This is a genomic window from Microbacterium sp. P03 (assembly GCF_043556235.1).
GTDB lineage: Bacteria > Actinomycetota > Actinomycetes > Actinomycetales > Microbacteriaceae > Microbacterium.
In genome coordinates this window covers 282,906-338,842 of the sequence record NZ_JBIGIM010000004.1, presented here as the reverse complement: position 1 = coordinate 338,842, position 55,937 = coordinate 282,906, and the positions used below count along the sequence as shown (strand labels likewise).

The window sequence follows — 55,937 nt, the reverse complement described above, 5'->3', positions numbered from 1 at the left end:
GGGTGTCCGGGCCGGCCGAATATCCCTGGGACCCGTCCCGTCGGTACGCCTACCCGCCCGCCGCCCGCAACGCGTCGGCCGATCTTGTGGCGCGCGGCTGCGAGGCACTCGGCCTGCGTGCGACCGATGCGCCCGCGGCCGTCCTCACCCGCGGCGTCGACCAGCCGCATGCCGGTCACCGCAACGCCTGCATCAACTGCGGCGCGTGCCACCAAGGATGCCGATTCGCGGCGAAGACCAGCATGGACACGACCTACCTCCCGGCGGCGGTCGCGGCAGGTGCCGAGATCCGCCCCGACAGCATGGTGCACACCGTCGAACTCGACGGGCGCGGTGACGTGACCGCGGTCGTCTATCGGCGCGACGGCGTCGACCGGCGCCAGCGTTGCGCCGCCCTGTTCCTCTGCGCGGGCGGAGTGGAGACGCCACGCCTGCTGCTGAACAACGACCTCGCGAACAGCAGCGGGCAGGTGGGACGCAACTTCCTCGCCCATGGCGCGGTGCAGGTGTGGGGACGCTTCGACGATCCTGTGCGCAGCTACCGCGGCTACCCGTCGTCTCTCATCTCGGAGGACATGGTGCGCCCCGCCGACGCCGATTTCGTGGGCGGTTATCTTCTGCAGAGCCTTGGCGTCATGCCCCTGACGCTCGCCACGACATTCGTCCGCGGCGGCGGGCTCTGGGGGGAGGATCTCGTGCGGATGATCGAGGGATACCGCTACTACGCCGGTGTCGGCATCAACGCCGAGTGCCTGCCCTCCGAGCGGAACCGTCTGGAGTTGAGCGACGAGCTGGACGAGTTCGGCATCCCGCGCGCGCGGATCTCGTTCTCGGCCGGCGAGAACGAGGAGGCGATCGATCGGCACGCCACCGCCCTGATGACCCGCATCCTCGAGAGAGCCGGGGCGACGAACACGATGGTGCTCGCGCGCACGGCGCACACCCTCGGAACGTGCCGCATGAGCACGGATGCCGAGACCGGCGTCGTCGACGGATACGGCCGGAGTTTCGACATCCCGAATCTCTGGATCTGCGACAACTCGATCTTCCCGAGCGCCCTGAGCGCCAATCCCGCGCTGGCGACGATGGCGCTGTCCCTGCGGACCGCCGAGCGGTTCCTCGCCCCCGCGTGAGGATTCGGTCGACGCGGCGAGCGGCATCCGCGAGACTGGCGGCGTGCCCGGCGTCGACCACTCGCGGAACCGGACACCGCACCCGCGGTGTCCCGCTGCCGAAGGAAGCCTGAGATGACTCGTATCCGCATGGACCTGTTCGCTTCGCTCGACGGCTTCACCGCGGCGCCGGGCAACGTCGGGGAGAGCCCCATGGGCGAGGATTGGGGGGCCCTGACGGCGGCCTACGCAGCAACCCGCACCTTCCGGGCGAAGGTGTTCGCCGACACCAGCGGCGCTGGAACCACGGCTGTCGATGACGCCTACGCGACCGCATTCTTCACAGGCGTGGGCGCGGAGATCATGGGTGCCGGCATGTTCGGCCTGCACGCCCACCCCGACGATCCGGACTGGAAAGGCTGGTGGGGCGAAGATCCGCCCTTCGGCTTCCCTGTGTACGTCCTCACGCACTCGGCACCGCGACCCTCGATACGCTTCGGTGGCGGGACCGCATTCCACTTCCGGACCGGACCCATCGAGGGAGTGCTCGACGAGGCGATCGCCGCGGCGGGCGGCCTCGACGTGAGGATCGGGGGCGGAATCAGCACGGCACGCGAGTTCCTCAGCGCAGGGTTGGTCGACGACCTGCACGTCGGAATCGCGCCCATCGTGCTCGGCCGAGGCAACGGCGTCTGGGAGAACCTCCGCGGACTCGAGCTCTCGCACGCCGTGTCGACGGAAGTCGCCGAGAGCGGCACGATCCACGTCACCTTCACCCGCTAGTCTCCACACCGTCCCCATGTCGTCGCCTGTCGCCTCTGCCTACGCGGACCGGGCCGGTGAGTACGTCGCGAAGCTCGGTGCGATCTCGTCCGCCCATCCGTCCGACCTGCAGCTGATCACCTCGTGGGCGTCGCGCATCGACGGTCCGATCCTCGATGCGGGGTGCGGCCCGGGACACTGGACTGCACATCTCGTGCAGCAGGGCCACGACGTGCGCGGCGTGGATCAGGTGCCCGAGTTCATCGACCATGCTCGCCATACCTACCCCGGCGTGCCTTTCACCGTCGGCAGCTTCGACCGGCTCCCTGATGCCGACGGCAGTGTGGACGGCATCTTGGCCTGGTACTCCCTGATTCATCACGACCCGAGCGCGGTACGCGCCACACTCGAAGAGTTCGGACGGATGCTACGACCAGGCGGCGCGCTTCTGATCGGCTTCTTCATCGGTCCCCTCGTCGAGCCGTTCGATCATGCAGTGATCACCGCCTACCGGTGGCCGCCGGAGGCGCTCGCGAACGAGCTGAGCGCCGCGGGCTTCCACGTCATCGAAACCCATACGCGAACCGGACGGCATCCGAAGCCCCGCCCCCACGGAGCGATCGTCGCCGAGCTCGCAATGGCGGACTGAGCGCTGCGGGTCGGTGGCTAGCCTGGGCGCATGGAAGCGGAATGGATCGAATATCAAGGCCCGGAAGACAGATCATGGCGGTGACGGCGGATCGACTTCGGCCGACATCGGGACGACCGGATCCATGGCGGTGATCTCCGTTGACCTGAGCTACCCGTTCGAGGGTCGGTGGCGAGTGCAGAACAGTCCCGCTGACCGGGTGCCCAGTCACGGCACCACCGCGTTCGCGTCGTCGTATGCGATCGACTTCGTCCCCGTCGATCTCCGGGGGCGCACCGCGCCCATCCGGGTGGGCACTCTCGTGCGGCCCGAACCACCGGAACGGTTCCGCGGCTTCGGGCTGATCCTGCGTGCTCCGGTGGATGGGATCGTCGTTCTGACGCACGACTCGGAACCGGACCATCCTGCGTATCGTGGTCTCCCCTCCGTCGGATACGCCCTGACGCAGCGGCGGCGAGCGCAGGCAGGGTGGGTGGCTCTCGCCGGGAATCATGTGCTCATCGAGACCGACGGCATCGTGGTCGCGCTCTGTCATCTCCAGCAGGGCAGCATCGAGGTGCAACCGGGTGAGCGAGTGGATGTGGGCGACGCGCTCGGTCGATGTGGGAACTCGGGGAACAGCACCGAGCCGCACGTGCACGTCCAAGTAGTCGACAACATCGACATCGATCAGGCCCGCGCGGTGCGGATGACATTCGATGGGTCGATGCCCCGGAACGGCGACATCGTCATCGCAGCCGCCACCTGAGCGTCATCGCGGCCTAGTGTCGACGCATGACTTCTCCACTGCGGAAGGCGACAGCGTGAATCATCGCGGAGCGCCTCGTGCTGCTGCCGCGATTCTCACCGCGGCAGTTCTCATGGTGGCGGTGACCGGCTGCACTTCGGCCTCTTCCGGGAGTCGCGCGGCCTTGTACGAGAGCATCGATGATCTCGCACGGGACAGCACGGCGATCGTCGTGGGAACGGTGACGGCGCAACGGCAGAGCGACGACGCGATGGTCTCGACGTTCCAGGTGTCGAACGCGCCGACCAACCCGCAGCTCGGTGGTGATCTCGACAGCGCCGACGTTCCACCTGTTGCGGGTGACATCGTCGAAGTCCGCCAGATGGACAGTGCGGGATCCTCGCTCGCTGCGCCGCTCCTGGAACCGACCCGGGAGTACCTCCTCTTCCTCACGCCGAGCATGTTGGGTGGCGACGCCGTCACGCAGTACTACGTGACAGGTGGCGAGGCCGGCCTGTACATCCGCGAGGGAGACGAGTTCCGACGCATGGTGACGGACAGCGGCGACACCCTTCCGGAGACGATCACCATGACCGGGGACGAAGGAGGCCCGTGATCGCCACGCGCGGACGGCACGTGCGAGGTATGGTCACAGCTGACCCGATCGCTCGGCCGAAGAGACGGCGGCAGCCCGCGTCGGTGCGCCGAGCTTGGTCAGGATGTTTGCGACGTGCCGGTGCACGGTGTGCGGGCTGACCCCGAGATTCTCGGAGATCTGCGTGTTCGTCATCCCGTCGGCGACAAGGCGCAACACCTCCCTCTCGCGGGAGCTCAATTGGCCGGCGCGACCGTCGAGCGGGCGGAGTCGATCCGTGCGATGGGTTGTCGTTCTCCCTACGACGCCGAGATTCGCGAGCACTCGTTCCGCGATGTCGGACTGCGCCTGCGCCTCGGGGTGCGCAGGGGGAAGCGACGAAGCGAGCCCCAGCCGTGCTTCCGCCTCATCGAATGGGAGTCCCGCATCGTGGAACAAGCGGACGGCGCGACGCCATGACGCCGCGGCGAGGTCAGGACTCGCGACGATGGCCGCGGCCTCCGCGGCATGCGCTGCGAGCGACGGTGTCGCCACGATCACGGCGATCACGGCGAGCTCACGAGCTGCGGTGGCGGCGCGTTCCGTGTCACCGGACGCGTTCGCACATCGGGTTGCGGCCCGGAGGACGCGTGCTCTGACCAGCGTGTCGCTCTCGTCGATTCGAGACAGGAGAGCATCTACCTGCGCCCACGCCAAGGGGGCTTGTCCGCGGTCCATGAGGATCAGCGCGCGACCCAGGATCGCGCGGACATCGAACTCGGCACGCGCGAAGAGATTCTCGGCCTCGTCGAGTCGCCCCTGCCGCCGGCGCAGTTCACCGAGCGCGATGACGGCGTCCACACGGGATCCGCGACGAGAGGTCTGCATCCGATCCAAGACGGCCAGGAGCTGGTGCTCGGCATCTACCCACTCACCGCTGTCGAGCTGAACGGACGCGTACATGATGCGGCAGACATCGAAAAGCGGCATGAGCCCCCTCTCGCGGCAGACGCGCTCGACTCGGGCGCACCATTCCAGGGCCCGGGAGAGGTCCTGAGTCTCGTAGCACGCCGCGACGAGCCAACAGCAGATCTTCCCCATCCACATCGGATCCGAGACCTCGCCGGCAAGAGCTGCTGCCACCGACTCGTTCAAGATGCGGAGGCCGTCGGCTGGCTCGCCACGACGAACCACAGCCAACCCCGCGAGTGCGTGACCGACGAATTCGAGATCAACCACGCCGAGCCGCGCCCCGATCTCGGCCGCACGTGTCCCCGCTTCCACCGCGATATCCGGCTGATGCGTGACATTCAGTGCGAGCTCCGCCTCACGGGCGGCCAGCCACCCGTGCTCAGGCACGGTGTCAGTCTGCGAGCGGAGAAGCTCTCGGGCTCGGGAGAGCCACCCCTGCGCGACGGAAACGCCCTCACCGAACAACGCAGCGTCGTATCCCAGGGCGACCGCCGCCCGAGCGGCCCCGCGATCATCCCCGGCCGCCCGGTACTGCCGATAGGCCCGCTCTCGGGCGGAGAGGCAGCCGGCAGCATCATCGAGCCACCACTTGGCCTGGGCGATGTCCTCCGACGCGGCGGCGTCACCCACGGGATCACCGGCGTCACGCACGGGATCATCGGTCATCAGCCCGGCGCCCCGGCCGGATACCGGTGCGGCGGGTGTCGCCACGAAAGACGCCCCACTCGAGTGCTCCCGCAGACCCGGGTGGGCCGCTCGACGACCGCGCATCGGGGTGCCACGTAGTCAGGATGGCACCCCATGCGCGGATCGGCTAGGCGGCGACGCCCGCAGCCAGCGCCTTCACGTCCGCGGTCGTCAGTGCGTTGCCGGCGATCCCCCAGTCGCCACTCTGCACCTCCTCCACGATGCACCACGTCACGGGGCGCATGTTCTCGCCTTCGATGGCGACCATCGCATCCGTGAGATCGCGAACGATCTGCTGCTTCTGCTCGCGGCTGAAGACGTCTTCGATGATCTTGACCTGAATCAACGGCATGATTTCCTCCTTCGGATGCCCAGCCGCTGCCGGGCACCCTCAGGATCTCCCGGCGACGGGGGAGCCGGCATCACCGGTATGGGCCACCTTCGTCCCGCGCGACTGATGGCCCGGACGGGCCACCGGACGATGCCGGCCCCGACTCACCGTGACGCAGCAGCGATGAAGCCCGCGAGGATTGCGCAGACCGCGAGGGATGTCGTGATCACTCGGATCAGGAAGAACTTCTCCCACCGGCTCCGTGTCTGCTGCCAGTCTTGCGGCGGAGTCGACGGCTCCCAGCGAGCCATTGCTCGATTGATCGGCAGATCGCCGCGCACGGTCGCCATCAGCGTGATGACGAGGGCGCTCAGCGCGACAGCGGTCGCGACGACTGTCACTGCTCCTCCGCCGGCGAGGGCGACCACGACACTGACGGCGGTGGAGAGCAGACTGACGAGCATCAGCGGCTTTGCGAGTCTCGGGGCATCGCGATCGATGAGACGTTTCATCGTGAGATAGGGCTCGTATTCGAGCTCCCGCAGTGGCGGGTTCAGGATGAACTGTCCCGTGAGATGCACTCCGGCGAGGAGGCTGACCAGCGCGAGCGACACACCGAGCGACACAGCGAGCACATCTGACCCTTCTCGTCCGGCCGAGATGATCGGGCCGACGCCGGATCATCTCGAGGGAGGAGTTCTCATTCTGCTCCGCCGCTGCGCGCAGGTGAAGGTCGGCACGGATTTCGTCTCTGGTGGCCGGCGCCTCCGCGATCATGGACGGGGCGCCGCGGCGTCAGGACGAACGGGCGAGCACCCAAGCGGCGTCGGCGTCGGTGGCGTCGATGATGCTCAACTGCACCGGGCCGGCGTAGCCGCCGCTTTCGATGATGGTCGACAGTGCCCCGCTGCACAGCATGGTGCCCTCGTACAGCGGCCGTTGGTCCTCGCCAGTGGCAGCCGTGGTCAGGCGGAACCTGACCCGCTCGCCGTCGCACCGTCCTTCGAGGAGAACGTGCCCGCCACGCAGCACGTCCACCGAGGTCGAGGTGGATTCCGGGACTCCACCCGCGCCGACGGCGTCGAACGTCGCGCGTGCGATTTCATCGGCCGCCGTGGGCGGCGGTGTGAGCGGCAGCGGCGTCGTGGTCGTCGTGATTGTGGGGCTCGGTTCCCACGAGCTCTGCGAGGAGGGTGTGACCGGGGCCTGTCCGTCGCTCAAGCCGGGGGCCGCGCACGCGCTCAGCGATGCGATGAGCACGATCGAGGCGCCGCCCACGAATGAATTCTTCTTTCGAAGGCGTGCTGTCGTTCGGTCCGAGCGAGTGGATTCGATGTCATCCATCACTCCACGCTGGCACCATCGCACTCGGAAGGACGGCATTCCCACGGCATTGCCAGACACCCGGCTGCCGGTCGCTTAGGGCAGTCTGTGACGATGAGTCATTCGCCGGTCGTCCATATCGTGCTCGTCCGCTGGAAGCGGGAAGTCAGCTCAGCGGTGCTGGATGAGCTCACGGAAGGGGCGCACGCGCTCGCGGACGCGGTCCCCGGGGTAGTCGATGTCGCGTGCGGACCGAACACCAGCCCGGAAGGTCTTGCGGGCGGGTTCGATTGGGCGCTCGTCGTTGATTTCGTCAGCAGCGCTGCTCGCGACGACTACCTGCCTCACCCGGCGCACCGACCCGTCGCGGAGCTCATCACGCAGTGGGCGGAACAGGTCGTCGTCTTCGACGTCGCTGCATCATCAGGTGACCGCTGACCATCGACCGAGGACTCAGCGGGGATGGCCTTCGATCGAATAACGGCGTTCGATCCCCGTCGTCACTCGACCCCATTCGCTGCCGGTGACTCGCTTCCGATGCTCCTCGAAGGCGGATTCGTCGTCGAACCGTTCCTCGACCGTCCACGTCATGGGGTCGTCCGTCGCAGTGACGGTGAAAGACCGGCAGCCAGGCTCATCACGAGTGAGCGCGATGTGCTCCGGCAGGTGGAGACGGACGACGCGCGCCTGCTCCTCGGTCGTGCAGATCAGCTGTCCCCTGACGCGCACCTCGCTCATCCACCCACCGTAGGGGAGGGCGCCAGGGCGTCGCTGACGGTCGCGGAGGATCGCCCTTCTCTCAGAGCCGCTTCCTCAGGAGGAGCGAGTCGCCGTGCACTTCGTCATCCTCCTGCTCACCCGTGTCGACGAACCCCAGTTTGTCGAGGACTCGCAGCGACGCCGTGTTCCACGCACGTACGGTCGACACGAGGTGCGTGTAACCGAGCATCCGCGCCTCTTCGACGATTGCGCCCCCTGCCTCAGTCGCATACCCGAGATTCCAGAACGCCCGCAGGAACTCGAAGGCGAGCTCAGGTTCTCCAGGGCGGCCGACGGAACTGTCTATGAGCCCGCAGTACCCCAGGGGGGTCTCGGAACCTCTGCGCTGCACGACGAGCAGGCCGGGCGCCGGTACCTGCGTGTAGCCACGCAGCCGAGCTTCCAGCTCAGCAACGCGGGGATGTCCATCACGAGTGAGGCGACGATGAGCGGGGACGCGCGGGTCACGTTCCGCCCAAAGCTGTCGGTGAAATGCGGCGTCGTCGATCCGCCACGTCCGCAACACCAGGCGCTCGGTCTCGACAGTCCCCGTCGGTGCTGCCCTGTCGTCGCCCCGCATGACGTGATTATGGCAGCCCGACACTCGTGAGACGGGCGCCGCAGTTCCGTCTGCGCATCCGCCGTCCCGTGCGTCATTCGGCACGCGCGCTTCGCCGGCACGCGCGAGGCGTATCGGGCCCCGCGCCCGCGGAGTACTCGCGACGTACACCTTTCCGGCGGATGCGCAACCCCTGCGGCGAAGCGAGGGGAGCCGTGTCAGGGTGAAGTCCCTCAACTGACAGGACGGCATTATGTCGGCTCGAAACACCCTTGTTCGCGGAATGCACGACGTCGGCCTCGCGGCCTGGTTCGGCGGCACCCTCATGGGCGCCGTGGGCCTCAACGGCGGAACGGCGAAGGCCGCGAACCCCCAGGAACGGCTGCGGCTTTCGTCCATCGGCTGGGCGAAGTGGGCCCCCGTGCAGCTGGGCGCCATCATCATCCACGGCATCGGCGGGGTCGGACTCATCCTCGGCAACAAGGAACGCCTCAAGAACCAGTCCGAGGCGCGCACCAACACGGGTATCAAGCTCGTCGTCACGATCGCGGCCGGCGTCGCCAGCCTCTACGCCGGACTGCTCGGAGCGAAGATCGCCAAGCACGCCGATGAGGGTGGCGCGGGCGTCACCGAGCCCGATGCCTCCGCGTCGAAGGAGCTCGCGTCGGTGCAGCAGCAGCAGCGCGTCGTCCAGTGGGTCATCCCTGCGCTCACGGCGGTCCTGATCGTTCTCGGAGCGCAGCAAGGCGAGCAGCAGCGCCCCATCGCCGGATTCCTCGACCGCTTCACCCACTGATCAGGAGCGCACCATGCAGATGGACGAACACGACAAAGCAGGCACGTCGGATGCCGCGGCCGACGGTTCCACCGTCGCATCCTCGTCGGAGCCCGACGAGAACCTGCCCGACACCACGGACGAGAAGGACACGCCGGTCGAGAACCCGTCAGGCTGACCCTCATCCACCCGGCGTCCGCGCCCCGGCGACCCCCGTCGCCGGGGCGCGCCCTTATCCTCTCGCGTGGAGTGCCTGGCAGACTCGTCGTACGGACGCGGGCGGCGGTGCGCGGCGGATCAGGACGGATGCTTCGCGAGCAGTTTCGACACGGCGATCATGGCACCCCCGAGCACGGCGGGTATCCCGCCACCGGGATGAACGGACGCCCCCACACGCCAGAGCCACGGCGTCCCCGGGTCTCGATATGCCGGTCGGTGGAGCGGACCGCTCATCCACAGCGGCCGCGCGGCGCCGTACAGGGCGCCGTGCGGTTCGCCGAATGACCCGTAGTACTGCGGATCGAGCACCACCTTCGCGCCCAGGCCGGCGGTCAGCGGAGCATCGAGACCCATGATCGTCGAGATGCGCTCGACCTCACGGCGCACGAAGGGGTGCTCGAGCGTGTACTTCCCGCCGTCGGCCGGCCCGGTCAGCAGGATGCCCAGGGTGCTCCGGTCGTTCGGATAGATCTCACCGGCCCGGTAGTGGTTGACGAACACCATCGTGTCGGCGGGCTCGTCGCCCGCAGCGAGGCTGCGATGCAGCGCGGCAGGCCTGGTCGGAAGGATGACGCTGTGGGCGGCGATCTCGTCGGGCAGGGCGTGGTCCAGCACTCCGTAGATCGCGATCGCCGAGCAGGAGAGCGTACGGGGTCGGCGCGAGCCGGATCGGCCCCGCAGCGCGTCCAGGCGGTCGGCGTCGAGCGCGCTGACGACCAGATCGGCGGGATACGCCGTGCGGGTGGTCGTGACCCGACCGCGTTCGACACGTGTCACCGTTTCGCCCGTGCGCACCTCGACGCCTGCGGCATCCGCCAGTCTCTGCAGAGCGAGCACGATCTCGTAGACGCCTCCGCGCGGCACCCACACCCCGGTCTCACCCATGATCGCGGGCATGCTCGCATAGAGCGCCGGTGTGCGCGCCGGCGAAACACCGGCGTTGAGGGTATGGATGGCGATGATCTCGCGGAGGCCGTCCGGCAGCCACGTGAGGCCGTCCAGATAGGCGCGCGTCGTGAGTCGGGAGCCGTAGACACCGAGCAGTCGCCGCAGCGCAGGCAACGACGCGCGGTCGAGCGGATCGGCGAGCAGCAGCGCGGTCACGTCATCGGCCAGAGGTGCGTGCAGAGCGCTGAACCGCTGCCAGGCCGGGTACCAGGGGTGGCCCGGCGGCACGGGCAGCGAGACGACCTCCCCATCGTAGTAGTAGCGGCCGACCTCGGGCAGGCGCACCAGTTCGAGCGCGCCGACGTCCGCGATCGGCCGGCGTCCCGCATCCAGCCGGCGCAGCAGCTCGTCCCATACGCCGGGGAAGGTGACGAGGGACGGCCCCGTGTCCACCCGTTCTCCGTCGAGTTCGAACCGTCGGCTCTTGCCGCCCACGGTCGTCGAGGATTCCAGCAGGGTGACGCGGTGACCCGACCGGGCGAGCAGCGCGGATGCCGCGAGGCCGCCCAGCCCGCCTCCGACGACCACGATGCGACTCATGACGGCACGCCTTGCGCGCTGATCAGCACGGTCACGGGTAGGTCCCGAAGAAGATGGCGGCGAGGAGCAGCGCACTCGCCACGGAGCCGGCGATGTACGGGAACGCCACGGACAGGGGATAGAGGAGTCGACCGGTCGCCGGCGTGGGGCGCCGCATCAGGCGGACGATCAGGATGCCCGCGATCACGATGTTGACAGCCGCCACGGGCAGGCTGACGACGGCGAAGAGTGCCGTGGCCACCACCCACCACGCCGCACTCCAGACGGCGGTCCCGCGCGGTCCGAGCCGGACGGCCGTCGTCGTGATGCCCGACGTGCGATCCTCTTCGATGTCCTGCACGGCGTCGAAGGCATGCTTTGCCACGCTCCACGCGAGCAGACCGGCCACCGCCGGCCACACCGGCGGCGCACCCAGCGCGACGGGAACGATCAGCAGGGGCAGCGCGTACGCGGCGTTGCTCAGGGAGTCCAGGAACGGGCGTGTCTTGAAGCGCAGGGGTGGCGCGGAATAGAAGACGAACACGCCCGTGTAGAGCAGGATCAGGGCGACCGCCGCGAGCGGGAGCGCGAGGACGAAGTAGACGAGGAAGGGGAGGTTCAGGGCCGCGACCGCCCACGCGATCAGCCGTACCTCCCGCGGCTCGATGCGCGCACCCTCGATGGAGCCCTTGCGCGCGTTGAGCGCATCGGTGTCCTGGTCGAAGATGTCGTTGACGCCGTAGATCAGAAGATTGAAGGGCAGCGTCAACCACAGGATGATCGGGAGAGCCTGCAGGTCGAAGAGCTGGCCGGTCAGCCACATGCCGACGACACCGGTGCCGATGGCGTTGATCCACAGGACCGGGCGCGAGATGTGAATCAGCCGCGTGACGTTCGACCATGCCCCGGACGATCGGGTCCGGGGTGCCACCCCGGGCCGGTCAGCGACGGTGACTCCCACCGGTCGAACGCCCTACCGGCGCGCTGTGATCGTCGATGGCAGTACTCCTCGAGCTGTCGGTCAGCGGCGCGTCCGGTGATACGTACTCGCGATTTTAGCCGGGGTTCCCGGGCTCGGGGTCGGGCGGCGCGGACGCCCGACCTCGGTGTCCGGCCGAGCACCGCGAACGGTCGCGACACGCCGTCCGTACGGCGCGCAGCGCGTCCGCGCGCGGCGTGTCGCGACCGTTCGGGAGAGTCCGGTCCGTCGGCTCGGTGGCAGAGTCCGGTCATCCGGCTCGGTGACCCGTCAGCTCGTGCGCACCCACGTGGCGCCGTTCCAGCGGATCGCGCCCGCGGCGGCGAAGCTGTCGAGCCAGCCCGACATCGGCCATCGCCCCCAGATCCCGGCGAAGGTCGCACCGTTGCGCAGGATGTCGTCGAGGTGCTGCCACGGCGGCGACGACGTCGGGTGCCACTGGTGGTACGCGTGCGCACCCCCGACCCAGCGGAGGGCGACACCGCGCTCACGGGACCGCCAGGCGAAGTCGGTGTCCTCGGCGCCATAGCCCTCGAATACCGGCGAGAACTCTCCGATCGCCTGCCAGGTCGCCGACGTGAGAGCGAAGGACAGCGACCAGAACAGGTCGTACTCGCGCGGGTCGGCACGCCGCACCTCGCCGTCGTCGGGCATCGGACGGGCGGGATGGGGGCGGGTCAGCTCGAGCATGTCGGCGAACGTCGACGGCCGCACGCCCTCAGCCAGGTAGGTCACCGGCCCGCAGAGGAGGGAGTCCGGATGCTGCGCCGCCGCGTGCTCGTAACGCCCGAGCAGCTCGGGGCCCGCGAGGCAGTCGGCATCGAGGAACACGAGCACCTCTGCACCCGCGTCGATCGCGGCCCGCGCTGCCGCGTTGCGTCCGGCGGCCACGCGCAGCCCCTGCACGCCGGGTGGGACGTGCACGGCGATCGCTTCGACGCCCCCGGTCGGGGAGGCGGGCGCCTCCTCGTCGAGCCAGCCGACCACGCGGATGAGCGGGTCGGTGCGATCCAGCCGGTCCAGGAACTCCTGCTGACGCTGGAGATGGGCTGCACGGGACTGCGAGGCGACCGTGATCACGGCCACGCGGGCCGTCATCGCGCAGCTCCGAGGATCTCCCCGGCGGCACGGGCGGCGGCTCCGCCGACGCCCCACCGGTCCCACGCCGGAGACAGCGAGCGAGCCCTGTCGAGGAGGGCGGGCAACCCGTCGGCCGACGGCCAGGAGTCCGCCACGACCGCGAGTCCGGCGTCGTCGAGCACCCGCGCGGTGGCCCCCTGCTCGTCGAACGGGCGTGGTGAGGCGATGACGAGCGCACGTGCCTCCGCGGCCGCGAGGTCGGCCACGCTGTTCTGGCCCGCGGCGCTGATGACCACCTCGCTCGCGCACAGGGCATCCCAGGGATCGGCCTGCCATGAGCTCGAGGAGGCTCCCGCGACCGTCATGGTCCAGCCGTGGGCTGCAGCATCCGTCGCTGCTCGGTGCAGCACGTCGGTGCCGGCGACCTGTCCCAGCACCAGCACGTGCCGGGCGAGCGGATGCTGCGACCGCGCGCGCCCGTCGAACCGCGAGATCCCGCCGACCCAGGACACCTTCTCGCCCACGACCTCGAGCGCCGCAGACGGGGTCGTGCCGCGCGCCCACGGCGCGATGATGCGATCCGCCACGCTGTACGCCAGCCGGTGGGGTGCGTCGGTGCGCTCGCCCGGCTGGGTGAAGACGACCGTCGGCACGCCGAGCAGGCGCACCCAGACCGTCACCTCGACCGAGACGTCGACCACGAAGACGTCGAACGGATCGCGCTCGCACTCGTCGGCGATCGTCGTCAGCCGGCGTCGATGGCCCGGATGGCCGCGGGGGGCCCAGTGCAGTGCACCGCCCGCGGTCGGGTCGTCGGCGAGCGGATCGTGCGGGATGCCCGCGGCGTCGAATCGCGGATCGTCGTCGCGGGGGAGCACCACCCACTCGGTCCCGTCGGGCAGATCGGCGGGCTGCTCGAGGCTGGAGAACACGGTCACATGGGCGTCGAGGTGCGGTCGCACCGCCAGGAAGCGCGTGAGATGACCGTGCCCGTGGTGGTGCACGTACCACCCGGCACGTGTCACGCGACCGCCGAACGCTCGTCGAGGGTGGAGGTCAGCGCGAGGAGGATGTCTTCGAGCTCGTCGTGTCGGCGCTCCAGCGAATGACGGACGACGGCGTCCGCGCGCACGCGCTGACGGAAGCCCTGGTCCTCGACGCTCCGCTGGATCAGCAGCTCGACCGCGCCGGCGAGGGCCTCGACGTCTCCGCGGGGTACCGCGAGGGCGCCCTCGGATCCGCCGGTCACCTCGGTCACGCCCCCCGCGTCGAAGGCGGCGACGGGCGTTCCGGTCGACATCGCCTCGGCGATCACGAGGCCGAACGGCTCGTCCCACATCGGTGTGACCAGTGCTACGGCGCTACGGCCGACGACGCGGGCGAGGGCCTGCTGGCGCAGCGGCCCGACGTACCTGACGTCGGGGCCGAGACGGGGGAGGATCTCGCGCTCGAAGTACAGCGGATCACCCACGCGACCGGCCAGCACGAGCCGGCGACCGACGAGACGGGCGGCGTCGATCGCCAGGTGGGGCGCCTTCTCGGGCACGATCCGTCCGAACCAGACGAGGCCCCTCCCCCCGGTCCCGGCCGACCAGCGACGGGTGTCGACCGCATTCGGGAAGACCGTCGACTCGACACCGGCGTGGAGCCACTCCCGCATCGTGTGCGTGCTCACGGCGAGGTAGCGGTGCTGAGCGCCCTCGACGCTGCGGTGCGCGGCGAGGATCTCAGGCAGGGGAGGCGTGTGCAGCGTGGTGATCATCGGCATGGGCAGCCGATCCGTCCAGGCGATCGGCACGCCGTGCAGGCTGTGGTTGTCCACCACGTCGAAGCGCTTGGGCCCGTGGGCGATGTACGCCATGGCCCGGTGCATCGCGAGGGCGACTTCGCGTCGGTGCCCGCGCGGATACGCGACGTCCGACACCGGAGCGCCGTCGGGCCACCGCAGCCGGGGGAGAGTCAGTTCGGGGGCGTCGCCGAGGAAGTCCGAGCCCGCAGGACCGCAGAGCACGACCTCGTGGCCGTGCTCGCGAAGTCCGCGGACGCGCTCCCACACGGCGCTCTCGAGGCCGCCCGCGTGCGGCTCGTGGAGCGCGTGACGCGAGGGGGCGATGACCGCGATCTTCAGGGCCCTCGTGAACGGATTCATCCGATGTCCCCTCGTTCGGTCACTCGTGCGTACAGGTCGGTGTGCCTGCGACGGATCTCGGCCAGATCCGTCAGCCGCGACATCCGGCGCTCGGCCATGACGTGCGTGCGTTCATCGCTCCCCGGGCGCGAACCGGCGGCGGCGCTGCGGTTGATCGCCGTGGCCAGGGCGGCGGGATCGCCGATGTCGAAGTACTCGTACGACCGCGGATGCTGCTGACCGAGGTATCCGACATGCGGTCCCGCGACCGGCACGCCCAGGTCGTGGCAGAGCTCGACCCACCCGGAGTGGGTTCCATGACGATAGGGCAGCACGCACACATCGAGGCCCGCGATCTCGGCCCAGAGCTGCGGATCGGAGGCGCGCGGCCGGCGCTCGAGACTGAGTCGGGGGGTCGCGTCGACGATGGCGGCGAGATCGGCCACGACGGCCTCGTCGCGCACGACCTCGTTCAGATAGACGACGCCCGCGACATCGTGTCGGCGTTCCCGTTCGACCGCGAGCGCGCGTGCGAGGGTCCCGACGGCGCCCACGGCGTCGATGTTCGGGCGGAGGTCGCGCAGGTGCATCCCCGCGGTGACGGGGCCACGGGGGAGCCCGGCCTGTGCCACGTCGATCGGCAGCAGAGGCGGATGCGGGATCACCTCGACGTCTCTTCCCCAACGCCGTGTGATCTCGCGCGCGGCACCGGGGGTGAGCGTCACCAGTGCGCTCGCCGCGGGGATCAGCTCGTCGAGAATGCGCAGGTGGCCGGACTGGTCGCTGAGCTGGGGGTTCTCCAGGTCGTGCACGGTGTACACGACCGGGCGTCCGTGCCGCTTCGCCGTGGCGATCGCGGCGGCTACATGGGCGGCTGCGTACGACTCGGCGCCGAAGTGCACGTGCAGCACATCGAACCGCTGCGCGTTCCGGTCGAGCCACGCGGCGTCCAGCATCTGGGGCGGCCACCATCGACCCTCCGGTGCTCCGGGCGGCAGCGGATCGGGGAGGAGCTCGATGAACCGGGGGTCGCTGACCGCACGCACGTAGGGGTGCTGAGAGGGGATGGCGGCGACTCTGAGTCGCGGCGGGGCAATGACGGTAACGGCGCCACCCTTCGAGGTGAGGAGGAGAGGGGAATCAGCGTGTCAGGGGGTCCTGAAGGGGTCGACGTAGCGCACAGAGCGCGGGAGGGGAAGTCGGGCAAGATGTCCTGGACACGGACGTACAGTTCTCACTATGCGATCGCGACGGTCTTCTGATGGGGCCCTTGCGGGCGAGGAGAAGTGATGATAGCGACCGAAGACGTCGATCCCCGCACATGGCACTACCGCGAGTTCTACGGTCTCTCGGAGCATGCGCCCGAGGCGGGCCTCGTGATCGGCAACTGCCAGGCCGAATCGCTGCGACTCGTCATCGACGCCGCCGACACCCCCACCGTGCGCGTTCCGCCGGTGCACGAGCTGGAGCCCTCGGACATGCCGCACTTCGAGCGGCTGCTGCGAGGCGCCTCGTTCGTCGTGACCCAGCCCATCCGTGACGACTACCGGGGACTGCCCGTGGGGATGTCTCAGGTGCGCGCGCTCCTGAAGGACCACGCCCGGTTCGCTGTCGTCCCCGTCCTGCGGTTCACCGGGCTGCATCCCTTCCAGCTGATCATCCGCATGGGCGGGCGTGTGGAGGATCCCCCGCTGGTGCCGTACCACGACGTGCGCGCACTGATGCGTGCGGCGGGGCTGACACCACGGCAGGGACTCAGCGCCGATTCGGTGCGGGCCACCGCCGCGGCTTCCGTCGCCGAACTGGCGCGTCGAGAGCAGAGGAGCGGCGCCCTGCCCATCTCGGATGTCTTCGCGGCGCCCGAGTTCGACATGATGCGCACGATCAACCACCCGGGCAACCCCGTCTTCCTGGCGCTCGGCGCGCGGGTGCTCGAAGCGCTCGGCGCCCCGCACCCGCCGGTGGACCCGGGTCGCCCGCTCCTCGCGAGCGTCCAGGCTCCGCGCGAGGAGTGGGTCGCGGAGGCGTGGGGGCTGACGGATGCGACGCGGGAGGGGTGGATCGTCGACGGTGCGGCCGTCGGGGCCGAGGTCGTCGCCGAGGCGCACGCCCGGTGGTACGAAGAACGGCCGGAGTTCGTTCGGGAGGCACTGACCGTCGAAGCCGACGCGGTGCAGGCGTGGGCGGCGTGAGCCACCCGCGGATGGTGCTGCACGATGACCCGCAGCACGGGGTCGCGCTGTACGCCGACCAGCTCACCGGCGCGATCGGACTTCCCGGACTCGGGATCCTGCTCGACAGGCTCGGCGACCTACCCGCGGGGACGCCTCTGCACCTGCACTTCACCGACCGCCTGTGGGCGGACTCGCCGGAGGCGGCGGCCGAACGGATCGTCGGACTCGCGGGGCGGCATCCGTTCACCGTCACGCTGCACGATCTGCCGCAGCCTTCGGACGGTGAGCGCAACCTGCCGCGGCGGTCCGCCTGCTACCGCGCCGTCGCGCGCGCTGCCGGCCGCGTCGTCTGCAACAGTGCCCACGAGGCTGCCCTGCTGCGGGAGTACACCGACTCGGGAGTGGATGCCGTCGTGATCCCTCTCCCCGTGCAGCGGCAGCCCTCCGGCGCGATCGAGGCGCCGGACGGCAGCGTCGGCGTGCTCGGCTTCTTCTACCCGGGCAAGGGTCACGACGAGGCCCTCGCCGCGATGGCCGATGCCGGTGCGACGACCATGAGCATCCTCGGCCGGGCGTCGCCCGGGCATGAGCAGGAGCTCGACGCCTTCGTGGCGCGCGCAGCGACGGTCGGGGTGCACGTCGAGGTGAGTGGGCACGTGGACGACGCCGAACTCGTGCGGCGCAGTCGCCGTGTCTCGGTTCCGGTCGTCGCCCACCGGCATGTGTCGGCTTCGGGTTCGCTGGGCAGTTGGATCTCCGCCGGCCGCCGGCCGATCGCGACGGCCAACCGCTACACGACCGAGATGGCGGCGCTGCGACCGCGTACCCTGACGATCGCCGACCCGGACGAGCTGGGCGCCGCGATCGCCGCCGCCTTCGCCGACCCCGCCACGACATGGCTTCCGAGCGACCTCGACGTCCCGCTCGGGCGCGCCGAGGTGGCCGCCGCCTATGTCGCCGCGTGGGAGGGGGTGCAGTGGTGACACGGCCCCCGTTCGGCGGGTGGGTGCCGGGCAACCGGTGGGACCTGCTCGACGGTGTGCATCCCGATCCGCTGCCCACCGTGTCGGTGGTGATCGCGCATTTCGAGCAGCCTCGCGAGCTCGCGCGCACTCTGCGCGCTCTCGACCGGCAGACGTACCCGGGCGCCCTCGTCGAGGTGATCGTCGCCGACGACGGCTCCGCTCTCGAGCCCGCCGTCGGGCCCGACGTGCGGCTCGTCCGGCAGGAGGATCGGGGCTTCCGGCTCTCGGCCGTGCGCAATATCGGCGTGCAGGAAGCGTCGGGCGACATCCTGTGCTTCCTCGACGCCGACACCGCCCCCGAACCGGACTACCTCCGACGGTTGACCCGACTGCCCGCCCTGCTGCCCGAGACCGTGACCGTCGGGCGCCGCCGGCACGCCGACCTCGCGGACGTGCCGATCGACGTGCCCGTGGAGGAGGTGGCGCCCTCACGCGCACTGGAGGACCCGGCCTGGCTCGCCGACGCGTACCGGTGGTCCCGCGATCTGCGCGACGCCGACGAGCGGTCCTACCGGCATGTGATCGGGGCGACTCTCGCGTGCACCCGGTGGCTCTTCGACGAGGTCGGCGGTTTCGACGAGACCTTCACCGACTACGGCGGCGAGGATTGGGAGTGGGTGCATCGCGCGTACTCCGCCGGTGCGCTGCTCGCGCACGAGCCGACGGCGATCGTGTGGCACGACGGCCCGGACTGGGCCGGGCGCGACGATACGGCGGCCGCCGAGCGGCACAACGACGAGGTGCTGCGCATGACCACCCGCATCCCGGTGGCGGGGTCGCGCGGGCATGCCGTGCGTGCCCGCGTCCCCGACGTGGTCGTCCGGCTGCATGATCCCGCCGGCGGGGAAGCGACGGATGCCGCGACCTTCGTCTGCGTCGACACGGTGCTGAGCGCCCTGCCGCATGCCCGCGTCCTTCTCGACGAGGGGCGTTCCCTGGCGCTGTTCGCCTCCGACCCCCGCGTCGGCATCGCCCGGCCGGAGGATGCATCGCCTCATCGGGCGAGGGTGCACTTCGACCTCCCTCGTCCCGTGGCGTTCCACGGCGATGCTGCGGCCGGCGAGCTGTCGACGGCGATCGGGCTTCTCTCCAGCGCCGAGCACGGCGACCTGCGTCTGCGCGACCGCGACGGGACCCTCGTCGGGCGGGCGGTGAGCGGACGAGCCGCGCAGCGACGAGAGCGGTGGGACGTGGACGAGGTCGTCGCCATCGAGGACGTGCGGCTGGACGGCGCGATCGTGCTGCGCGCACAGCCCGATGTCGAGGCCTACCTCGGGGGGTGGGCGGCGGAACGCCACCTGCGGTGACGCGGGGCCGTCCGCCTACCGCGCGCCGGGCTGGGCCTCGAGATAGGACTCGTAGTCGGCTCGGGAGATGTCCGCGTAGTCGTATGCCCATTCGAGAATGGATTCCGCGACGACTCGACCGTTGCCGATGTAGCCGGCGATGAGCGCGGCGGTGCTGGACTGCACGTGGGCGCGCGCGAGCGTCGTCGCGCACGTGTCGGCGTACCGGCGGAACGGGGCGTCCTCCAGCGTCTCCATCTCGATGCCCCCCTTCATGTCGTGGAACTGGCGCACGTAGAAGTCGTTTCCGTTCTCCTCCACCCGCAGGTGCCCGAGGAACGGGTCGGACACGGCCTGCAGGATGCGCTGCATCGCCACGACCCTGCCGCCCTCGCCGAACTGTTCGACGTGGTCACGGACGGCCTGCGGCTGGACGATCCCGCCGAACTCCTCGAGCACGCTGCGCCCTGCCTGCTTCGCCTGCAGCAGAAGGGCATGACCGGAGCCGTCCTGCATCAGCACGAGGAAGCAGCGCGTCCCCACGCTGCCCACACCCACCACGCGGCGCGCGACGTCGCTGACCACGTAGTGCTGGAAGAGCATCCGGATGTCGACCTTCGTGCTCGCGACGTAGTCCAGGGTGAACGCGTGCAGTCGCTCTTCCAGCTCGGGCGCGGTGTGCGTCATCGTCGGGGGCGACTCGATGAAGCGCAGACGGCCGTTCTCCGCCCGCTCGGTGATCCGGCGGGTGGCGCGTTCACCCGTCCGCTTCTGCGCATCGCGCATCGCGGCTCGCATCGTCCGCCGCGACGCGGGATCCGTGCCGCTCAGCCGCGAGTGGGCGTCGAAATGCTCGTAGTAGCGCTCGAGAGGACTCAGGCGGACGCCCGCCGCCATGGCCCGGGCGTAGGTGCGGACCGCGCTGAGTGCCGCATTGCGCACGACCCGTTCATCGCGCGACGTCGACTGCCCGGCGATCACGATACTCGTGACGAGCCGCTTGAGGTCCCACTCCCACGGGGCCCAGCCCGCCTCGTCGAAGTCGTTGAGGTCGAACACGAGCGTGCGCTGCGGCGAGGCGTAGAAGCCGAAGTTGGCCACGTGCGCGTCGCCGCACGACGCCACCTGGATTCCGCTGTGCGGATCGCGCGCGAGATCGGCCGCCATGATCGCGGCCGTACCGCGGTAGAAGGCGAACGGGCTGGCCGACATCCGCTCCGCACGCATCGGGAGCAGGTCCTGCACCCGCGTCGCGTTCTGCGCGTCCAGGATGCCGAGCGGGTCGCGGCCGGCGGTGTCGCGCCGCGACAGCGTGCTGCGGGGGACTTTCGAGCGGATGCTGCGGCCGATGTCGAACTGCGCGCTGAGTGTCGGCGGCGACACCCACGTCGCATCCAGGGGTTTGGGCGAGGTCATGTGCTGATCATGGCACCGACCCGCGGGCCGGTGAGGGGTGCGTCTATATAGTGCAGGTGTGACAGCCGAGGCGGATCGCGCGAGGAGCAGGGGCGAGAACGATCGCACCCGTCGCTGGGGCGAGCTCATGTACTGGCCGCTGACCCTGGCGGCGCTGCTGTTCCTGATCACGTACACCGTGCACGTCATCGGCGACGTCAGCGGCATCACCCGCGGCTTCACCCTGAGCACGATCGGCGTGATCTACATCGTCTTCGCGGCGGACTACGTCATCACGCTGATCCTGTCGCACCCTCGTCGACGGTGGTTCCGCACGCATCTGTTCGATCTCGCCGTCGTCCTGGTGCCGGCGCTCCGACCGATCCGGCTGCTCGGCGCGCTGACCAGGATCGCGTCGATGCGTGGGACGGCCGGCACATCGATCAGGGCGCGGCTGCTCATCTACGGGTCGGGTACGGCGCTGCTGCTCATCTGGTACATCTCGCTCGTCGTCCTGGAGGCCGAGCGCGGAGCGCCGGGAGCGACCATCCGCACGTTCGGCGACGCGGTGTGGTGGGCGTTCTGCACCGTCACGACCGTCGGCTACGGCGACTACGTGCCGGTGACGGTCGTGGGCCGCGTCGCGGCCGTGTTCCTGATGGTCGGAGGCGTGGTGCTGGTCGGCATGATCGTGGCGACGTTCGCGTCATGGGTGGGCGAGCGTGCCTCGCGCGGGCACGATGAGGTGCGGCCGGCGAGCCGCGCCGACGTGCAGGAGCTGACGAAGGCTCTGCAGGAGGCGAGCGACCGCGTGGCGGCCGAGCGCCGGTCACGCGGCGCGTAGAGCCCTTCCGCTCAGGGCGTAGGAGCCCGCTGGTGGGTGTCGGAGGTTGGTCGTACGCTGAAAGCGTGCTCGGAAAACTCCTCGTCCGCTATCTGATGCCCTACCGCTGGCTCTTGGCGGTGCTCCTCGTGTTCCAGCTCATCTCCGCGATCGCGACGCTGTATCTGCCGCGTCTGAATGCCGACATCATCGATCAGGGCGTGTCGAAGGGCGACACCGCCTACATCTGGTCCACGGGCTCGTTCATGCTCGTCATCTCCCTCGGGCAGATCGTGGCCGCGATCGTCGCCACGTACTTCGCGGCGCGCGCCTCCATGGCCGCGGGGCGAGACATGCGCAACGACATCTACGAGAAGGTGAGCGGGTTCTCCGAGCGCGAGGTCTCGGCATTCGGTCCGGGCTCGCTCATCACCCGCAACACGAACGACGTCCAGCAGGTGCAGATGCTCGCGATGATGGGCGCGACGATGCTGGTCACGGCACCGCTGCTGGCGATCGGCGGCATCATCATGGCGCTCCGGCAGGACGTCGGGCTCAGCTGGCTCATCGCCGTCGCGGTGCCGCTGCTCCTGGTCATGGTCGTCCTGATCGTCAGCCGCATGGTGCCGCTCTTCCGTCAGTTCCAGAAGAAGCTCGACGCCGTCAACCGCATCATGCGCGAGCAGCTCACAGGCGTGCGCGTCGTGCGCGCCTTCGTTCGCGAAGACATCGAAGAAGAGCGGTTCGGCGTCGCCAACACCGACATCATGGTGGTCGGGCGCAAGGTCGGGTCGCTCTTCGTCCTGCTGTTCCCGCTCGCGATGCTGGTCCTCAACGTGACGATCGTCGGAGTGATCTGGTTCGGCGGCATCGAGGTCGATGACGGCAGCATCCAGATCGGCACGCTGTTCGCGTTCATGCAGTACATCGCGCAGATCCTGATGGGTGTGCTGATGGCGAGCTTCATGACGATCATGATCCCGCGCGCCGCCGTCTCGGCGGAGCGCATCGCAGAAGTGCTCGCGAGCGAGTCCACCCTGGTCCGTGCCGAGAATCCCGTGCGGGACTTCCCCGACCGGGGCGCGGTGCGCTTCGACGCCGTGGAGTTCACCTACCCGGGCGCGGAGTCGCCCGTGCTGCACGGCATCACCTTCGAGGCCCAACCGGGAGAGACGCTCGCGATCGTCGGCTCCACCGGCGCGGGCAAGACGACGCTCGTGTCGCTGATCCCGCGGCTCTTCGACGTCACCGGCGGGTCTGCGCGCGTGGGCGGCGTCGACGTGCGCGAGGCCGACCTCGATCTCCTGTGGCGGGGCATCGGTCTCGTGCCGCAGCGTCCATTCCTCTTCTCCGGTACGATCGCCTCGAACCTCCGATTCGGACGCGAGGATGCGACCGACGACGAGCTCTGGGCGGCGCTGGAGATCGCACAGGGCCGTGACTTCGTCGAAGAGATGGAAGGCAAGCTCGAGGCCCGCATCGCGCAGGGGGGCACGAACGTCTCGGGCGGACAGCGGCAGCGGCTCGCGATCGCACGCGCCATCGTGCATCAGCCCGACATCCTCGTGTTCGACGACTCGTTCTCGGCGCTCGACCTGACCACCGACGCCCGCCTGCGGCAGGCGCTGTGGCGCGAGCTGCCGCACGTCACCAAGATCGTCGTCGCCCAGCGGGTGTCGACGATCACCGAAGCAGATCGGATCGTCGTGCTGGAAGACGGACGCATGGTCGGTGTCGGAACGCACCAGGAGCTGCTGGAGACCAGCAGCACCTACCGAGAGATCGTCGACTCCCAGCTGGCGGTGCAGGCATGAGCACTCCCGACGTCATGACGGAAGAAGAGCGGGCCGAACTCGAGCTCGCCGAGCAGGCACGACAGAACTCCGGCGACTGGGATTCGGTCAAGCCCGGCAAGGCCGACAACTTCGGCCAGAGCTTCAGCCGCATGATCGGCCTGCTCCGACCGCACGCCGTCGCCTTCACCTTCGTCTCGATCCTCGGCGCGATCGGCGTCGTCCTGTCGGTCATCGCCCCGAAGATCCTGGGCGAGGCGACCAACCTCATCTTCGAGGGCTCCGTCTCGCGCGCGCTCGCCGAGCAGTTCCCCGCCGGCACGTCGCAGGCCGACGTCGTCGATGCGCTGCGGAGCGCGGGCCAGACCGATTTCGCCAACATCATCGGCGGCTTCAGCAACTTCACCGTCGGCGCGGGCGTCGACTTCGACGCCCTGCGCATGGTCGTCGTCGGAGTGCTGGCGATCTACGTCGCATCCGCGTTCCTGGGCTGGATCCAGGGCTATGTCATCAATATCATCATGGTGCGGACGATGTGGCGTCTCCGCGAGTCCGTCGAGGCGAAGATCAACCGCCTGCCGCTGTCGTACTTCGACAGGGTGAAGCGCGGCGACCTCATCTCGCGCGTCACGAACGACATCGACAACATCACCCAGACGATGCAGCAGTCGCTGTCGTCGGCGCTCACCTCCGTACTGACCGTCGTCGGCGTGATGGTCATGATGTTCTCCATCTCCTGGCAGCTGGCTCTCGTCGCGCTCATCTCGCTACCGCTCATGGCGGTCATCTTCGGCGTCATCGGCCCGAAGTCGCAGAAGGCCTTCGGCATCCAGTGGCGCAAGGTCGGGCTGCTGAACGCCCGCGTCGAAGAATCGTTCTCGGGCCACGCCCTCGTCAAGGTGTACGGTCGCGAGGCCGATTCTCGCGAGAAGTTCCGCGCCGAGAACGAAGAGCTGTACCAGGCGAGCTTCCGGGCGCAGTTCCTCTCCGGCGTGATCATGCCGGGTATGACGTTCATCGGAAACCTGACGTACGTCGGCATCGCGGTGCTCGGCGGACTCATGGTCGCCGGCGGCCAGCTCCGGCTGGGTGACGTGCAGGCCTTCATCCAGTACTCGCAGCAGTTCACGCAGCCGCTGTCGCAGCTCGGGGGAATGGCGGCGGTCGTGCAGTCGGGCACCGCGTCGGCCGAGCGGGTGTTCGAGCTGCTCGATGCCGAGGAGCAGACGCCAGATGCCGACGACGCCCCCGTGCCCGTCGACGGCGAAGGCGTCATCGAGTTCGAGAACGTCCGGTTCTCGTACACCCCCGAGCGGCCGCTCATCACCGACCTGTCGTTCCGGGTCGAGCCCGGACAGACCGTCGCGATCGTCGGCCCGACCGGAGCCGGCAAGACGACGCTCGTCAACCTCATCATGCGCTTCTACGAGCTGGACGGCGGCCGCATCCTGCTCGACGGACAGGACATCGCCGCGTTCCGGCGCGACGACGTGCGGTCGCGCACCGGCATGGTGCTGCAGGACCCGTGGCTGTTCGCCGGCTCGATCAAGGAGAACATCCGGTACGGCCGGGAGTCCGCGACCGACGAGGAGATCTTCGAGGCGGCCAAGGCGACCCGGGTCGATCGGTTCGTCCACTCGCTGCCCGAGGGCTACGACACGGTGCTCGACGAGGACGCCTCGAACGTGTCGGCGGGTGAGAAGCAGCTGATCACGATCGCCCGCGCCTTCCTCGCCCAACCGTCCGTCCTCATCCTCGACGAGGCGACGTCATCGGTCGACACCCGCACCGAGCTGCTTCTGCAGCAGGCGATGAACGCCCTGCGTGAAGGCCGCACGTCCTTCGTGATCGCGCATCGTCTGTCGACGATCCGCGACGCCGATCTCATTCTCGTGATGGAGCACGGCGACATCGTCGAGAAGGGGTCGCACGATGAGCTCATCGCGGCGAAGGGTGCCTATTGGCGCCTGTACCAGTCGCAGTTCGAACACGCGTCGGCCGACTTCGGGGCAGAGGACTCCGGGTCCGCCGAGAACGTCCAGACGGGGAGCCGCGCCGAAGGCTGAACGGTCGTCAGCGGAACGGCGATCCTCTTCAAGAGACCGCCACCGTCGACCGGGTCAGTTGACGGCTGAGGTCAGACGCGCGAGGCCGTCCAGGAACGTAGCCTTGCGGGGCTCGCGACGCCATTCGTCCAGCGTGAGTTCGCGCCCGGCATCCCGATATCCCTGCTCGACCTCACGCATCGCCGCCACGAATGACGACCCGCGGACGAGCAGCGACGATTCCATGTTCAGGCTGAACGAGCGGATGTCCATGTTGCTCGACCCGATCACCGCCAGGTCGTCATCGATCGAGAAGTGCTTCGAGTGCAGGATGTACGGCGCCGGGTAGAGGAAGATCCGCACGCCCGCCTCGAGGAGCGTCTCGTAATACGAGCGCTGGGCGTGGTACACCAGCCCCTGGTCGCCGATCTCCGAGACGAACAGCTGCACCTCGAGACCGCGCTGGCACGCGGTGGTGATCGCGTACACCATCGCCTCATCGGGCACGAAGTACGGACTCGTCAGGATGACCCGCTCCGTGGCTCCGTAGATCAGGGACAGGAAGAGGCGCAGGTTGTTCTCGGACTCGTACCCCGGACCGCTCGGGACGACCTGGCAGAGCAGCGCGCCGGGTGATGTCGAAGCGGGCACGGATTCCGCGGCGAGGTGCTCCTGCAGCAATGTCTCGCCGGTCTCGATGAGCCAGTCCGACAGGAAGATGGTGTTGACGGATGCCACGACCGGCCCGGTCAGCCGCGTCATGAGCTCTTGCCACATCAGCCCCCGTGCGATGTTCTTCGGGGAATCGTACGAGCGGTCGATGAGGTTCTGCGATCCCATGAAGGCGATGAGCCCGTCGACGACGACGAGCTTGCGGTGGTTGCGCAGGTCGGGGCGCTGGTACTTCCCCTTCAGGGGCTGTACCGGCAGCATCCACTCCCACTGGACCCCGATCCGGTCGAGTTCGGCCAGCGTCTCAGCGCAGACCGAGACTCGCCGGGTCGCCACGTAGTCGGTGAGGAGCCGCACCGTGACCCCGCGTCCGACCGCGCGCTCCATCGCCCCGAAGAAGCCCTTCGTCGTCGCGTCGAAGGCGACGATGTAGAACTCGACGTGCACGAAAGCCGTCGCTCGATCGATGGCCGCGGCCATCGCATCGATGGAGGCCTGGTAGTCGCCGATGAGCTCCGCGTCGTTACCGCCGACGGCGGGCAGTCCGGTGAGCGTCTCGTTCTGCTGGACGACGCGTTGGAACCAGCGCGGCCATGCAGCATCCGTCGTCGTGATCCGCGCGCTCCCGACCATCGCACGGATGAGCGCGTCGATGCGCGACTGCTCGTCGCGCCTCTTCTGGGGGAGGCGGTACGTGCCGATCAACAGGAAGAACAGGATGCCGACCACCGGCAGGAGGAGGATCAGCAGCAACCACGCCATCGCGGCGGTGGGCTTGCGACCACGGGGGATGACGATCAGGGCGGTGATGTTGATGGCGAGGGTCACGGCGGCGCCGAGCGCCCACCACCACCCGGAGTCGGGCATCTCGCGGCCCTCAGCCCAGCAGCTTTGCTTTCGCGGCCGAGAACTCGGCGGCGTCGAGCACGCCCGCGTCGCGGAGCGCCGCGAGCTTCTGGAGCTCGCCGACGATGTCGAGCGCGGGCGCAGCGGCGGTGGGTGCCGGCGCGGCGGGCGCGGCGTACTGCGCCTGCGCGGCCGCGTGGGCGGCGGCAGCCTGCATCGCTGCAGCCTGCTGGTCGGCCTGGTACAGGGCCGCCTGTTGCTGCTGGGCATCCCGCTGCGCCTGGGCGCGCTGCATCGAACCGTTGACGGCGTTCGCCGTGCCGGCGACGACGGCGGTGCGCGCCGCGAGCCCGAGGAGGCCGGGGCGCCCCATGCGTCGGATCATGATTCTTCTTCCTCCTGCGCCGCCTGGACGAGCGCATTGACGATGGGTGCGGGGATGCGCTCGCTGCGGAGCACCACGCCGCCGGACGCCGCGAGGCTCTCGGCAAGCCGCTTGGCGAAGACGAGCTCGTAGGCCATGATCGCCGCCGAAGCACCCGGAGGGATCAGATCGGCCAGCTCATCGATGTCGTCGTCGCCGGCGATGCCGAGTTCGGCCAGTTCCAGGTCACCGAACCCGAAGCGATCTGCGTCGTCATCGATCTCGACGGCGGTGACGTCGCCGTCCTCGCCCTTCGAGACGATGATCATGTCGAGCAGTCGGACCAGGCCGCTCTCGATCAATTCGACGATGGAGGCGATGACGCCGGGGTCGGGGCGGTCGCCCTCGAAGCCGACCAGATGGAGTTCTACCGGACCGTACTCGAAGGCTGCCACGTCGTTCCTCTCGCTGGACGCCTCCACCGTAGACCCCTCAGGGCGTGGGGTCGATGCGCAAAACGGTCGGCGACTCGCCGAGCGTGACTTCGTCCACGACCCGCACGGTGCGTGCCAGGTCGTCGACGGCGGCGATGACCGTGCCGAAGGTCGTCCGTTCGGCGCACACCGCGGTGACCGTCACGAAGTGCGTGCCCGTGTCCCAGGTGTAGGTGGCGAACGGAGGAGTGCGCGGGTCGGAGGGGAGCGCCATCGCCAGCTTCTCCCCGACACCGAGGTAGGGGTTGCGGAACGACTCGGTGTCGTCGTACTCCATCGGCATCGACGCGCGCGCTGCGCGCAGCTGCGAGGTCGCCTCCTGGACCTGCGCCATCACGACGAGCATGTCGGGATCGGACTTCCACACCCACACGAGCACGCGGCCAGCGGCTTTGCGCATCAGGAACGGCGCGACCTGACTCATCGCCCACGCCGCCACGCCGTTGCCCTGGCGGTCGGTCGCACCGGTGGCGCGGTTCACCTGGGTCAGCAGCATCCGGATCGCCGCCTTGCGGTGTCGACGCCCCCGCAGCCCGAGCGAATCGGTGACCGGCACCCACCGGGTCGCATCGGCATCGGCCTGTAGTCGCGGCATCCCCCCAGAGTACGGGTGGCGCCGCGACCCCGCGTGCGGCGCGCGCCCCGGGGTCCTGTGGGCCGCTCGGGTAGAGTCGGAGCCGAATGCACCACCTCGTGCGACCCCACCCGCCGCAGAGATAGGCAGCAGAACCCCGTGACTTCCCCCGCCGCACCCGACGCCCCCGGCCCGGATGAGACGACCCCGCCCTCGCCGGCCCCCCTCACCATCCTCATCGGAGCCGACACCTTCAGCCCCCACGTGAACGGGGCCGCGCGTTTCGCCGAGCGCCTCGCCGCGGGCCTCGTGACGCGCGGCCACAACGTGCACGTGATGGCCCCGAGCAAGAGCCACCGGCAGCACGGGACGTTCACCGAGGTGATCGAGGGCGAGCCGATGACGATGCACCGCATGCGGTCGCACCGGTATCTGCCGCACGACTGGCTCACCTTCGTCTTCCCGTGGATGGTGAAGCACCACTCGCGGAAGATCCTCGACGAGGTGAAGCCGGACGTCGTGCACATCCAGTCCCACATCGTCGTCGGGCGCGGCCTGGCGAGGATCGCCCACAAGCGCGGCATCCCCGTCATCGCCACCAACCATGTGATGGCCGAGAACATCCTGGACTTCACCACTCTTCCTCCGGTGCTCGACAAGATCGTCGTCAAGCTCGCCTGGGACGACGCGAAGCGCACCTTCGACCTCACCCGCGCCGTGACGACACCCACCCGTAGGGCCGCCGACTTCCTCGAGTCGACGATCAAGATCCACGACGTCATCCCGATCAGTTGCGGGATCGACAAGTCGAACTACGCGCCGGATCTCTCCCCCCGCGACGCCAACCGACTGCTGTTCGTCGGCCGACTGACGACCGAGAAGAACATCGACCAGGTGCTTCGCGCGCTGCAGACGCTCGATCCCGCACTGGATGTCACCTTCGACATCGTGGGCAACGGCGATCAGCGCAAGAATCTCGAGCAGCTCACGCATCAGTTGGGACTCGACGGCCGTGTGACGTTCCACGGACACGCGTCCGAGGAGGACCTGCGCGCGATGTACTCGCGGGCGAGCGTGTTCGTGATCGCCTCGATCGCCGAGCTGCAGTCGATCGCGACGATGGAGGCGATGGCGTCCGGTCTGCCGATCGTGGCGGCGAACGCCGTGGCGCTTCCGCACCTCGTGCACGACGGCGAGAACGGCTACCTGTTCGAACCGGGCGACATCCCTGCGCTCGCCGCGCGCATCACGGACGTGCTCACCGCGAGCACCGAGGAGCGCCGGCGCATGCAGCAGGCGTCGCTCGACGGCGTGATCATCCACGACATCAATCGCACCCTCGACACGTTCGAGGCGCTGTATCGCGACGAGCCGCTCCCGGCCTGACGCGCCGCTCCCGCACACCCTCAGACGCCATGCACATCCTGATGTTCGCCGACCAGCACATCGAGACGCTGGGCGGTGCGCAGGTGTCGATGCGCCTGCAGCGGCGATTCCTCGAGCGCGCGGGGCACACGGTCACGATTGTGGCCCCCGCGAGGCACTGGCCGCGCGCAACGACGGCGACGCCGGATGCCGCCTTCCTCGATCTGCCGTCCGTGCCGATCACGCTCGACCGCGAGTACGCGCTGACCGTCCCGGGCCGACGTGCCGACGCCGCCATCGACCGGGCTCTGACGCACCGGCCGCCGGTCGACGTCGTCCACGTGCAGGCCGACTTCTGGGGCGCCTTCCTCGGTCACCGCTTCTCGCGGCGAACCGGCATCCCCGCCGTGCACACGATGCACAACCGGGTCGATGTGGGCATCGAAGCGGTCGCACCGTTCCCCGGCACGGTGCTGGCCGCGCTCAACCTCTGGCAGCGACGATCGCTTCCTCGCCTGTCGGGGGTTCCGGTCGGATCCGACGGCTGGGCCTACCTGCGCGGTCTCGCGGCCGGCGCGCTCGCCGTGACCGCGCCCTCGGCGCACTTCGCGCGGCGGCTCGAAGATCACAGGGTGTTCCCCTCGGTCGATGTCGTCTGGAACGGGATCGACGACGACGTCCTCGACGCGGCGCTCGCGGTCGCCGGTGCACCACGGACGAGCGGGAGACCACGCTTCGTGTGGCTCGGACGCATGAGCCCCGAGAAGCGCCTGATGCCGTTCCTCGAGGCCGTCGCCGCGTCCGGGGTGCGGGCCGACGTCGAGGTGATCGGCGGCGGCGCGCAGCTGGCGGCGGCGCGCAGTCTCGTGCAGCGGCTTCAGCCCGCGGCATCCGTCACTTTCGCCGGTCGGTTGCCGTACGCAGAGACCCTGCGCCGCATCCAGGAGGCGGATGCCGTCGTGCAGACCTCGATCGGATTCGAGACGCAGGGCATGACGGTGTTCGAGGCCGCGTCGCTCGGCACCCCGTCGGTCGTCAGCGACCCGGACATCGGCGCGGAGCTCCGTTCGGGATTCTGGGCCGTCGGCGAGCGGGCCGGTGATCCCTCGGTGGCTGCGCTCGCCGCGGCCCTGCGGCGGGCGGCGGAGGACATCTCCGGCGGCGCCGCCCCGGTGCCGGATGTGTCGATCCGCGAGCGGTTCCGGCAGTCGTCGCGCACCGACGCGATGCTCGAGGTGTATCGCCGCGCGATCGGCTGAGGCCCGGAGACGGCGACCCCTGTCACGGCAGGCGTGTCCAGTCGGTGCGGGTCGCACGGTAGCCGTCGGAGTGGACGGAGACGATCGTCGAGCCGATCGCGACGAGGGACAGGGCAGCAAGAACAACGAGAAGGATCATGGCAGAAACGCTACGGTTGCATTCATCCTGCCACGAGTGGCAGGATAGCCATGAACCACCGGATTACTGCCACGGTTCGGAGTCGGAGGAAATGACATGAAAAGCGTCGCGGTCATCGTGCAGCACGGCTTCGCCCCGTTCGAATTCGGCCTCGCGTGCGAGGCGTTCGGCCTCGATCGCTCCGCCGACGGGATCCCCCCGTTCGACTTCCGCATCGTCACTCCCGACCCGGGCGCGGTGAGCAGCAACATGGCCTTCTCGGTCAACGTCGAGCGCGACCTGGCCTTCGCCGACGAGGCCGATCTGGTGGTCGTCACTCCGATTCCGCGCTCGACGTGGGGCGCGGTGGACGACCGCGTGAGCGACGCGATCCGGCGGGCGGTGGCCCGCGGCGCCTGGGTGCTGACCGTCTGCAGCGGGGCCTTCGCCGTGGCGGCGGCCGGAGTGCTGAACGGCAAGCGCGCGACCACGCACTGGATGTATGCCGCGCAGATGGCCGAGATGTACCCCGAGATCGACGTCGATCCCGACGTCCTGTACGTGCAGGAGGGGCGCATCATCACGAGCGCGGGCACTGCCGCCGGGATCGACGCCTGCCTTCACCTCCTGCGGCAGGAGCTGGGCGCCGAGATGACCAACCGCATCGCCCGGCGCATGGTCGTCCCTCCGCAGCGGGACGGCGGCCAGGCGCAGTTCATCGACCGTCCGCTTCCGCAGGCGACCTCGCTCTCGCTCGCTCCGGTCACGGACTGGATGGTCCAGAACCTGCGCCTCGACCTGACCGTCGATCAGCTCGCCGCGAAGGCGCACATGTCGCCGCGCACGTTCGCCCGTCGGTTCAAGGCGGATCATGGCACGACGCCGGCAGCCTGGCTCGCGCGCCAACGTCTGATCCACGCGCAGCGCCTGCTCGAGAAGACCGACCTGGGCCTGGATCGCATCGCGTGGGAGAGCGGGTTCGGGTCGGCAGCCGTCCTCCGTCAGAACTTCGCGCGCACCCTCGGAACGACGCCCACGGCGTATCGGGCGACATTCACGTGCCGATCGGATGCCGCGGCATCCGATGTCGTACCGCTCGCGTCGACCGTTCCCCAACTCGTCGCCTGAAAGGGTAGAAAGCGCTCCCAGGGAGTCGATAGGTTGGCGCGAGGAGGCGTCGCACCAGCGCCCCCGGAAGGCGGCCCGTCGTGTGGACCCAGGACTTCGACCCGCTCGGCACGCTGTGGCTCTCCGCGATCGTCGCCGCGATCCCGATCCTGGCGTTCCTGCTCTGCCTGGTGGTGTTCAAGCTCAAGGGCATCACGGCGGGCATCATCGCGGTCGCTCTGGCCGTGGTCGTCGCGGTCTGGCCGTTCGGCATGCCCATCGCCTCGGTCGCCGGGGCGGGTCTTCTCGGCATCCTCACCGGACTCTGGCCGATCGCCTACATCATCATCATGGCGGTGTGGCTGTACAAGATCGCGGTCGTGAGCGGCCGGTTCGACACCATCCGATCGTCGATCGCCTCGGTCTCGCCCGACCAGCGCATCCAGGTGCTGCTCATCAGCTTCAGCTTCGGCGCGTTCCTGGAGGGCGCCGCCGGCTTCGGAGTGCCGATCGCGATCTGTGCTGCGCTGCTCGTGCAGCTCGGCTTCCGGCCGATCAAGGCGGCCATGCTGAGCCTCGTCGCCAACGCGGCCGCGGGAGCCTACGGTGCGATCGGCATCCCCGTCATCGTGGGTGCGCAGATCGGCGGGGTCGAGCTCGGCGACCTGTCGGTGATGATGGTCGTGGTGCTGCAGCTCATGACGCTCGCGGTGCCGTTCCTGCTCGTGCTCATCCTCGACGGGCTCAAGGGGCTGCGTGAGACATGGCCGATCGTCCTCGTCCTGAGCGTGGCCTACAGCGGCGCGCAGGCCACGATCCTGCTGTTGCTCGGTCCGGAGCTGGCCGACGTGCTCCCCGGCCTGTTCGGCATGGTCGTGATCTTCGCGATGGGCCGTGTCTGGCAGCCCCCGCGCATCTACCGCGAGGACGGCGGGGCGGTTCCGGTTCCCGAGAAGCAGTCGTTCGGCGACGTGGTCGTCGCGTGGAGCCCGTTCTACATCCTCACCGCGTTCGTGTTCGTGTGGAGCATCCCATGGTTCAAGGGGCTGTTCGCCGCAGCATCCGTCGACGGGTCCACGCCCGCGGGCCCCCTGAACGGCCTCGTCTTCAACGTGCCCATCCCGGGCGTCACGGGCGCGATCCAGATCGCCGGCGACCCACCCACCACGATCCAGTCGATGTGGCAGTTCACCCCGCTGAACGCCACCGGCACCGCCATCCTCCTGGCCGTGCTGCTGACCTTCTTCACCACCCCGAACCTGCGCGCCCATGATCTGTGGGGGCAGCTGGCAGCGACCGTCCGCGAACTGTGGAAGCCGATCGTGCTGATCCTGCTCATCCTGGTGGTCGCGAACATCGCGAACTACTCGGGGGGATCGGCGAGCATCGGCAATGCGCTTGCGGGCGCCGGCGTGATCTTCCCGCTGTTCGCGCCGATCATCGGATGGTTCGGCGTCTTCATCACGGGCTCGGTCGTGAACAACAACACACTGTTCGCGCACCTCCAGGCGGTGACAGCGAACCAGATCGGCGTCGACCCCACCCTGCTGGTCGCCGCCAACACCGCCGGTGGCACGATGGCCAAAGTGGTCTCGCCGCAGTCGATCGCGATCGCCGCCGGGGCCGTGGGATTGGTCGGCAGGGAGAGCGAGATCCTCCGGGCATCGATCAAGTACAGCCTCGGGATGCTCGCCTTCATCTGCGTGTGGACGTTCCTGATCTCGCTCGTCCTGTAGCGCGCGTCGGGCGGCGCTGCTAAACTTGAGTCAATCAGGCTCAACTTTATGAGCCGCCCAGACTTCAGGAGAACACATGAATGCTGCACCACAACCCGGGCAGGAGGAAGCGCAGAGCGCCCTCGAACAGTTCGGGATCAACCTCACCGACCGTGCCCGCCAGGGCAAGCTCGACCCGGTGATCGGTCGCGACAGCGAGATCCGCCGGGTCAGCCAGGTGCTCACGCGGAGGACGAAGAACAATCCCGTACTGATCGGCGAACCCGGTGTCGGCAAGACGGCCGTCGTCGAAGGTCTCGCACAGCGCATCGTCGCGGGCGACGTCGCCGAATCGCTCAAGGGCAAAGAGCTGATCACCCTCGACATCTCCGCGCTGGTCGCCGGCGCGATGTACCGCGGACAGTTCGAGGAGCGGCTCAAGAGCGTGCTCAAGGAGATCACCGAGTCCGACGGCAAGGTCATCACGTTCATCGACGAGCTGCACGTGCTGATGGGCGCCGGCGGCGGCGAGGGTTCGGTCGCCGCCTCCAACATGCTGAAGCCGATGCTGGCGCGCGGAGAGCTGCGCCTGATCGGCGCCACGACGCTCAACGAATACCGCGAGTTCATCGAGAAGGATGCTGCGCTCGAGCGTCGCTTCCAGCAGGTCTACGTCGGCGAGCCGAGCGTCGAAGACACCGTCGCGATCCTGCGCGGGCTCAAGGAGCGCTACGAAGCGCACCACAAGGTCGCGATCGCGGATGCCGCGCTCGTGGCGGCGGCCGCGCTCTCGCACCGCTACATCCCCAGCCGCCAGCTGCCCGACAAGGCGATCGACCTCATCGACGAAGCCGCGTCCCGCCTGCGGATGGAGATCGACTCCGCACCGCTCGCGATCGACGAGCTGCGACGTCACGTCGACCGGCTGAAGCTGGAGGAGCTCGCCCTGAAGAAGGAGAAGGATGCCGCGTCGAAGGAGCGCCTCGGCGTCCTGCGCGAGACGCTCCGCGGTGAGCAGGCACGCCTGGACGAGCTGCAGGAGCGGTGGGAGCGCGAGCGTGCGTCGCTGAACCGGGTGGGCGACCTCAAGACGAAGCTCGATGCCGCGCGCATGGAGGCCGAGCGCGCCCAGCGCGAGGGCAACCTCGAGAAGGCATCGCGCATGCTCTACGCCGAGATCCCCGCGCTGGAGCGACAGCTCACCGACGCCGAGCGCGCGGAGCCCGCGGGCGATCGTATGGTGAACGACCAGGTGACGGACGAGGACATCGCCTCCGTGATCGCGGCATGGACCGGCATCCCGGTGGGTCGCCTGCTGCAGGGCGAGACGGAGAAGTTGCTCCATCTCGAAGCCGAGCTGGGCAAGCGTCTGATCGGTCAGAAAGACGCCGTGAAGGCGGTCGCGGATGCCGTGCGCCGCTCGCGTGCGGGCATCAGCGACCCCGATCGCCCCACCGGGTCGTTCATGTTCCTGGGCCCGACGGGCGTCGGCAAGACCGAACTGGCCAAGGCGCTCGCCGAGTTCCTGTTCGACGATGAGCACGCGATGGTGCGCATCGACATGTCGGAGTACGGCGAGAAGCACTCCGTCTCGCGCCTGGTCGGGGCCCCTCCGGGCTACATCGGGTACGAGCAGGGCGGACAGCTCACCGAAGCCGTCCGTCGGCGGCCGTACTCGGTCGTGCTTCTCGACGAGGTCGAGAAGGCGCATCCGGAGGTCTTCGACGTACTGCTGCAGGTGATGGACGACGGCCGGCTGACCGACGGACAGGGGCGCACGGTCGACTTCAAGAACGTCATCCTCATCCTCACGTCCAACCTGGGGTCGCCCATCCTCATCGACCCGATGCTGACGATCGACCAGAAGCGCGAGCAGGTGCAGGCCCTCGTGCGGCAGGCGTTCAAGCCGGAGTTCATCAACCGGCTGGACGACATCGTGATCTTCCAGGCGCTCACGCAGGACGATCTCGCTCAGATCGTGGAGCTCGCCGTGTTCGCACTGCAGCGCCGCCTGCGGGAGCGTCGGCTCACGCTGGCGGTCACGCCCGACGCGCGTGCGTGGCTCGCCGAGCGCGGGTACGACCCGCTGTTCGGTGCGCGGCCGTTGCGTCGGCTGATCCAGTCCGAGATCCAGGACCGCCTCGCGATGGGCATCCTGGGCGGCGGCGTGCGCGACGGTGACGTCGTGCGGGTGGATGTCGCGGCCGACGGTTCTGCGCTGGCCCTCACGAGCGCGGGGCCGGGCGCGGACTGACCTCCGCGCGAGAGCCGTGACGGTACGGTCGGAGCATGCACCTCGCTGCGCGCTCCGGCCGTTTCGTCTTCGTCGCCCAGTGGATCCTCGCGGTGCTGCTGCCGGTGTTCTTCTTCCTCGGGCGCGGGTTCGTGGGTGCCGAGCTCGGATGGCTGACCGTCTTCGGCATCGTCTACGGGTTCTTCGTCGTCGTCGTGCTGCTCGCCCCGCCGGTCATGACGCTCTTCGACCGCACGGTGCGCCAGCAGAAGCGCACCCGGTGGGGATACGGCTTCAGCACGATCGTGCTCTGGGTCGCCCTCGCCCTCGCGGCGCTCGTCGTCCCCGACGCCGGGGACGGTCCGCCGCTGGACTCGGCGCTCACCGTCTGGACCGGCGGCGCCGTCAGTCAGGAGTCGGCGGGGACGATCTTCGCCGTCCTGTCGGTGGCCATCGGCCTGGCGTACCTCGTGGCCTTCGGCTTCGCCGTCGCCGGCATCGCCCGCTGGCGATCCACCGGCGAGAGCTGAGGCGCCGGGCACCGGGCGCGTCGTGGCCGGGCGCGCGGGCGACGAACCCCGAGCGGCCCGACGGTGGTGCCCCCCGGCCTGCCGTGGCGCGAGCGGTCGCGACATGCCGCTGCGTGCCGCGGCGCTCCCGGGTCAGGCGGCGTATCGCGACCGCTCGCCAGGCTCCGGGCGCGCCGACCCCGAGCCGCCGATGCAGGTGGTACCCACCCCGAGCAGCCTGCCGTGGCGCGAGCGGTCGCGACATGCCGCTGCGTGCCGCGGCGCTCCCGGGTCGGCGGCGTGTCGCGACCGTTCGCCGGGCGATCGTTCGCCGTTCGCCATACGCCGGGCCGGGCGAGCTGCTGCCCGATGTCGCCGGGCCCCCGCCGCGGCGACGGGGCTCGGGCAGTGTGCGACCATCGACGTGTGCGACATCACCCCGTGACCGCGCCATGAGCCTGGTCGGCGCACTCTGGCGCTCCACCCACCCCGGTCCGAGCGTCGTCGTGACGGCGGTCGCGACCCTGCTCGGGGTGGCCGTCGGTCTGCCGCCCTGGCGACTGATCGTCTTGGGCGTCGCTGTGCTGCTGGGTCAGCTGTCGGTCGGGCTGTCCAATGACGCCATCGACGCCCGCCGCGACCGTGAGGCGGGGCGCACCGACAAGCCGTTGGCGCGGGGCGAGGCATCCGTCCGCTCGGCGTGGATCGCTTCGGCTGTGACCGTTGCGGTCGCCCTCGCGCTCTCCGCAGCGCTGGGGGGGTGGATGCTGGTGGCCCACGCGATCCTTCTGGCATCGGCGTGGTCGTACAACGTGGGGCTCAAGTCGACGCCCATCTCGGTGGTGCCGTTCATCGTCAGCTTCGGGCTGCTGCCCTCTCTCGCGACGCTGTCGGCGGTCGACCCCCGGCCGGCCGCGCTCTGGGCGGGGGCGGCGGGGGGTGTGATTGGCATCGCGATCCATCTGACCAACGTGCTCCCCGACTTCGAGGATGACGCACGCACCGGTGTGCGCGGCCTGCCCCACCGGATCGGCCGTCGAGCCTCTGCCGTGATCGCCGCCATCGCGCTCGCGCTCGGAGCACTCGTCGTGCTGATCGGTTCGACGCTCGGCGCACCGGCCGGCGGCGGTGGGACCGCGTCGCCCACCGTGTTCGCCGGGGTCGTCTTCGCGCTCGCCGTCGGGCTCGCCGCCGCGGGGCTCACCCTCGCGCTGGTGCGGCCGCCCGGGCGAGGGGTGTTCCGCCTCGTCATGCTCGCTGCACTCATGCTGTGCGTGCAGCTCGCCGCGACGGGCCAATCGATCGCGGCGTGAGCCGATGGCACTCGGTCGGCGCAGCTCGCACGTCGACGTGCCGCCGTCACCGAAGAATCACGCGCCGGCGTCGAGGCCCATCGCGTAGGCGTGGGCGAACAAGCGGCCCGCCGGCGGCGCGAGCATCGCGCGCACCCCGGTGCGGCGCAGGGTGTCGGCGACGCCGGGCATGGCACGGCCGAGATCGGTGTTGAGCGCCGCGAGGCGCGCCGCACGCAGAGCCGACCGCACCCGGCGGGTCTCCCAGCGCCCGAGATCGTCATCGGGGGCCACTCCGGTGCGCACCCACCGAGCCAGCAGAGGTGCGAGCCCCGCCGCGTCGAGCAGACCGAGGTTCATGCCCTGCCCACCGATCGGGCTGACTTCGTGCGCGGCGTCGCCGATCACGAACAGGCGCCCGCGCCGCATCCGAGGGGCGACATAGCGCCGCACGCCGAACGACGAGGCCCACGTGATCCCCTCGGCGGCGTCGGGCTCGCCCCGCACCGCGACCGCGGCGCGGAGCCGTTCGAGCCGTCGAGCGGGGTCGTCGTCGCCGCCCGGGGCGTCCCAGGCGACGTAGCGTCGCTGGCCGTCGGGAAGCGGGAAGGACTCCATCACGCCGGTCGGATCGAGGTTCACCACGGCGACGTCGGGGTCGGCATCGACGCCGGCCGCGGCATCCGTCATCAGATAGCGGTCGGGGTACGTCGTCAGCGGTACGGCGCCGGGCCGGAAGACGAGGTCCCGACCGCCACTGCCCGAGGCCACGACCACGATCGGGCTCGTGCGCTCGCCGTCGTGCGCGCTCACCCGCACCGCATCGCGGGACGGGACGACCGATGTGACCGTGGTGTCGCGCCGGGGAACCGGTGCCCGGTCGGTGAGGATCCGCTCGGTGCGTGCCTGCGGGAGGGTCGCGACGAAGGGGAAGCGGGTCGACAGCAGATCGAAGCGCACGATGCCGAGCGTCTTCCCTCGGGCGCGGGCCAGCCCGCGGGGCACGCGAACCGCCCGAGCGAGCAGCTCGTCGGTGATCCCGGACTGTTCGAGCGCAGCCAGGACGGGCGCGTGGATGCCGATCGCGCGGGTACCGTCGCCCGCCGCGGCCCTCCGCTCGAGGACCTCGACGTCGATGTCGCGCCGGCGCAGCTCGCCCGCGAGCAGCAGACCCACGGGGCCCGCTCCGATGACGATGACGTCAGGCATCGTCTGACCTCGACGCGAGAAGGCGGAACGGCGCGGGACGCTCGATGCGCCACCCCGCGCCGAGCGCGGCGGCGAGCTCGTCGGCACGGTAACTGCGCCGGATCGAGCGCAGACCGTCGGTGCGCAGGAACGTGCCCGGCGCGAGCGGGGTGATCCCGAGGGCGTACAGCATGTACGCGGGGCGGCTCCTCGCGATGTCGGAGTGCAGCACGATCCCGGTCGACAGAGCAGCGGATGCCTCGGCGAAGGCGGTGAGCTCGTCGGGCTCGAGGTGGTGCAGCACGTGGTTGGAGAGCACGGCATCGAACTGCTCGCCCCGCGCGAGCAGCGACGAGGAGTCGTCGCACAGGAAAGTGGTGCGCGCCCCTGCGCGGGCGGTGGCAACGGCGTGCGCACGCGGGTCGGGGTCGACTCCCACCCAGTCGACGCTGAGCCCCTCGCGACCGGCGAGAGCGCTCAGGCGGGCGAGCACGTCGCCGCCACCCGACCCGAGATCCAGCACCCGAGCGGGACGGCCGAGCGTCCTGAGGTATGGTCCGAGGCGATCGCGGTATACGTGTCCCCACCCGGACACGAGGCGGTTGACGGTTCCGAACCTGCGCAGCGTCGCCGCGAGGCGGTCGGGATCGCACGCGGGGTCGTCCATCAGCTCGCGCAGATCGACATCGCGCCGGTGCAGTCCCGAGTACGTGGTCGCGCTCATCCCGTCGACGACCTCATGCCGGCGCCGGTGCGCGTTTCGTGAGGAGGGCCGACTCCACCGTCAGCCCCGGGCCGAAGGCGAGCGCGGAGATGCGACTGTCGGCCGCGACCTCGCGGTCGCCCAGCAGCGCGCGCAGGATGAAGAGGATCGTGGCGCTGGACATGTTCCCATGGTCGCGCAGAACCTTTCGCGACGCATCGATCGCGTGCGGGGGGAGCTCGAGGCCGGACTCCACCCGGTCCAGAACGCTGCGTCCGCCCGGGTGCACCGCCCAGACGTCGGGCGCGGGGTCGCCGGCGAGGAAGGCGCCGACCGCGCCGCGGATCTCCCGGCCGATGATCCGTGGCACCTCGGCCGAGAGGATCATCTCGAAGCCGTGATCGCCGATGGTCCAGACCATGTCCTTCTCGCCCTCGCTCGTGAGCGTCGTGGCGAAGCGGTGCAGCTCGAGTCCGCCGAGGTGCTCCCACGCCGGATCGGCCGAGATGACGGCGGCCGCCGCGCCGTCGGCGAACACCGACGCCGCGACGATCTGCTGCGGGTCGCTCGATGACCGCACGTGCAGGCTGCAGAGCTCGGTGCAGACCACCAGCACGACCGCCTCCGGCTGCGCGGTCGTGATACGGGTGGCGAGCCGCAGAGCCGGCAGTGCCGCGGCGCACCCGATGAATCCGAGGTGGTAGCGCTCGACGTCGGGCGAGAGCCCGAGGTCGCGCACGAGGCGGTAGTCCGGTCCGGGTGCGAAGAACCCGGTGCACGAGACGGTGACGACGTGCGTGATGGCGGATGCCGGCATCCGGGCATCCTGCAATGCAGAGCGTGCGGCATCTGCGGAGAGCCGCGGAGCGACCGCCGTGTAGACGTCGTTGCGCGCGCGGGTGGACGGCGACTGGAGTGCGAGCCCGTCGATGAAGGAGGGGCCGGGCGAGTCCGCCGTGCCTCCGGCGGGTGACGCGTCGGGGTCGCCGAGCTGGGTCAGCACCGTGTGCCGGTGCTCGATCGACGCAGCGTCGAACGCCGCGTGGATGAGGCGACCGGTGAGGCGATCGGTTCCGGGCTGGGCCGCGAAGAAGTCGCGGATGCGCTCCTGGGGCACTCTCGTCGGCGGGACGGCTGTGCCGATCGACAGGATGCGGGAAGCCATGGACTGACTCAATCACGGATCCGGCGACGTGGGGTCACGGCTTGTCAGATGGCGCGCGGGGCGCTACGGATACAGTGCTATCGGAGGTTCCGATCATGCCCAACGACCGCCGTGGTTCCCTGTCGCCTTCCGAGCGCCAGCGGAAGATCCTCGATTTCGTGATGGCGGCCGGCCAGGCGACCGCAGCCGAACTCACAGAGGTCACCGGACGCAGTCTCATGACCGTCCATCGCGACATCGACGACCTCTCCACGCGCGGCCTCGTGCGCAAGTTCCACGGCGGTGTCTCGGCTCTGCCCACAAGTGTCTTCGAATCCAGTTCGGACTTCCGCATGAACCGACGCACCGAGGCGAAGGAAGCATTGGCGCGTGTGGCCGCGGAGTTCGTCGAGCCCGGCAGCTCCGTCATGCTCGACGACTCGACGACGGTGCTGGCACTCGCCCGTCTCCTGGCCCCGAGAGGGGCTCTGACGATCGTCACGAATTACCGGCAGGTTCTTGAGTTGACGCGTGAGAACCCCGATCTGAACGTCATCATCATCGGCGGCCGCTACTCGCTGACGCACGATTCCTTCATCGGGCCTCCGGACCAGACGAACATCGAGGCCTATGCGGTGGACATCGCGTTCCAGTCGACGTCGACCATGGATACGCGGATGACCTATCACCAGGAGCAGGACGTGGTGAGCATGAAGCGGGTGCAGTTGCACACGGGTCGCCGTCGCGTGCTGATGATGGACGGGTCGAAGGTGGGCCACACCTCGCTCTTCCGCTACGCATCCATTGCGGACTTCACGGACGTCATTTTGACTGACGACGTCCCGTCGGCGACCGTCGATGCCATCGCCGAGGTCACGGCCGTGCACATCGCGCGCATCGAGCATCCTTCCTGAATCGATCGTCGAGCCCACGCGAATTACCAAACACTTTGACAGGATTACCACTCAGGGTGGTACTGTGAGGGCGTACTGACGAACCGCACGTGGTGTGCAGCGGTCTCGCGTGCGCTCCGATCTGCTCTCGTCGGCGCCTGCGGCCGAAGGCTGTGCCCGGGAAAGGACTCATCGATGAGTGATGCATTGGCAGGCAAGGTCGCCGCCGTGACAGGAGCCGCTTCGGGGATCGGGCTGGCCTGCGCCACGGCGATGATCGACGCGGGTGCCACCGTGGTGCTCGTGGATCGAGACCGGAAGAAGCTCGGCGAACTGACGGAGAAGCTGGGGTCGCGGGCGGAAGCGCTCGTCGTCGACCTGCTGGATCCGGCGCAGACGGACGGCATCCTCGATGGTGTCCTCGGCATCACCGGGCGGCTCGACATCTTCCACGCGAATGCGGGAGCCTACGTCGGCGGCCCGGTAGCCGATGGCGATCCTGACGAGTGGGACCGTGTGCTGGATCTCAACGTCAAAGCCGCATTCCGAAGCGTCCGTTCCGTGCTGCCGCACTTCATCGCGCAGAAGTCCGGCGATGTCCTCTTCACGAGCTCCATCGCAGGAGTCGTTCCCGTGGTGTGGGAACCCATCTACACCGCGTCCAAGTTCGCCGTCCAGGCTTTCGTGCACACCACCCGTCGGCAGGTCTCCGAGCACGGGGTCCGCGTCGGCGCCGTCCTTCCCGGACCGGTGGTGACTGCGCTGCTGGATGATTGGCCGAAGGCCAAGATGGATGAGGCGCTTGCGTCGGGCAGCTTGATGCAGCCCGAAGAAGTCGCCGCCGCCGTGCTGTTCATGCTCACCCGCCCCCCGCATGTGGTCGTCCGCGATCTGGTGATCCTGCCCAACGCCGTAGATCTCTGAGTACGCGGATCTCATGCACGGCGACAGCACTGTTCCCGGCGTGAGCGGAGCAGACCAGGTCCGCCACGGTCGTGGGACGCTGGGCGTGGAGCTGGGGTCGACCCGCATCAAAGCGAGCCTCATCGGTTCTGACCACTCCGTGCTGGCGACCGGTTCCTTCGAGTGGAGCAGCCGCCTGATCGATGGATCATGGACCTACCCGCTGGGCGAGGTCTGGACCGGACTGCAGGCGGCCGTCCGAGCCCTTCTGGATGACTGCGAACGGAGTCTCGGCGTCCGGCCGAGCAGATTCGCAGCGATCGGGATCTCCGCGATGATGCACGGATACCTCGCGTTCGACGGCGACGGCGGGCTCCTCGTGCCATTCCGCACCTGGCGGAACACCACGGCCGACGAAGCGGCGCGGCAGCTGACCGCCGCGTTGGGGTGCCGCATTCCCCGCCGCTGGTCGGTCGCACACCTTTACCAGGCCATGCTCGACGCCGAGCCGCATGTCGCCGACATCCGGTTCTTGACGACGCTTGCCGGATACGTCCATTGGCAACTCACCGATCAGCGGGTCCTGGGGCTGGGGGATGCCTCCGGCATGTTCCCCATCGACTCCCACTCCCACCAGTGGGATGCCCGCAGGCTCGAGGCATTCGACCGCCTCGCGCATGCGCGGCAGCCGGGGACCCGACTGAGCGACCTTCTGCCGATCCCGCTGAACGCGGGGGCCGACGGCGGCAGCCTGACCGCGCGCGGCGCGCTGCTGCTGGATCCGAGCGGTGGTCTGGAGGCCGGGAGTGCGTTATGCCCGCCGGAGGGGGATGCGGGCACGGGGATGGTCGCGACGAACTCCGTGGCTGTCAGGACGGGGAACATCAGCGTCGGCACGTCGGTGTTCGCAATGATCGTGTTGGAGGCGTCTCTTCCCGATGTCGCCTCGGATGTGGATCTCGTGACCACACCCTCCGGTGAGCGCGTCGCCATGATCCACTGCATCAACGGAACCGGCGAGCTGGCGGAATGGGCCTCCGTGTTCGAGAGTTTCAGCGCGGCGATCGGCAACCCCGTCGACCGCAACACCGTCTTCCGGACCCTGCTCTCCGAGGCTCTGGACGGGGACGACGACTGCGGCGGGCTCCTCGCATACAACTTCCTGGCAGGCGAGCCCATCGTGGGTGTCTCCGCGGGGCGACCCATGCTCGTGCGCACGCCCGGCAGCAGGCTCACACTCGCCAATCTCATCCGGGCGCAGATCTTCAGCTCCTTCGGTGCGCTCAGCATCGGTCTGAGAGCCCTCGAGGAGGAGGGCGTAGCCGTCGACACCATGCACGCGCACGGCGGTCTGTTCACGACGGCCGGGGTGGGTCAGAAGATGCTGGCAGCGGCGATCGGGCATCCGGTGGCGGTGGTCGAAACGGCGTCGGAAGGCGGATCCTGGGGCATCGCCGTGCTGGCCGCTTATCGGAGCGCGGTACGCGCCGGCGATGGTTCCTCGCTCGCGGACTACCTGGAGACCCGGGTCTTCGCGGGAGCGATCGCGCAGGCCGTGGTTCCTCACGAGTCGGACATCGCCGGCTACCTGAAGTTCCTCGAACGGTATCGGGCCGGCCTCGCGATCGAGCGCGTCGCTGAGATCGCCATGTGAGAGCGATTCAGCGCGATGGCTGTTCCGGGTCCTTCGCGTACAGCGACATCGACGTCCTGGTCCGTGTGAAGGTCTCGAAACGATCCGCGTAGAGCGGAGCGACAGAGGCATCGGGTTCGAACACACGAGTATGCCGCACGAGGTGACGTGCCGCCTCGTCGGCGTCGGCGTAAAGACCTCTGCTCACGGCCGCGGCGATCATCGCGCCCTTCGCGCCCACCTGGCTGTCGGCCGGCCGCAGTGCGGGGACCCCTGTCACGTCCGCCACGATCTGGCACCAGAACGAGTTGCCCGAGCCCCCGCCCGACATCGCCAGCGCGGTCGAACTCGTACTCGCTGCCGACGCGCATTCCTTGATCACATAGGCGAGTCCCTCCAGGCATGCCCGGGCGATGTCAGCGCGGGAGTGCGCGAAATGGAGGCCTCCGATCGTGCCTCTCGCGGACCGATCCAGAAAAGGCGCGCGCTCGCCCACGCCCGAAAGGTAGGGCCAGATGATCACTCCGTTAGCCCCGGGGGGTGACTGGCTCGCGAGCTCGGTGAGTGCCGCCGCATCCGGCAATCCCAGCAGCTGAGCGGTCCAATCCACGACGCCCGTGCCCGCCAGCGTGGGGAAGGCGCGTACGACGGAGGGGCCGTGCCCGGTGAGCAGCGTCAGCCCGCCCGGCTCGCCTGTGGTGTCGGCGTGCGCCTCGATCACCCCCGCGCAGAGGGTGGTGCCCAGAATGCAGAAGGCGTCTGCGACGTCCACTGCGCCGCTGCCCAGAGCGGTGGCCACCACGTCGTACGGGGCGAGGACCACGGGCGTATTCGGTTCGAGTCCGGCAGACAGGGCGATGTCGCGTCGCAGTGGTTGCACGAGCTCGTCGCCCTCCAGCACGCGGGGCACGAGCGTGGCGTGGTCCTGCAGCCCGTAGAGCTCGAGCAGCATTCCTGATCCGCCGCCGGTGTGGACGTCCAGCCACGGAGCGGACGCCTCGGAGAAATGCAACCCCCGCACGCCCGTGAGCGCGAGGAAGATCCAGCTTCCGCAGGTCAGGACGCAATCGACGCCGTCCAGTCCCGGGCCGCGGTCGAGCTGATGACGCATGATCGCGTTGGGCAGCCCCTTGTTGCCGAGGGATCCGTTGATACGGAATACCCGCTCCAAAGTGCCGTCGGCCTCCCAGGCGGCGAGGACCCCGTCGGCCCGCCCATCGTTCCAGAGGATCGCGTCGCCGGCAGGACGTTCATCCGCGCCCACGGGCCAGAAGCCGTCGCCCTGTGCCGTGATCGCGATCGACGTCACCGGCTCCGATGAGGCGGCGACGGCCTCCCTCATGGTGGTGAGCACGGCGCCGAGGACGTCCGCCATATCTTGCTCGACCCGGCCCGACTCCGGCCTCGACACCCGCGTGGGGCGTCGTGACACGGTGAGCTCCCGCCCGTCGGCGGAGAAGACGACCGACTTGATCACAGAGGTACCCGCGTCCACGCAGAGGATCGCGCTCACAGGGTGGCTCGTGGATGTGTGACAGTCGACATGTGCTGGGTGGCGTGATCATTCGCGCTTCCTCACACAGTAGTCGCCCGCATGAGCGCTCCCGCAGTGGCCATCAACGCCGATGTGAGAATTACCATTTTGATTGACAGAATTACCGCTCGGATTGCTATGATTACCGTGCCCGGTCTTCACAGTAGGCAGACCAGGCCAGTCGCCCCACCCTCGGTGATCGTCACCCCGGGGTTCTCGAAGTCGAGAGGTACACACAATGAAGTCAAAGACCTTGGTCGCGGCCGCGCTCGGCGCCACCGCGATGATCATCTCCCTCACTGCTTGCTCCGGGGGAACAGCGGGCGGGGGGTCCACGGGTGGGGGCGAGGCGGCGTCGTCCGGCACGATCGCCTTCTTGATGCCCGACCTCGCTTCCACCCGATACGAGCAGCAGGATGCTCCGCTCTTCAAAGAAAAGGTTGCGGAGCTGTGCCCGGACTGCACCGTCAACTATCAGAACGCGGCAGGAGATCCCTCCACGCAGCAGGAGCAGGCCGAGGCGGCCATCGCCGACGGAGCCCAGGTGATCGTCCTGGACGCCGTCGACACCAAGGCCGCAGCCGCCATCGTCCAGAATGCTCAGTCACAGGGCATCAAGGTGGTCACGTACGACCGCCCCATCGTGGACATCGCCGCGGACTTCTACGTGTCGTTCGACAACGAGGCCATCGGATACGCGATCGCCGAGTCGGTGCTCACGCAGCTGGACGCGGACGGTGCGACCGGGGGAGTGCTCCAGGTCAACGGTTCGCCCACGGACAACGCCGCCGGCCTCATCCGCGATGGCGTGGACAAGGCGATCCAGGAGAACGGCCGTGAGCTCCTGGCCGCCTACGACACGCCGGCGTGGGATCCGCAGAAGGCACAGGACTGGGTGAGCGGCCAGATCGCGGAATTCTCCAACCAGATCGTGGGCGTCATCGCCGCGAACGATGGAACGGCGGGCGGCTCGATCGCCGCACTCACGGCTGACGGAGTCACCCCGCTGCCGCTGGTTTCGGGTAACGACGCGGAGGTGGCCGCGATCCAGCGCATCGTTTCGGGAAGCCAGTTCAACACCATCTCGAAGCCCATCGCAACGGTGGCCGGTGCGGCTGCTGATGTCGCTGTGCAGCTGCTGAACGGCGAGACCCCGACGGCCGACACGACGCTCTTCGACACGCCGGCTCAGCTCTTCGAGCCGACCGTCGTCACGAAGGAGAACGTCAAGGAGGTCATCTTCGACGGTGGCATCTACACCGCGGACCAGATCTGCACCGCCGAGTACGCGGCGGCGTGCACGGAACTGGGTATCCAGTAGAACCAAGCCGAAGGGGTGCGATCAGGCGATACGCATGATCGCACCCCTTCCTTGAGAGGAGTCACGATGCCCACCGAAACGGAAACCACACCCAACCCCCACCTCGTCTTGTCTCTGCGGGGAGTCAGCAAGAGCTTCGGGGCCGTCGCTGCCCTGACGGACATCGACCTCGATGTGCACTCCAGTGAAGTCGTCGCCCTCGTCGGCGACAACGGAGCCGGCAAGTCCACGCTCATCAAGGTGCTCGCCGGAGTGCACCAGCCCGACTCCGGGACCATCACCTTCGCAGGGGAGGAGATCCGCCTGCAGAGCCCCACCGCCGCCATCGAGCATGGAATCGCGACCGTCTTCCAGGATCTCGCGCTCTGCGACAACCTCGACGTCGTCCAGAACCTCTTCCTCGGTCGCGAGCTCTCCCCGGTGCGATTGAACGAGATCGAGATGGAGGTTCGTGCCTGGAGCCTCCTGCGGCAGCTGTCCGCCAAGATCCCCTCCGTGAGGATTCCGATCGCGGCCCTCTCAGGCGGTCAGCGCCAGACGGTGGCCATCGCCCGGTCGTTGCTGGGCGAGCCGAAGCTCGTCATGCTCGACGAGCCGACCGCCGCACTCGGTGTCGCGCAGACCGCCGAGGTCCTGAACCTCGTCGAGCGGCTCCGCGAACGCGGGCACGGGGTCATCCTCATCAGCCACAACATGGACGATGTCCGGATGGTCGCCGACCGGGTCGTCGTTCTGCGTCTCGGGAAGAACAACGGCGAGTTCGCCGTGAAGGACGCCAATCAGAACGACATCATCGCCGCTATCACCGGCTCCCAGGACAACGCAGTCAGTCGACGCCAAGCAACGCGCGAGGCGAGTGAAGGGATCGAATCATGACCGCCATCCAACCCCCCACCGACCTTCAGGACGAGCGCCTGCGGCCAGCGGGTGCGGGCGCGCGCGGCCAACTGAAGTCCCTCGTCGACAAGCTTCGTGGGGGAGACCTCGGCTTCCTGCCCGTCATCGTGGGTCTCGTCATCATCTGGTCGGTCTTCCAGGCCCTGAACCCGACGTTCCTCTCCAGCCGCAACCTCAGCAATCTGCTCATGCAGTCGGTCGCCGTCGGAGTGCTCGCTCTCGGAATCGTCTTCGTCCTTCTCCTCGGCGAGATCGATCTGTCGGTCGGGTCGGTGAGCGGTCTGGCCGCCGCGATCATGGCCGTCTACAGCGTGAACAACGGATGGCCGCTCTGGGCCGCCATCGGGGCGGCCATCGCCGTCGGAGTGCTGATCGGCTTCTTCTACGCCGCCATCTACAACATCGTCGGAGTGCCGTCGTTCGTGATCACCTTGGCGGGTCTGCTCGGGTTCCTCGGGCTGCAATTGTTCGTCCTCGGCCCCAGCGGCACCATCAATCTGCCGTTCGATTCACCGATCGTGGTGTTCGGTCAGCTCGCCTTCGTTCCACAGCCCATCGCGTATGTTCTCGCTGTCGCCACCGCGGCGGCACTCGCCATCACGCAGATCGCCCGTTCTCGCGGACGCGCCAAGGCCGGTCTCTCAGCGCCGTCCCTCACCGGAATCCTCATCGGAGCCGCGGTTCTGGCGGCCGTCCTGGTGTTCGTGGTGTTCTACCTCTACGACGGCGCTCGGGGGATCGGCTGGATGGTCGTCCTCTTCGTCGCCCTCGTGCTCATCGCGAACTATGCGCTGACGCGCACGTCCTGGGGTCGATCGGTGTTCGCCGTCGGTGGCAACCGGGAAGCGGCGCGACGGGCGGGGATCAACGTCGTCCGCGTATACACGTCCGTCTTCGTCATCGCGTCGACCTTAGCCGTGGTCGGGGGCATCCTCGCGGCCGGCCGACTTGCCGCGGCCTCCCAATCGAGCGGCGCGGGGGACACGAACCTCAACGCGATCGCGGCCGCGGTGATCGGCGGCACGAGCCTCTTCGGCGGGCGCGGTTCTGCCTTCGCAGCGCTGCTCGGGATCATCGTGATCCAGTCGATCACGAGCGGACTCACGCTGCTGAACATGGATCCGTCGATCCGGTACATGGTGACGGGCGCGGTCGTGCTGATCGCCGTCTCGCTCGACGCCCTCGCTCGGCGATCCCGGCGAGCGCACGGGCGGGGCTGAGCCCTTGTTCCGAAGGTGGTCGGGCCGGCGGACATTCGTCGGGCCGGCCATCTTTTGGGGGGAAGCGCCGACGCATCACTCGAGCGCGGGCTCCGGCATCCGCACGACGGTCACCCCGTGTGTCGTCGGAGGCCCGCTCATCGCGGCGAGAGCGGCTCCGGCATCCGCCAGCTCGATCACCTCCCCGACCAGGCGGTCGGGGCGGAGGGCGCCGGAAGCCACGAGCTCCAGCATGCCGGGGTAGTCGCGGGCGGCCATGCCGTGCGAACCGTAGAGCTCCAGCTCTTTCGTGATGACCTGTCCCATCGGTATCGCGGGCGCGGCGTCGCCCCCCAGTAACAGGCCGACCTGGATGTGGCGTCCGCGCGGACGCAGGGACGCGATCGACGCGATGGCGGTCGCGCTCGTGCCCACGGCGTCGAGTGAGACGCGCGCGCCCCCGCCGGTCACCTCATGGATCGCGGTGACGGTGTCGTCGCCCGCCTCGAGGACGACTTCGGCACCGAAGTCCCTCGCTGCGCGCAGAGCGTCCAGGGACCGGTCGACGGCGATCACCCGGGCCCCGAGAGCAGTCGCGATCATGACCGCCGACAGACCGACGCCGCCGCACCCGTGGACGGCCACCCATTCATCGGGCTTCGGGCGACCGTGGACGGTGACCGCCCGGTAGGCGGTCGCGAAGCGGCAGCCCAGGGAGGCTGCGGCGACGAAGTCCACGGCGTCGGGCAGGTGCACGACGTTGAAGTCGGCAGCGGGTATGGCCACCAGGTCGGCGAAGGTCCCGGGCATCGTGAAGCCGGGCTGCGACTGGTGGGGACAGATCTGCGCCTCGCCGGCCAGACACCACTCGCATCGGCCGCAGCCGCAGACGAACGGCGCGGTGACCCGATCGCCCACTTCGAGGGTCGTCACCTCGGGTCCGACGGCCGCGACGACTCCCGCGAACTCGTGGCCGGGGACCTGAGGAAGATCCACGGGGTCGTGTCCCTGCCAGGCGTGCCAGTCCGATCGGCATACGCCCGTTGCGCGCACCGCGATGAGCACGCCGTCGTCGGGCAACGGCGGGCTGTCGATCTCGACCAGGGAGGGGATGACGCCGTAGGCGTCATAGCGGAGTGCCTGCACGATGTGATCGTAGTCGCGCCGCGTGCGGTGGGTCAGACTGGAGATCGTGACCATCCGCATCGAAGACGTCGGCGTCGACGACCCCCGCGCGGTGGCACTCCGGCGCGTGCTCGACGAAGACCTGACAGAGCGCTATGGGACGCAGAACGCGGGGGAGTCCCCGGAGCTGACCGCGGCCCGCACCGAAGCCCTTCGCGTGCACCCCGAAGAGGTCGTCGCCACCTGGCTCGCGCTCGACGACGACGGCACCCCGCTCGGGCACGTCATGCTGCGTCGACGCAGCGACGAATGGGAGCTCAAGCGTCTCGTCGTCCCCGCGTGGGCACGACGACGCGGTGTCGGTTCCGCCCTGACCGCGACCGTCATCGACCGGGCCCGCGCCGGCGGTGCGCGCCGGGTCGTCCTGCAGACGGGGCATCCCCAGCAGGAGTCGCTCGCCCTCTACACCAAGGCCGGCTTCACACCGATCCCGGTCTACGAGCCCTACCGGGAGACGATGCCGAATTCGCTCTGCTTCGAACTGCGGCTCGACGAGCGATGACTGCGGCGTGACGGCGGCTGCCCGCCGGCTGCTGCCCGGCCGGTGCAGCCGTCAGGCCCTCACGCGGCGGCGATGAGCGATTCCGCCAGGGGACGACGCACGCGGGGGGCCGCCTCGCGCTCCTGAAGGGCCTCGGGGAGGGCGGCCGGGTCGCCGAGCGCACCGATGGCGATCGCGACCGTGGGGGTGAAACGCTCGTCCAGACCGAAAGCCGCGCTGACGGCTGCGCGGTCGAAGCCGCCCATCTGGTGGACGTACAGGCCGTCGTGGTGGGCCTGCACGCTCAGGTGCGCGACCGCCTGGCCGAGGTCGTAGGTCGCGAAATGCATGGGCGTGCCGTCTTCGGCCGTGGTCTCGGCGACACCGATGATGATCGCGCCGGCATCGCCGGCCCACACCTTGTTGAATCCCATCAGCGCGTCGACGACAGTCGCGTGCGCGTCGGTTCCACGGCGGGCGACGATGAAGCGCCACGGCTGGGTGTTGTTGGCGGACGGCGACCAGCGAGCCGCCTCGAGCGCGCTCGCCAGCTTCTCCTCGTCGACGGGCGCCGAGGTGTCGTAGGCGCGGGGGCTCCAGCGATCGGCGAGGACGTCGAGCACGGGGCTGTCGGTCTGGGCGGAGCGGGCGGTCTGCAGGGAGGTGTTCATGGCTGTTCCTTCGGACGAGTGCGGAATTGTCGGGGGCGCCATCGACCCACGGAGGTCCAACACCATGCGCTCGAATACATTCCCGGCGGTTCTGACCAACGACGGGAAGAGCGGATGCAGCGGCCCCTGGACACGCCGGTCCACCGGGTGCATCGTGGAGACATGTTCACGACCGACAAGGCATTCAGCGGATTCAGCGTCGACGACATCGACGCGGCACGCACGTTCTACGGCGAGACGCTCGGGCTCGAGGTCTCCGACAATGCGATGGGATTCCTCGAGCTCCATCTCGCGTCGGGCGCCGGCATCCTGATCTACTCGAAGCCCAACCATGAACCGGCGGGTTTCACGATTCTGAACTTCCCCGTCGCGAACATCGACGAGGCGGTGATCGACCTGAACTCCCGCGGGGTCGAGACCAAGATCTACGCCGACGAGGACTTCCCCTCGGACGAGCGCGGGATCGTGCGGGGCGACGGTCGAGGACCCGACATCGCGTGGTTCCGCGACCCCGCCGGCAACGTTCTGGCCGTGCTCCAGGACGACTGACGCGTCAGAGCGCCGGCCAGGACGCCGGCCCGGTCGTGCCCGCGGCGTACTCGTCGAGGGGCACCGCGCCGTCACGCCACGCGTCGAGCACCGGCTGCACGATCCGCCAGCACTCCTCGGCGGTGTCGCCGCGGACGGCGAGCGTCGGGTCCTGGTCGAGGATGCCCGAGAGCACTTCGGCATAGGCCAGCATCCCGCCCTGCGCGAGGTCGGTGTCCAGCGCCGCCCGGTCGAGGGCGAACGCGTCGCCCGGGCCGTTGAAGTTGATCTCGAGCGACATGACGGCGGGGTCGAGCGAGAGGCGGAGCACCGACGGTGCGGTCGAGCCGGTGAATCCGGTCGGCAGGTGCGTCACCGGTTTGAAGGTGATGACGATCTCGCGCCGCAGGCCGCCGAGCGCCTTGCCGGAGCGGAGCGTGAAGGGCACGCCCTCCCAGCGCGAGTTGGCGATGCCGACGGTCATCTCGGCGAGGGTCTCGGTCTCGCGATTCGGATCGACCCCGGGTTCGTCCGCGTAGGCGGGCAGCGACCGGCGACCGACTTTGCCGGCCGTGTACCGGGCGCGATGCGAGTTGTCGATCGGGTCGTCCTGCCACACGCTGGTCGCCCTCAGCACGGCGCCCTTCGCGTCGCGGAGGTCGACGGCGTCGAGGGTCGCGGGCGGATCCATCGCCACGACGGCGAGGATCTGCAGCAGGTGGCTCTGGATCATGTCGATCAGCGCGCCGGCCTTGTCGTAGTAGCCGGCGCGGCCCTCGAGCCCCAGCGCCTCGTCGAAGCGGATCACGACGGAGTCGATGTGCGCCGACGACCACACCGGCTCGAAGATGCGGTTCGAGAACCTCGCGCCGAGGACGTTCAGCACCGTGGAGCGGCCCAGGAAGTGGTCGATCCGGTAGACCTGGTTCTCGGGGACGATCTTGGCGAGCTGCTCGTTCAGGACGTGTGCGCTGGCCTGGTCCGTGCCGAACGGCTTCTCCAGCGCCAGCATCAGTCCCGCCGGCACGTCGATCCTCGCGAGGGCCTCGCACGATGCGGCGGCGACGGCGGGCGGCACGGCGAAGTACAGCGCGACCTTGCCGTCTATCCCGGCCAGCAGTCCCGCCATGTCCTCCGCGGACGTGATGTCGACCTGCCGGTAGTCGGTCTCCTTCAGCAGACGGTTCACGCCCGCGCCCGCAGCGTTCACCTTCGCGAACGAGGTGGCGACCGTCTTGCGCCACCGCTCGTCGTCCCAGTCGTCGATCCCGGCGCCGATCAGGCGGATGCGCCGTTCGCGCTCGCGCGTGAGCAGCTGCCCGAGCGCAGGCAGCAGCAGCCGCGAGGTGAGGTCGCCGGAAGCGCCGAGGATGATCAGGGTCGTGTCGGTGGCCATGGCGCCACCCTAGACCGCGCAACACTGTAAGACTCGACGCATGGCTGCACCCATCGAGGACTATGCGATTCTGAGCGACTGCCACACGGCGGCGCTCGTGTCGCGGGAGGGCAGTATCGACTGGCTGTGCCTTCCCCGCTACGACTCTCCGTCGACGTTCGGGGCGCTTCTGGGCACCGAGGATCACGGGCGATGGATGCTGCGTCCCACCGACCCGCACGCGCAGACATCGCGCCGCTATGACGGCGACGGGTTCGTGCTGCTCACCCGCTGGGAGACGGCGGCCGGTGTCGCCGAGGTCGCGGACGTGATGCCCTACGGCGACCGTCGTCCCGACGTGATCCGCCGCATCCGGGGGCTCGAGGGAACGGTCGAGTTCACGCAGGAGCTGCGCGTCCGCTTCGACTACGCGCGCTCGATGCCCTGGATGCGTCAGGCGGGGACGGATGCCGCGCCCGCCCTCGTCGCGACGGCAGGGCCCGACGCACTCGTCCTGCGCGGCGCCGCGCTCCGCGCGACCGACCACGCTCACACGGGAACGGTGACGGTGTCGGCGGGGGAGGTCGCCGACCTCACCCTCACCTGGTTCCCGTCGCACCGGCTCATCCCCGATCCCGTCGACGTCGACGCCGCCTTCGAGACAACGGCCGCGTGGTGGCGGCAGTGGGCGGACGGCATCGAACACGACGGGCCGCATCACGAAGCGGTCGTGCGGTCGCTCCTCGTGCTGCGCGCGCTCACGCACGAAGACACCGGCGGTATCGTCGCGGCCGCCACGACATCGCTCCCCGAGGATTTCGGCGGCTCGCGCAACTGGGACTACCGCTACGTGTGGCTCCGTGATGCGTCGCTGACCCTGGAGGCGCTCATCAGCCACGGCTTCACGGAAGAGGCCGTGCAGTGGCGACGGTGGCTCGTGCGGGCGATCGCCGGCTCACCCGCAGACGTGCAGATCATGTACGGCATCGCCGGCGAACGTCGGCTGACCGAACGCGAGCTCGACAACTTCCCCGGATACGACGGCGCGGCACCGGTGCGCATCGGCAACGGGGCCGTGGAGCAGTACCAGGCCGACGTGATCGGCGAGGTCATGGTCGCGCTCGAGGCCGCGCGTGTGGCGGGCGTCGACGAGGGCGAGTACTCGTGGCCGCTCCAGCGCGCGCTCCTGGGCTACGTCGAGGAGAACATCGGCCGCGCCGACAACGGCATCTGGGAGATCCGCGGCGAACCGCGCATGTTCACGCACTCCCGCGTCATGATCTGGGCGGCGTTCGATCGTGGCGTCCGGGCTGTCCGCGAGCACGGGATGCCGGGCGAGCTCGAGCGCTGGGAGGCGCTGTGCGACCGCATGCGCGCCGAGATCGACACGAGCGGCTACGACGAGGCGCGCGGGCACTTCGTGCAGAGCTACGGCTCGACCGAGGTCGACGCCGCGCTCCTGCTGCTGCCGCAGGTGGGTTACTGCGCCCCGGATGATCCGCGCATGCTGGGCACCGTCGCCGAGCTGGAGCGCCGGCTGATGCACGCGGGTCTCCTGCACAGGTACCGCACGGCGTCCGATGTCGACGGACTGCCCGGGACCGAGCATCCGTTCCTCGCCTGCTCGTTCTGGCTCGTCGAGCAGTACGCGGGCAGCGGGCGCCTCGCTGACGCGCACGAGCTGATGGACCGTGTCTGCGGGCTGGCCAATGACGTGGGGCTGCTGTCGGAGGAGTACGACGTCACGCTGCGGCGGCACGTCGGCAACACCCCGCAGGCGTTGTCGCACCTGGCGCTGGTGCGCGCCGCGGACGCGCTGGTGGCCCGCTCGGAGCGCTGAGCGCGCCCGGTTGGCACGCGAGGAGCGGATGCCGCGACCAGTGGCCGCGGCATCCGCTCCTCGTCGTCGTCGGCTCAGCCGCGGAGCGCCTCGACCAGCTTGACGCGACTGCCCATGCGCAGCAGGGAGTTCTGGTAGATCTTCGCGCCGAGCAGGATCGCCGCGACGCATGTCGCGATGAGGATGACGATCGACACCAACGGCTCCCACCACTGCGCCTCGCCGAGGAACAGGCGCATCGGCATGCCCA

Annotated in this window: 54 protein-coding genes and 1 pseudogene (2 of these 55 cut by a window edge); 30 read left to right on the top strand and 25 right to left on the bottom strand. The window is 69.2% G+C overall.

The annotated features are described in order from the left end of the window. The 5 genes from ACFXOO_RS12885 to ACFXOO_RS12865 all read left to right on the top strand — a co-directional run. A protein-coding gene (locus tag ACFXOO_RS12885) for a GMC family oxidoreductase (RefSeq protein ID WP_394563805.1) crosses the window boundary here: on the top strand, positions 1–1,133 show its 3' portion. The gene continues 415 nt to the left of window position 1, outside the view; 1,133 of the gene's 1,548 nt are visible here — the last part of the coding sequence; its start codon lies off the left edge, out of view; it ends in the stop codon at positions 1,131–1,133. Between the two features lie 114 nt (positions 1,134–1,247). Next, positions 1,248–1,895 carry a dihydrofolate reductase family protein gene (locus tag ACFXOO_RS12880; RefSeq protein WP_394563804.1) on the top strand — a complete coding sequence of 216 codons (648 nt, stop codon included), beginning with the start codon at positions 1,248–1,250 and terminating at the stop codon, positions 1,893–1,895. Between the two features lie 16 nt (positions 1,896–1,911). After that, complete coding sequence (locus tag ACFXOO_RS12875; RefSeq protein ID WP_378852815.1) at positions 1,912–2,523, top strand: class I SAM-dependent methyltransferase; 612 nt, start codon at positions 1,912–1,914, stop codon at positions 2,521–2,523. 124 nt (positions 2,524–2,647) lie between these two features. Next, a complete protein-coding gene (locus tag ACFXOO_RS12870) occupies positions 2,648–3,271 on the top strand; it encodes a M23 family metallopeptidase (RefSeq protein WP_378842701.1) in 624 nt (207 codons plus the stop codon). 163 nt (positions 3,272–3,434) lie between these two features. Then, entirely contained in the window at positions 3,435–3,866 is a 432-nt protein-coding gene (locus ACFXOO_RS12865; protein WP_394563803.1) for a hypothetical protein, read from the top strand. A 33-nt stretch (positions 3,867–3,899) separates the two neighbouring features. Here ACFXOO_RS12865 and ACFXOO_RS12860 read toward each other — a convergent pair whose 3' ends face one another. The 4 genes from ACFXOO_RS12860 to ACFXOO_RS12845 all read right to left on the bottom strand — a co-directional run bounded on the left by ACFXOO_RS12860 (position 3,900) and on the right by ACFXOO_RS12845 (position 7,092). Beyond that, complete coding sequence (locus ACFXOO_RS12860) at positions 3,900–5,462, bottom strand: LuxR C-terminal-related transcriptional regulator (protein WP_394563802.1); 1,563 nt, start codon at positions 5,460–5,462, stop codon at positions 3,900–3,902. A gap of 148 nt (positions 5,463–5,610) precedes the next feature. Next, the gene (locus ACFXOO_RS12855) at positions 5,611–5,835 is read right to left on the bottom strand and encodes a 4-oxalocrotonate tautomerase family protein (RefSeq protein ID WP_378842707.1); all 225 of its coding nucleotides are present in this window, start codon (positions 5,833–5,835) and stop codon (positions 5,611–5,613) included. A 143-nt stretch (positions 5,836–5,978) separates the two neighbouring features. Next, positions 5,979–6,449: an anthrone oxygenase family protein gene (locus ACFXOO_RS12850; protein WP_378842709.1), complete on the bottom strand. Its 471-nt coding sequence runs from the start codon at positions 6,447–6,449 to the stop codon at positions 5,979–5,981. 160 nt (positions 6,450–6,609) lie between these two features. Further along, positions 6,610–7,092: a hypothetical protein gene (locus ACFXOO_RS12845; protein ID WP_378852823.1), complete on the bottom strand. Its 483-nt coding sequence runs from the start codon at positions 7,090–7,092 to the stop codon at positions 6,610–6,612. Between the two features lie 159 nt (positions 7,093–7,251). Between ACFXOO_RS12845 and ACFXOO_RS12840 the strand changes: the two genes are divergently transcribed. Further along, on the top strand, positions 7,252–7,575 hold the full coding sequence (locus ACFXOO_RS12840; RefSeq protein ID WP_378852825.1) for a Dabb family protein: 324 nt from the start codon (positions 7,252–7,254) through the stop codon (positions 7,573–7,575). 15 nt (positions 7,576–7,590) lie between these two features. Here the strand turns inward: ACFXOO_RS12840 and ACFXOO_RS12835 are convergent, their stop codons facing one another. Continuing rightward, the gene (locus ACFXOO_RS12835; RefSeq protein WP_394563801.1) at positions 7,591–7,875 is read right to left on the bottom strand and encodes a putative quinol monooxygenase; all 285 of its coding nucleotides are present in this window, start codon (positions 7,873–7,875) and stop codon (positions 7,591–7,593) included. A 61-nt stretch (positions 7,876–7,936) separates the two neighbouring features. Next, positions 7,937–8,476: a GNAT family N-acetyltransferase gene (locus tag ACFXOO_RS12830; RefSeq protein WP_394563800.1), complete on the bottom strand. Its 540-nt coding sequence runs from the start codon at positions 8,474–8,476 to the stop codon at positions 7,937–7,939. 232 nt (positions 8,477–8,708) lie between these two features. Here ACFXOO_RS12830 and ACFXOO_RS12825 point away from each other — a divergent pair, with 232 nt between their 5' ends. Beyond that, positions 8,709–9,251 (top strand): hypothetical protein, encoded by a 543-nt coding sequence (locus ACFXOO_RS12825; protein ID WP_378852829.1) that lies wholly within the window; start codon positions 8,709–8,711, stop codon positions 9,249–9,251. A gap of 13 nt (positions 9,252–9,264) precedes the next feature. Further along, a complete protein-coding gene (locus ACFXOO_RS12820) occupies positions 9,265–9,408 on the top strand; it encodes a hypothetical protein (protein ID WP_378842721.1) in 144 nt (47 codons plus the stop codon). Positions 9,409–9,527: 119 nt separating this feature from the next. Here the strand turns inward: ACFXOO_RS12820 and ACFXOO_RS12815 are convergent, their stop codons facing one another. The 6 genes and pseudogenes from ACFXOO_RS12815 to ACFXOO_RS12790 all read right to left on the bottom strand — a co-directional run. Next, a complete protein-coding gene (locus tag ACFXOO_RS12815) occupies positions 9,528–10,937 on the bottom strand; it encodes a phytoene desaturase family protein (protein ID WP_394563798.1) in 1,410 nt (469 codons plus the stop codon). A gap of 31 nt (positions 10,938–10,968) precedes the next feature. Continuing rightward, entirely contained in the window at positions 10,969–11,847 is an 879-nt protein-coding gene (locus tag ACFXOO_RS12810; RefSeq protein ID WP_394563797.1) for a UbiA family prenyltransferase, read from the bottom strand. A 318-nt stretch (positions 11,848–12,165) separates the two neighbouring features. Next, positions 12,166–12,993 carry a glycosyltransferase family 2 protein gene (locus tag ACFXOO_RS12805; protein ID WP_394563796.1) on the bottom strand — a complete coding sequence of 276 codons (828 nt, stop codon included), beginning with the start codon at positions 12,991–12,993 and terminating at the stop codon, positions 12,166–12,168. Beyond that, positions 12,990–14,000, bottom strand: coding sequence for a hypothetical protein (locus tag ACFXOO_RS12800; RefSeq protein ID WP_394563795.1), 1,011 nt, complete (start codon positions 13,998–14,000; stop codon positions 12,990–12,992). Before ACFXOO_RS12800 ends, ACFXOO_RS12805 begins: the two co-directional genes overlap by 4 nt. Beyond that, complete coding sequence (locus ACFXOO_RS12795) at positions 13,997–15,124, bottom strand: glycosyltransferase (protein ID WP_394563794.1); 1,128 nt, start codon at positions 15,122–15,124, stop codon at positions 13,997–13,999. The genes ACFXOO_RS12800 and ACFXOO_RS12795 overlap by 4 nt, the downstream gene beginning before the upstream one ends. After that, positions 15,121–16,218: pseudogene (locus ACFXOO_RS12790) on the bottom strand (glycosyltransferase); the annotation flags it as partial. The pseudogene ACFXOO_RS12790 and the gene ACFXOO_RS12795, both read right to left, overlap by 4 nt. A 174-nt stretch (positions 16,219–16,392) precedes the next feature. On the opposite strand from ACFXOO_RS12790, the gene ACFXOO_RS12785 reads away from it, so the two are divergent. From ACFXOO_RS12785 to ACFXOO_RS12775, 3 genes are read left to right on the top strand one after another with little or no spacing between them, the layout of a single operon-like run. After that, positions 16,393–17,295, top strand: a complete 903-nt coding sequence (locus tag ACFXOO_RS12785) for a WcbI family polysaccharide biosynthesis putative acetyltransferase (RefSeq protein WP_378852839.1) — start codon at positions 16,393–16,395, stop codon at positions 17,293–17,295. Between the two features lie 11 nt (positions 17,296–17,306). Further along, positions 17,307–18,260 (top strand): glycosyltransferase, encoded by a 954-nt coding sequence (locus tag ACFXOO_RS12780; protein WP_394563793.1) that lies wholly within the window; start codon positions 17,307–17,309, stop codon positions 18,258–18,260. Further along, complete coding sequence (locus ACFXOO_RS12775) at positions 18,254–19,609, top strand: glycosyltransferase (protein ID WP_394563792.1); 1,356 nt, start codon at positions 18,254–18,256, stop codon at positions 19,607–19,609. The genes ACFXOO_RS12780 and ACFXOO_RS12775 overlap by 7 nt, the downstream gene beginning before the upstream one ends. A 15-nt stretch (positions 19,610–19,624) precedes the next feature. Here the strand turns inward: ACFXOO_RS12775 and ACFXOO_RS12770 are convergent, their stop codons facing one another. Next, entirely contained in the window at positions 19,625–21,004 is a 1,380-nt protein-coding gene (locus ACFXOO_RS12770) for a DUF2252 domain-containing protein (RefSeq protein ID WP_394563791.1), read from the bottom strand. Between the two features lie 58 nt (positions 21,005–21,062). Between ACFXOO_RS12770 and ACFXOO_RS12765 the strand changes: the two genes are divergently transcribed. The 3 genes from ACFXOO_RS12765 (at position 21,063) to ACFXOO_RS12755 (ending at position 25,665) form a co-directional block, all read left to right on the top strand. Then, positions 21,063–21,827: a potassium channel family protein gene (locus ACFXOO_RS12765; RefSeq protein WP_378842749.1), complete on the top strand. Its 765-nt coding sequence runs from the start codon at positions 21,063–21,065 to the stop codon at positions 21,825–21,827. A gap of 65 nt (positions 21,828–21,892) precedes the next feature. Then, on the top strand, positions 21,893–23,620 hold the full coding sequence (locus tag ACFXOO_RS12760) for an ABC transporter ATP-binding protein (RefSeq protein ID WP_378852849.1): 1,728 nt from the start codon (positions 21,893–21,895) through the stop codon (positions 23,618–23,620). Next, positions 23,617–25,665, top strand: a complete 2,049-nt coding sequence (locus tag ACFXOO_RS12755) for an ABC transporter ATP-binding protein (RefSeq protein WP_378852851.1) — start codon at positions 23,617–23,619, stop codon at positions 25,663–25,665. Before ACFXOO_RS12760 ends, ACFXOO_RS12755 begins: the two co-directional genes overlap by 4 nt. 54 nt (positions 25,666–25,719) lie before the next feature. Here the strand turns inward: ACFXOO_RS12755 and cls are convergent, their stop codons facing one another. Genes cls through ACFXOO_RS12735 form a run of 4 tightly spaced genes read right to left on the bottom strand, consistent with a single transcriptional unit; the run spans position 25,720 to position 28,615 of the window. After that, a complete protein-coding gene (gene cls / locus ACFXOO_RS12750) occupies positions 25,720–27,183 on the bottom strand; it encodes a cardiolipin synthase (RefSeq protein WP_394563790.1) in 1,464 nt (487 codons plus the stop codon). 10 nt (positions 27,184–27,193) lie between these two features. Next, positions 27,194–27,547 (bottom strand): SHOCT domain-containing protein, encoded by a 354-nt coding sequence (locus tag ACFXOO_RS12745; protein ID WP_378842757.1) that lies wholly within the window; start codon positions 27,545–27,547, stop codon positions 27,194–27,196. Beyond that, a complete protein-coding gene (locus ACFXOO_RS12740; protein WP_378842759.1) occupies positions 27,544–27,981 on the bottom strand; it encodes a DUF6325 family protein in 438 nt (145 codons plus the stop codon). The genes ACFXOO_RS12745 and ACFXOO_RS12740 overlap by 4 nt, the downstream gene beginning before the upstream one ends. A gap of 37 nt (positions 27,982–28,018) precedes the next feature. Beyond that, positions 28,019–28,615: a hypothetical protein gene (locus ACFXOO_RS12735; RefSeq protein WP_394563789.1), complete on the bottom strand. Its 597-nt coding sequence runs from the start codon at positions 28,613–28,615 to the stop codon at positions 28,019–28,021. A 138-nt stretch (positions 28,616–28,753) separates the two neighbouring features. Here ACFXOO_RS12735 and ACFXOO_RS12730 point away from each other — a divergent pair, with 138 nt between their 5' ends. From ACFXOO_RS12730 to ACFXOO_RS12700, 7 genes are all read left to right on the top strand, one after another. Next, the gene (locus tag ACFXOO_RS12730; RefSeq protein WP_378842763.1) at positions 28,754–29,980 is read left to right on the top strand and encodes a glycosyltransferase; all 1,227 of its coding nucleotides are present in this window, start codon (positions 28,754–28,756) and stop codon (positions 29,978–29,980) included. Positions 29,981–30,009: 29 nt separating this feature from the next. Next, positions 30,010–31,218: a glycosyltransferase gene (locus ACFXOO_RS12725; RefSeq protein WP_394563788.1), complete on the top strand. Its 1,209-nt coding sequence runs from the start codon at positions 30,010–30,012 to the stop codon at positions 31,216–31,218. A 235-nt stretch (positions 31,219–31,453) separates the two neighbouring features. Further along, positions 31,454–32,464, top strand: a complete 1,011-nt coding sequence (locus ACFXOO_RS12720) for a GlxA family transcriptional regulator (RefSeq protein WP_394563787.1) — start codon at positions 31,454–31,456, stop codon at positions 32,462–32,464. 80 nt (positions 32,465–32,544) lie between these two features. Continuing rightward, entirely contained in the window at positions 32,545–34,179 is a 1,635-nt protein-coding gene (locus ACFXOO_RS12715; protein WP_378842769.1) for an L-lactate permease, read from the top strand. Between the two features lie 76 nt (positions 34,180–34,255). Further along, positions 34,256–36,412, top strand: a complete 2,157-nt coding sequence (locus ACFXOO_RS12710) for an ATP-dependent Clp protease ATP-binding subunit (protein WP_378852861.1) — start codon at positions 34,256–34,258, stop codon at positions 36,410–36,412. Between the two features lie 35 nt (positions 36,413–36,447). Further along, positions 36,448–36,921: a hypothetical protein gene (locus ACFXOO_RS12705; protein ID WP_394563786.1), complete on the top strand. Its 474-nt coding sequence runs from the start codon at positions 36,448–36,450 to the stop codon at positions 36,919–36,921. A gap of 431 nt (positions 36,922–37,352) precedes the next feature. Then, a complete protein-coding gene (locus ACFXOO_RS12700) occupies positions 37,353–38,213 on the top strand; it encodes a UbiA family prenyltransferase (RefSeq protein ID WP_394563785.1) in 861 nt (286 codons plus the stop codon). A 57-nt stretch (positions 38,214–38,270) separates the two neighbouring features. On the opposite strand, the gene ACFXOO_RS12695 is transcribed toward ACFXOO_RS12700, so the two are convergent. The 3 genes from ACFXOO_RS12695 to ACFXOO_RS12685 are packed head-to-tail and all read right to left on the bottom strand — an operon-like array spanning position 38,271 to position 41,248. Further along, positions 38,271–39,401 carry an FAD-dependent oxidoreductase gene (locus ACFXOO_RS12695; RefSeq protein WP_394563784.1) on the bottom strand — a complete coding sequence of 377 codons (1,131 nt, stop codon included), beginning with the start codon at positions 39,399–39,401 and terminating at the stop codon, positions 38,271–38,273. Further along, positions 39,394–40,104 carry a methyltransferase domain-containing protein gene (locus ACFXOO_RS12690; RefSeq protein WP_378842779.1) on the bottom strand — a complete coding sequence of 237 codons (711 nt, stop codon included), beginning with the start codon at positions 40,102–40,104 and terminating at the stop codon, positions 39,394–39,396. Before ACFXOO_RS12690 ends, ACFXOO_RS12695 begins: the two co-directional genes overlap by 8 nt. Positions 40,105–40,117: 13 nt before the next feature. Then, positions 40,118–41,248 carry a type III polyketide synthase gene (locus ACFXOO_RS12685; RefSeq protein WP_394563783.1) on the bottom strand — a complete coding sequence of 377 codons (1,131 nt, stop codon included), beginning with the start codon at positions 41,246–41,248 and terminating at the stop codon, positions 40,118–40,120. Between the two features lie 95 nt (positions 41,249–41,343). On the opposite strand from ACFXOO_RS12685, the gene ACFXOO_RS12680 reads away from it, so the two are divergent. The 3 genes from ACFXOO_RS12680 (at position 41,344) to ACFXOO_RS12670 (ending at position 44,677) form a co-directional block, all read left to right on the top strand. Continuing rightward, the gene (locus ACFXOO_RS12680) at positions 41,344–42,141 is read left to right on the top strand and encodes a DeoR/GlpR family DNA-binding transcription regulator (RefSeq protein WP_378842783.1); all 798 of its coding nucleotides are present in this window, start codon (positions 41,344–41,346) and stop codon (positions 42,139–42,141) included. A gap of 174 nt (positions 42,142–42,315) precedes the next feature. Beyond that, positions 42,316–43,044 (top strand): SDR family oxidoreductase, encoded by a 729-nt coding sequence (locus ACFXOO_RS12675; protein WP_378842785.1) that lies wholly within the window; start codon positions 42,316–42,318, stop codon positions 43,042–43,044. Between the two features lie 13 nt (positions 43,045–43,057). Next, complete coding sequence (locus ACFXOO_RS12670) at positions 43,058–44,677, top strand: xylulokinase (protein ID WP_394563782.1); 1,620 nt, start codon at positions 43,058–43,060, stop codon at positions 44,675–44,677. Positions 44,678–44,684: 7 nt separating this feature from the next. On the opposite strand, the gene ACFXOO_RS12665 is transcribed toward ACFXOO_RS12670, so the two are convergent. Then, positions 44,685–46,151, bottom strand: a complete 1,467-nt coding sequence (locus ACFXOO_RS12665) for an FGGY family carbohydrate kinase (protein ID WP_394563813.1) — start codon at positions 46,149–46,151, stop codon at positions 44,685–44,687. Between the two features lie 277 nt (positions 46,152–46,428). Between ACFXOO_RS12665 and ACFXOO_RS12660 the strand changes: the two genes are divergently transcribed. The 3 genes from ACFXOO_RS12660 to ACFXOO_RS12650 all read left to right on the top strand — a co-directional run bounded on the left by ACFXOO_RS12660 (position 46,429) and on the right by ACFXOO_RS12650 (position 49,628). Further along, positions 46,429–47,511, top strand: a complete 1,083-nt coding sequence (locus tag ACFXOO_RS12660; protein WP_378842791.1) for a substrate-binding domain-containing protein — start codon at positions 46,429–46,431, stop codon at positions 47,509–47,511. 66 nt (positions 47,512–47,577) lie between these two features. Beyond that, positions 47,578–48,387: an ATP-binding cassette domain-containing protein gene (locus ACFXOO_RS12655; RefSeq protein ID WP_378842793.1), complete on the top strand. Its 810-nt coding sequence runs from the start codon at positions 47,578–47,580 to the stop codon at positions 48,385–48,387. Further along, entirely contained in the window at positions 48,384–49,628 is a 1,245-nt protein-coding gene (locus ACFXOO_RS12650) for a sugar ABC transporter permease (RefSeq protein WP_378842795.1), read from the top strand. The genes ACFXOO_RS12655 and ACFXOO_RS12650 overlap by 4 nt, the downstream gene beginning before the upstream one ends. Positions 49,629–49,703: 75 nt before the next feature. On the opposite strand, the gene ACFXOO_RS12645 is transcribed toward ACFXOO_RS12650, so the two are convergent. Further along, a complete protein-coding gene (locus tag ACFXOO_RS12645; protein WP_394563781.1) occupies positions 49,704–50,753 on the bottom strand; it encodes a zinc-dependent alcohol dehydrogenase family protein in 1,050 nt (349 codons plus the stop codon). 46 nt (positions 50,754–50,799) lie between these two features. Between ACFXOO_RS12645 and ACFXOO_RS12640 the strand changes: the two genes are divergently transcribed. Continuing rightward, positions 50,800–51,294: a GNAT family N-acetyltransferase gene (locus tag ACFXOO_RS12640; RefSeq protein WP_394563780.1), complete on the top strand. Its 495-nt coding sequence runs from the start codon at positions 50,800–50,802 to the stop codon at positions 51,292–51,294. 59 nt (positions 51,295–51,353) lie between these two features. Here the strand turns inward: ACFXOO_RS12640 and ACFXOO_RS12635 are convergent, their stop codons facing one another. Continuing rightward, positions 51,354–51,944, bottom strand: a complete 591-nt coding sequence (locus ACFXOO_RS12635) for a nitroreductase family protein (protein ID WP_378842799.1) — start codon at positions 51,942–51,944, stop codon at positions 51,354–51,356. Positions 51,945–52,106: 162 nt separating this feature from the next. Here ACFXOO_RS12635 and ACFXOO_RS12630 point away from each other — a divergent pair, with 162 nt between their 5' ends. Next, positions 52,107–52,493 (top strand): VOC family protein, encoded by a 387-nt coding sequence (locus tag ACFXOO_RS12630; protein ID WP_378842801.1) that lies wholly within the window; start codon positions 52,107–52,109, stop codon positions 52,491–52,493. A 4-nt stretch (positions 52,494–52,497) separates the two neighbouring features. On the opposite strand, the gene ACFXOO_RS12625 is transcribed toward ACFXOO_RS12630, so the two are convergent. Beyond that, the gene (locus ACFXOO_RS12625; protein WP_378852873.1) at positions 52,498–53,868 is read right to left on the bottom strand and encodes a glucose-6-phosphate dehydrogenase; all 1,371 of its coding nucleotides are present in this window, start codon (positions 53,866–53,868) and stop codon (positions 52,498–52,500) included. 40 nt (positions 53,869–53,908) lie between these two features. On the opposite strand from ACFXOO_RS12625, the gene ACFXOO_RS12620 reads away from it, so the two are divergent. After that, positions 53,909–55,687 carry a glycoside hydrolase family 15 protein gene (locus tag ACFXOO_RS12620; protein WP_394563778.1) on the top strand — a complete coding sequence of 593 codons (1,779 nt, stop codon included), beginning with the start codon at positions 53,909–53,911 and terminating at the stop codon, positions 55,685–55,687. Between the two features lie 74 nt (positions 55,688–55,761). On the opposite strand, the gene ACFXOO_RS12615 is transcribed toward ACFXOO_RS12620, so the two are convergent. Then, positions 55,762–55,937, bottom strand: partial view of an ABC transporter permease gene (locus ACFXOO_RS12615; protein ID WP_394563777.1) — the 3' end only. It continues 1,003 nt past the right edge of the window; only the last 176 of its 1,179 coding nucleotides appear in the window; the start codon falls outside the window, past its right edge; it ends in the stop codon at positions 55,762–55,764.

Bases quoted from the DNA above. Each gene is read 5' to 3' on its own strand.
- ACFXOO_RS12880 (WP_394563804.1), top strand. From the start codon at position 1,248: ATGACTCGTATCCGCATGGACCTGTTCGCTTCGCTCGACGGCTTCACC.
- ACFXOO_RS12875 (WP_378852815.1), top strand. From the start codon at position 1,912: ATGTCGTCGCCTGTCGCCTCTGCCTACGCGGACCGGGCCGGTGAGTAC.
- ACFXOO_RS12870 (WP_378842701.1), top strand. From the start codon at position 2,648: ATGGCGGTGATCTCCGTTGACCTGAGCTACCCGTTCGAGGGTCGGTGG.
- ACFXOO_RS12860 (WP_394563802.1), bottom strand. From the start codon at position 5,462: ATGACCGATGATCCCGTGCGTGACGCCGGTGATCCCGTGGGTGACGCC.
- ACFXOO_RS12855 (WP_378842707.1), bottom strand. From the start codon at position 5,835: ATGCCGTTGATTCAGGTCAAGATCATCGAAGACGTCTTCAGCCGCGAG.
- ACFXOO_RS12840 (WP_378852825.1), top strand. From the start codon at position 7,252: ATGAGTCATTCGCCGGTCGTCCATATCGTGCTCGTCCGCTGGAAGCGG.
- ACFXOO_RS12835 (WP_394563801.1), bottom strand. From the start codon at position 7,875: ATGAGCGAGGTGCGCGTCAGGGGACAGCTGATCTGCACGACCGAGGAG.
- ACFXOO_RS12830 (WP_394563800.1), bottom strand. From the start codon at position 8,476: ATGCGGGGCGACGACAGGGCAGCACCGACGGGGACTGTCGAGACCGAG.
- ACFXOO_RS12825 (WP_378852829.1), top strand. From the start codon at position 8,709: ATGTCGGCTCGAAACACCCTTGTTCGCGGAATGCACGACGTCGGCCTC.
- ACFXOO_RS12820 (WP_378842721.1), top strand. From the start codon at position 9,265: ATGCAGATGGACGAACACGACAAAGCAGGCACGTCGGATGCCGCGGCC.
- ACFXOO_RS12815 (WP_394563798.1), bottom strand. From the start codon at position 10,937: ATGAGTCGCATCGTGGTCGTCGGAGGCGGGCTGGGCGGCCTCGCGGCA.
- ACFXOO_RS12805 (WP_394563796.1), bottom strand. From the start codon at position 12,993: ATGACGGCCCGCGTGGCCGTGATCACGGTCGCCTCGCAGTCCCGTGCA.
- ACFXOO_RS12795 (WP_394563794.1), bottom strand. From the start codon at position 15,124: ATGAATCCGTTCACGAGGGCCCTGAAGATCGCGGTCATCGCCCCCTCG.
- ACFXOO_RS12785 (WP_378852839.1), top strand. From the start codon at position 16,393: ATGATAGCGACCGAAGACGTCGATCCCCGCACATGGCACTACCGCGAG.
- ACFXOO_RS12780 (WP_394563793.1), top strand. From the start codon at position 17,307: ATGGTGCTGCACGATGACCCGCAGCACGGGGTCGCGCTGTACGCCGAC.
- ACFXOO_RS12770 (WP_394563791.1), bottom strand. From the start codon at position 21,004: ATGACCTCGCCCAAACCCCTGGATGCGACGTGGGTGTCGCCGCCGACA.
- ACFXOO_RS12755 (WP_378852851.1), top strand. From the start codon at position 23,617: ATGAGCACTCCCGACGTCATGACGGAAGAAGAGCGGGCCGAACTCGAG.
- cls (WP_394563790.1), bottom strand. From the start codon at position 27,183: ATGCCCGACTCCGGGTGGTGGTGGGCGCTCGGCGCCGCCGTGACCCTC.
- ACFXOO_RS12745 (WP_378842757.1), bottom strand. From the start codon at position 27,547: ATGATCCGACGCATGGGGCGCCCCGGCCTCCTCGGGCTCGCGGCGCGC.
- ACFXOO_RS12735 (WP_394563789.1), bottom strand. From the start codon at position 28,615: ATGCCGCGACTACAGGCCGATGCCGATGCGACCCGGTGGGTGCCGGTC.
- ACFXOO_RS12725 (WP_394563788.1), top strand. From the start codon at position 30,010: ATGCACATCCTGATGTTCGCCGACCAGCACATCGAGACGCTGGGCGGT.
- ACFXOO_RS12720 (WP_394563787.1), top strand. From the start codon at position 31,454: ATGAAAAGCGTCGCGGTCATCGTGCAGCACGGCTTCGCCCCGTTCGAA.
- ACFXOO_RS12710 (WP_378852861.1), top strand. From the start codon at position 34,256: ATGAATGCTGCACCACAACCCGGGCAGGAGGAAGCGCAGAGCGCCCTC.
- ACFXOO_RS12705 (WP_394563786.1), top strand. From the start codon at position 36,448: ATGCACCTCGCTGCGCGCTCCGGCCGTTTCGTCTTCGTCGCCCAGTGG.
- ACFXOO_RS12700 (WP_394563785.1), top strand. From the start codon at position 37,353: ATGAGCCTGGTCGGCGCACTCTGGCGCTCCACCCACCCCGGTCCGAGC.
- ACFXOO_RS12695 (WP_394563784.1), bottom strand. From the start codon at position 39,401: ATGCCTGACGTCATCGTCATCGGAGCGGGCCCCGTGGGTCTGCTGCTC.
- ACFXOO_RS12690 (WP_378842779.1), bottom strand. From the start codon at position 40,104: ATGAGCGCGACCACGTACTCGGGACTGCACCGGCGCGATGTCGATCTG.
- ACFXOO_RS12685 (WP_394563783.1), bottom strand. From the start codon at position 41,248: ATGGCTTCCCGCATCCTGTCGATCGGCACAGCCGTCCCGCCGACGAGA.
- ACFXOO_RS12680 (WP_378842783.1), top strand. From the start codon at position 41,344: ATGCCCAACGACCGCCGTGGTTCCCTGTCGCCTTCCGAGCGCCAGCGG.
- ACFXOO_RS12675 (WP_378842785.1), top strand. From the start codon at position 42,316: ATGAGTGATGCATTGGCAGGCAAGGTCGCCGCCGTGACAGGAGCCGCT.
- ACFXOO_RS12670 (WP_394563782.1), top strand. From the start codon at position 43,058: ATGCACGGCGACAGCACTGTTCCCGGCGTGAGCGGAGCAGACCAGGTC.
- ACFXOO_RS12660 (WP_378842791.1), top strand. From the start codon at position 46,429: ATGAAGTCAAAGACCTTGGTCGCGGCCGCGCTCGGCGCCACCGCGATG.
- ACFXOO_RS12655 (WP_378842793.1), top strand. From the start codon at position 47,578: ATGCCCACCGAAACGGAAACCACACCCAACCCCCACCTCGTCTTGTCT.
- ACFXOO_RS12650 (WP_378842795.1), top strand. From the start codon at position 48,384: ATGACCGCCATCCAACCCCCCACCGACCTTCAGGACGAGCGCCTGCGG.
- ACFXOO_RS12635 (WP_378842799.1), bottom strand. From the start codon at position 51,944: ATGAACACCTCCCTGCAGACCGCCCGCTCCGCCCAGACCGACAGCCCC.
- ACFXOO_RS12630 (WP_378842801.1), top strand. From the start codon at position 52,107: ATGTTCACGACCGACAAGGCATTCAGCGGATTCAGCGTCGACGACATC.
- ACFXOO_RS12625 (WP_378852873.1), bottom strand. From the start codon at position 53,868: ATGGCCACCGACACGACCCTGATCATCCTCGGCGCTTCCGGCGACCTC.
- ACFXOO_RS12620 (WP_394563778.1), top strand. From the start codon at position 53,909: ATGGCTGCACCCATCGAGGACTATGCGATTCTGAGCGACTGCCACACG.